The following is a 57,671-nucleotide window of genomic DNA, read 5'->3' as shown; positions in this document are numbered from 1 at the left end:
CTTCTCGTAGAGGTCCTCCCGCTTCTTGGCGGACAAGGCTTTCGAATCGTCCAGCCCGTTGATGCGCGGCTTCGCCGGATCGAAGATCACGGCGGCGGCCACGACCGGCCCCGCGAGCGGGCCGCGCCCCGCTTCGTCGACACCGCAGACGATGTCGAACGGCGAGCTGAAGTCGAGTCCGCGTTGCGCCGACCGGTTCGCAGCCTTCATTGCGGCCTCCGCGTGTCGAGCACTCGCGCCACGGCTTCGGCCGCCCGCTGCGACGTGTTCTGGCGCAGCGCGATGTGCATCTCGGTGAAAATCTCGGTCAGGGTACGGCGGTTCGCGTCGTCGTTCAACTGTTTCAGCGTGGCCTCGGCGAGGGCTTCGGGCGTCGCGAAATGCTGAAGGATCTCCGGCACGACGAAACGGCCCGCGAGAATGTTCGGCAAGCCCACGTACGGCAGGTAGCCCTGCCGCTTCATGATCTGACCCGTGAGCCAGGGCACCTTGTACGAGATGACCATCGGCTTCTTCAGGAGCGCCGCTTCGAGCGTGACCGTGCCGCTTTTCACGAGGATGGCGTCGGCGGCGGTCATCGCGGTCTGCGCGCGGCCGTCCGTAATCGTCAGCGACAGATGCGGATGCGCCTCCACCAACGGTTGCAGCAGCTCGCGCAGCGCCGGATTCGCCGCCGGCATCAGGAAGCGCACGCCCGGCTCGCGAAGCTGCATCAGCTCCATGGCGTCGAAAAACGTCGGGCCGATCAGCGCAATTTCCGAACGGCGGCTGCCCGGCAGCACTGCGATGACCGGTCCGCCTTCCGCGATGCCGAGTTCGCGCCGCGCGGCGGCAGTATCCGGTTCGAGCGGAATTTCGTCGGCGAGCGGATGGCCGACATAGCTTGCCGCAACGCCCGATTTCGCCAGCAGCGCCGTTTCGAACGGAAACACGCAGAGCATGTGATCCACGGCTTTCACGATCTTCTTGATGCGCCCGCCGCGCCATGCCCAGATCGACGGACACACGAAATGCACGGTCGGAATGCCGGCTTCGCGCAGCGGCTGTTCGAGCCCGAAGTTGAAGTCCGGCGCATCCACGCCGATGAACACCGACGGTGGATCCGCCAGCAACTGCCGCTTCAGCTCGTTGCGAATGCCGAGAATCTCGGGGATATGCCGCAGCGCCTCGACGTAGCCGCGCACGGTCAGCTTGTCCATCGGCCAGTGCGCTTCGAAGCCGGCCGCGGTCATGCGCGGGCCGCCGATGCCGCTATAGCGCGTTCCGGCCGGCAGCCGCTCCTGCAAGCCTTTGAGCAGCGAGGCCGCAAGCAGATCGCCGGACGGCTCGCCCGCGACCATCGCGATACGCGGCGCAGTGGTGATAAGCGTCATCGGATGGCGCGATCAGCGGATGATGCCGCGCTGCGACGCCGCGATGAAATCGGTGAACGCCTTGACCGGCGCGTCGCCGTCGCCGCCTGCCGCGCCCAGTTCCTTCAGTTGCGCCTTGGCTTCTTCGAGCGACAGACCGCTCTTGTAGACGATGCGGTACGCCTGGCGCAGCGCCGAAATGGCGTCCGGCGTGAAGCCGCGACGACGCAGCCCCTCGACGTTGATGCCGTGCGGTTCCGCCTTGTTGCCCGCCGCGATGACGAACGGGGGCACGTCCTGCACGAGCGCGGACGCGCCGCCGAGCATCGAATGCGCGCCGATGCGCACGAACTGATGCACGCCCGACATGCCGCCGACGATCGCGTGATCGCCCACCGTCACGTGCCCGGCCAGTTGCGCATTGCTCGACATGATGACGTGGTTGCCGAGCGTGCAGTCATGACCGACGTGCACGTACGCCATGATCCAGCAATCGTCGCCGATCGACGTCACGCCGCGGTCCTGCACGGTGCCGGTATGCAGCGTGGTGAATTCGCGAATGGTGTTGCGGTCGCCGATGACGAGACGCGTCGGCTCGTCGCGGTACTTCATGTCCTGCGGCCGCCCGCCGATGGACGCGAAATGCCCGATGCGGTTCTCGCGTCCGATGGTCGTGTGACCTTCGATCACGCTGTGCGAGCCGATTGTCGTGCCCGCGCCGATGACGACATGCGCGCCGACGACCGCGTATGGTCCGACTTCGACCGAATCGTCCAGTTGCGCGCCTGGCTCGATGATCGCGGTGGGGTGAATGATGGTCATGCGCCTCGCCTCTGTATGCTGTGTTTCTGCCGTTGTCTGCTGCGCTTAAGCGCCGGCGTCCGTGTTCTTCACGGTGCACATGAGTTCCGCCTCGGCGGCCGTCACGCCGTCCACTTCGGCGCGCGCCTTGAACTTCCAGATGCCCCGCATGTACCGCTCGAAGTTGACGTTGAGAATCAGCTGATCGCCCGGTTCCACCACGCGCTTGAAGCGCGCGCCGTCGATGCCGACGAAGTAATAGAGCGTGGTCGTCGGGTCGTGCGGCTCTTCGGCGAACGTGAGCAACGCCGCGGTTTGCGCGAGCGCCTCGAGAATGAGTACGCCGGGCATCACGGGCCGCGTCGGGAAATGTCCCTGGAAATACGGCTCGTTGATCGACACGTTCTTCAGCGCCTTGATGCTCTTGTGCGGCTCCAGTTCGAGCACGCGGTCCACGAGCAGGATCGGATACCGATGCGGCAGCAGCGTGAGGATCTTATGGATGTCGAGGTTGATTTTTTCTGTGCTCATGGTGGTTCTGCTCGCGCGCATCTCCTGCGCGGAAATTGACTGCGGGCGTCGTGCGCCCGCTTGGTGAATCTTACTGCGTTGCCGGTGCTCGCCTGCGCGCTCATCCGGCAGCCTTGCGGTTATGCTTCGTCGCCCTGCTCGCCGGCCTTCTGCTGGCTCAGTGCCGATTCCAGCGCCTTGATGCGATCGCGCAGCTTGTCCAGATTGCGCACGAGCGCGGCGCTCTTGTTCCAGTCGGCGTGGTTCACGGCCGGAAATGCGCTCGTGTACATGCCGGGCCGCGTGAGCGACTTCGAGACGCCCGACTGCGCGGTGACGATCACATGATCCGCCAGCGTCACGTGGCCCGCGATGCCCACCGCGCCGCCGATCATGCAATGCCGCCCGATGTTCGTGCTGCCCGCGATGCCCGCGCAGCCCGCGATCACCGTGTATGCGCCGATGCGGCAGTTATGGCCGATCTGCACGAGATTGTCGATCTTCACGCATTCTTCGATGACCGTATCGGCCATGGCGCCGCGGTCGATGGTCGTGTTCGCGCCGATCTCCACGTCGTCGCCGATATCGACCGCGCCGACCTGCGGAATCTTCACCCAGCTCCCCGTACGCGCCTCGCCCTCGCCGACGAAATCCGGCGCGAAGCCGAAGCCGTCCGCGCCGATCACCGCGCCCGCATGCACGATCACGCGCGCGCCGAGCTTGCAGCCATGATAGACGGTGACATTGGGATACAGATGCACGTCGTCGGCCAGGGTGACGCCCTGACCGACGGACACGCCGGCGTCCAGCCGCACGCGCTCGCCAACGACCGCGCCCGCTTCCACCGTGACGTGCGGGCCGATGACCGCGCTCGCGGCCACTTTCGCGGCCGGGTCGATCCACGCGCTCGGATGCACGCCCGGCACCGACCTCGGCGACGCCAGGTCGATAAACGCCTGCGCGACGCGGGCGAAGTAAGCGTAGGGATTCGGCGTGACGATGAAATTACTGCCTTCGCGCGGCGCGGGCAGTTTGTCGAGATCCGCGCGGGAAATCAGTACGGCGCCGGCGCGCGTCGTCTCGACTTGCGGCAAATACTTCTGGTTCGCGAGAAACGCGAGTTGCGCAGGCCCCGCCTTGTCGAGCGGCGCCAGGCCCTCGACGCGATGCGCGCCCTGGCCGACCACCTCGCCGCCAAAGCGCCTGACCAGTTCGTCGAGCGTGATCGCCATGCCTGATGCCATGCCTATGAAAACTCCTCGTCAGTTCGGGCTCGCGCCGCCGTTCTGGCTCGTCGCCGCCAGCGCCTTCAGCACCTGATCCGTGATGTCGATGCGCGGGCTCACGTACACCGCTTCCTGCACGATCAGGTCGTAGTGCTGCTGCTCGGCAATCTGCTTGATGACCTTGTTCGCGCGATCCAGCACCGCCGCCAGTTCCTCGTTGCGGCGCTGGTTCAGGTCTTCGCGGAATTCGCGCTGCTTGCGCTGGAAGTCCGCGTCGAGTTGCGCGAGATCACGTTGACGCGCGGCGCGGTCGGTGGCGGACATCGAGGCGCCGTTCTTGTCGATATTGTCCGACATCGACTTGAGCCGCTGCGCCATGTCCTGCAGCGCCTTGTCGCGCTTGGAGAATTCCTGCTCCAGCTTCGACTGAGCGGCCTTCGCCGCCGACGATTCGCGCAGGATGCGGTCCGAATTGACCGCTGCGATGCGCGCTTCCTGAGCGTCCGCTTTCGCGACGGCGCCGAGGCCGAAGACCAGAGACACAGCCAGCGCCAGCGCCGCATGTTTCGAAAGCATACCGGTTCGCAAAGTGTTCCTCACGTCACGTCGATTTGAAGGAAGTGTCCGTTCGTTCACGTCGGGCTGTCTCTTAGAAGGCCGTACCGATCTGGAACTGGAACTTCTGATATTGGTCGCCCGTGTGTTTCTGCAGCGGGAAGCCGAGGCTCAGCTTGAGCGGGCCGATCGGCGAAATCCACGCGAGACCCACGCCGTAGCCGTAACGCAGGCCGTTCGCGCCGCTCGTCGTGCCGCCCTGACCCGGATCGCCCCAGACGTTACCGGCGTCGAGGAACGTGAACACGCGCAGCGTGCGGTCGTAGCCGGTGCCCGGCAGCGGGAACGTCAGTTCGATATTGCCGACCGCCATGCGCGAGCCGCCGATCGGATCGTTCGTGGTGGCGTCGCGCGGACCCAGCGAGCTCGGCGAGTAGCCGCGCACCGAACCGATACCGCCCGCGTAGTAGTTCTTGAAGATCGGGAACGTCTGACCGTCGAGACCCTTGCCGTAACCGCCTTGCAGGTTGAAGCCGAGCACGAAGCCGCGAGCGAACGAGTAGTAGTACTGGAACTGCGCGTCGAACTTCGCGTACGTGGTGTTGCCGAGCGGCGTGCCGTATTCCGCGTTCGACTGGATGTAGTAGCCGCGGCTCGGCACGAGCGCGCTGTCGCGATTGTCGCGCGACCAGCCGACCGTGAGCGGGAAGTTGTTGACCACGCGGCCGAACTCGGCGACGTAGTTCTTGTACGACTGCGGCGTGGACGAGTCCACGTCCATCGTGTTCTGCTCGGCGCCGACGCCGAAGAACACCGTGTCCTGCTCCGAGAACGGAATGCCGAACTTCGTGTCCGCGCCCATCGTCACGATCTTGAAGCTCGAATCCGTCGAGTAGTACAGCGGCTGATACGTGCGGTAGTACGCGTCGGTGATGCGCTTGATGCCGTCGATGGTGAAGTACGGATCGACCTGCGTGACCGTGAGCGTGCGATACGTCTTGGCCGTGTTCACGTTGACGGAAAGGCTCGTGCCCGAACCGAACACGTTGTCCTGCGACACGCCCGCCGACAGCACCACCTTGTCCGTCGACGAGAAGCCCGCGCCCAGCGTGATCGCGCCGGTCGGCTTTTCGGCCACCTTGACGTCGACATCCACCTGGTCGTTCGTGCCTTCCACCGGCGTCGTGGTGACGTCCACGTCGGTGAAGTAGCCGAGACGATTCACGCGGTCCTTCGACAGCGCGAGACGGCTCGAATCGAACCACGAGCTTTCGAGCTGGCGCATTTCGCGGCGCACCACTTCGTCGCGCGTGCGCGTGTTGCCGACGATATTCACCCGGCGCACATAGACGCGGCGGCTCGGATCCACTTGCAGCGTGAGCGCGACCGTGTGATGCGCCTGATCGATTTCCGGCTGCGCATTGACCTGCGCGAACGCGTAGCCGTACTGGCCGAGCTTGTCGACGATCGCCTTGGTCGTCGCCTGCAGTTTCTCAGCCGAGAACAGCTGGCCCGGCTTGACGGTGATGAGCTTGTTCAGCTCCGCTTCGCGGTCGAGCAGATTGCCGGCGAGCTTGACGCTCGCGATCTTGTACGGCTCGCCCTCATGCACCGCGATGGTCAGGTACATGTCCTTCTTGTCGGGCGAGATCGACACCTGCGTGGAGTCGATGCTGAATTCGAGGTAGCCGTGGTTCAGGTAGTACGAACGCACGTTCTCGAGGTCGCCCGTCAGCTTTTCCTTCGCGTACAGGTCGCTCTTCGTGTACCACGAGAACCAGTTCGGCGTGGACAGCTGCATTTCGCTCAGCAACGTGCCGCTGCTGACTGCCTTGTTGCCGACGAAGTTGATCTGGCGGATCTTCGCGCTCGGACCTTCGGCCACCGAGAAGAGGATCGACACGCGGTTGCGGTCCACCGGCGTCACCGTGGTGGTGACTTCGGCCGCGTAGTAGCCGCGCGTCAGGTATTGGCGCTTCAGTTCCTGCTCGGCCTTGTCGAGCAGCGACTTGTCGTAAGAGCGGCCCTGCGACAGACCGACCGAGCGCAGCGCCTTGGTGATGGTGTCCTTGTCGAACTCGTGCAGACCGCTGAATTCGATGTTCGAAATGGCCGGCCGCTCCTGCACCTGCACGACCACCACATTGCCTTCGGTTGCGATTTGTACGTCGTTGAAGAAGCCGGTTGCATACAGCGCGCGGATCGCTTCGGAGGCCTTGTCGTCGGTGAATGTGTCGCCTTGCTTGATCGGCAGATAAGCGAATACGGAGCCCGGCTCGATGCGTTGAAGACCTTCGATCCGGATATCCTGCACGACGAACGGCGTGGTGGCGTGTGCCGCCATGCCCGTTGCGGCGAGCGCCGCGGCCACAGCCGACTTAGGAACAAAGCGATGAGGTTTGAACAACGTGCTTCCCCAGTATTTAAAGCTGCATTCGTTCCGGCGGTCGCTTCTCGAGCGCCGCCAGACATTATCAAAGTGGATCAGAAACGGATCAGGCGAGTCAGGTCGTTGAAGAGCGCGATCATCGACAGAGCGACGATGCAGACCAGCCCCGCCCGCTGCAGAACCAGCTGCCAGCGATCGGACACGGCTTTGCCGGTAACGGCTTCAACCAAATAATATAACAGATGCCCACCGTCCAGAACCGGAATCGGTAACAAGTTCAACACACCCAGGCTGATGCTGACGAGCGCCAGGAAAGACACGAACGCGGTCAAACCGAGCCGCGCGCTCTTGCCCGCGTAATCCGCGATGGTGACCGGACCGGACAGGTTTTTCAGCGACGCCTGCCCGACGATCATGCGGCCGAACATGCGCAGCGAATACACGCTGATGTCCCAGGTCCGATTGACGCCGAGCCGCAGGCTTTCGAGCGGACCGTAACGCACGTCGACGGTCGGCAACTGGTTCGCGAGCGCCGCGCCGATGCGACCGATGTCCTTGCCCGTCGCCGCATCGCGCTTCACGTCGGGCACGATCTGGACGGAGGCGCGCTTGGCATCGCTGCCCGCGCCGCGCTCGATCTGAAGCGTCACGGGCTTGCCGCCGTGCGCCTTCACGTAGTCGATGAAGCTCGTCGCGTTGTCGACGGGACGGCCGTCGATCGCGCGCAGCCGGTCGCCGGCGACGAGACCGCTCTTCTGCGCCGCGCTGCCCGGCTCCACGCCCGCGACCGTCAGCGTGCCGCCGCCCGGCGTGAAGCCGAGCTTGTCCATGAAGTCCTGTTCGGCATCCGCGTCCGTGATGCCCGCGACGTTCACCGGAAAGTCGAACGTGCCGTCGTGCGTCTTCGCCATCAGCACGACGCGCCGGTGATCGAACGACGCGTCGAGCAGCTTCCAGCGCAGGTCGGACCACGAGCGGATCGGCTCCGTTTGGCCACCTTGCGCGTCGCGCATCGACACGATCTTCTCGCCGCCCTCGAAGCCCGCGCGTGCGGCGGCCGTCGCGGGTGCGGGCGTCGACACGATTGCCTGCGGTTCGGTCACGCCGCCCGCGAACACGGCGGAGAAAAGCGCAATTGCCAGCAGAAAGTTCGCCACCGGCCCGGCGGCGACGATCGCGATGCGCTTGATGACCGGCTGCCGGTTGAATGCGCGCGGCAGGTCCTCGGACGGGATGCTGTCTTCCGTCTCGCGCTCGTCGAGCATCTTCACGTAGCCGCCGAGCGGCAGCGCCGCGATCGTCCACTCGACGCCGGTCTTCTTGCTGACCCAGCGCACGAGCGGCTTGCCAAAGCCGACCGAGAACCGCAACACCTTGACGCCGCATAGTCGCGCGACGCTGTAGTGACCGAATTCGTGGACGACGACGAGCACGCCAATCGCGACGACGAAGGCGACGATTTCGGTCAGGAAGTTCATGACGGCCTCAATGGGCGATGGGTTCCGCGCCTGGCGCGCTCACAGTGAGCTCTGCGACGAAACGGGACGCGAGACGGCGCGCGCTGGCATCGGCGGCGAGCACGTCGTCGAGCGATGCGGCGCTCGTGTTCGGCAAGGCGCTCAGCACCCGCTCGACCACGCCGCCGATCGACATGAAGCCGATGCGCCGCGCGAGAAACGCTTCGACCGCGATCTCGTTCGCCGCGTTCAACGCCGCGCTCGCGATGCCGCCGGCTTCGAGCGCGTCGATGGCGAGCGCGAGACACGGAAAGCGCGCGAAGTCGGGCTTCTCGAAAGTCAGCGACGCGATCTGCGCGAGATCCAGCGGCGCGACACCCGACTCGACGCGATCCGGGAACGCGAGCGCATGCGCGATCGGCGTGCGCATGTCCGGATTGCCGAGTTGCGCGAGCACGGAGCCGTCGGCGTACGACACCATCGAGTGAATCACGCTTTGCGGGTGAATCAGCACTTCGATGCGCGAGCCCGGAAGATCGAAGAGCCAGTGCGCTTCGATGACTTCGAGGCCCTTGTTCATCATCGTCGCGGAATCGACGGAGATCTTTCGGCCCATCGCCCAGTTCGGATGCTTGCAGGCTTCGTCGGGCGTGACGTCCACGAGCGTCGAAGGCTCGCGCGTGCGAAACGGACCGCCGGACGCCGTGAGAATAATCTTCGACACGCCGCCGTGCAGGCGCGCCTCGCTGTCCGCGCAAGGCGGCAGGCACTGGAACACGGCGTTGTGCTCGCTGTCGACCGGCAAGAGCACGGCGCCGTTGTCGCGCACGGCGTCCATGAAGATCTGGCCGGACATGACCAGCGCTTCCTTGTTCGCCAGCAGAATGCGCTTGCCGGCGCGCGCGGCCGCCAGCGTCGGCGCGAGGCCCGCCGCGCCGACGATCGCCGCGACCACGGTATCGCACTGGGCGGCGCGCGCCACGTCGACGAGCGCGTCCGGGCCGTACGTCACTTCGGTCTTGCTGCCGGCGGCGCGCAACGCCGCGGCGACGCGCGCGGCGGTTTCGGCATCGCCCACGACCGCCACTTCGGGCTGGAAACGCAGGCACTGCGCGACCAGTTTGTCGCCGTTACGGTGAGCGGTGAGCGCGTAGACCGAGAACCGGTCCGGGTGCCGCTCCACGACGTCGAGCGTGCTGTCGCCGATCGAGCCCGTGGAGCCGAGCAATGTAAGACGTTTTTGCATGAAATCTTCTCTGGCCGATCTATCCGAGCATGAGCAATGCGATCGGCAATACCGGCAACAATGCATCGATGCGGTCGAGCACGCCGCCGTGGCCCGGCAGCAGACCGCTTGAGTCCTTGACGCCGGCCTGGCGTTTCAGGAGCGATTCGAACAAATCGCCGACCACGCTGAACGCCACCAGCACGGTGAGCGCGACGAGCGCGCGCGCCCAGCCGAGATGTCCGACGAAAGCGGAGAACACGGTCGGCGCATAGACGCCGGTGGCCGCCGCCAGCGAGCCGATCACCATGACGGCCGCCCAGCCGCCGATGGCGCCTTCCCACGTCTTGCCCGGGCTGATGGACGGCGCGAGCTTGTGGCGGCCCAATGCTTTTCCGGCGAAGTATGCGCCTATGTCAGCCAGCCAGACGACTAGGAGAAGCGATAGCACGAACGCGACGCCGACGGTGCGCGCTGCGACGACCGCATGCCAGCACCCGACGAAGACAATAATTCCGGCGAAAAGCAGGAACGCGCGCCACGCGCCGCCTGCGAGAACCGGCTTGCGCAACAGCGCGTACGGTCCCGCGAGCACCCAGAAAATCGCCGCCATCTGGAAGAGCGCCTTCGGCGCGACGCCGAGGTAAGTGCTGAAAATGAGTGCGAGCCCCGCGACCAGCGCGTACGCCACGGGCCCCGCTCCGTTGAGCTTCAGCAGGCGTCCCCACTCCCACGCGGCGAACACGACGACGAAACCGATCAGCGCGCCGAATGCGCCGATCGGCGCGAACAGCGTGACCGGCACCAGAACCGCCAGCAGCACGATTGCCGTGATGACACGGGTCTTTAGCATGAAAGGGTGTCGGCCTTCTGCGATTGGGACGCGAGTTGCGCGCTGGTGCGCCCGAAGCGGCGCTCACGGCCGCCGTATGACGCGATCGCGCGGTCGAGGGCATCGGCGTCGAAATCGGGCCAGTAAGTGTCGGTGAAATAGAACTCGGTGTACGCGAGCTGCCACAGCAGGAAATTGCTGATGCGCTGCTCGCCACCCGTGCGGATGAAGAGATCCGGCTCCGGCGCGTAAGCCATGGCGAGATGCTCGGCGAAGGACTCGTCGTCCACGCGGGCGGGCGTGCCCTGTTCGAGCGATTGCGCGATGAGCTTCTTCGTCGCCTGCATGATGTCCCAGCGCCCGCCGTAATTGGCCGCGATGGTCAGCGTGAGGCGCGTGTTGCGCGCGGTCTTGGTTTCGGCGCGCTGAATCAGCGCGCGGATGCGATCATCGAACATCGCAATGTCGCCGACGACGCGCAGGCGAATGCCGTTGGCGTGCAGCTTGCCGATTTCGCGTTCCAGCGCGGTCACGAACAGGCGCATGAGGAACGACACTTCTTCCGTCGGACGACGCCAGTTTTCGGAACTGAACGCGAACAGCGTGACGAATTCGACGCCGCGCTTGGCGCAGCTTTCGACGGTCGCGCGAACCGCATCGACGCCGCGCGTATGACCGGCGACACGCGGCAGGCGCCGCTCGGTCGCCCAACGGCCGTTGCCGTCCATGATGATCGCGACGTGGCGCGGGACAGCCGCGACATCGGGCACGCGAACGGTAGAGCTGGTATAGGTCATGGCCGCTGAATCTTGTAATCGACGGGAAATGAAAAGCCAGCCTGGGTTTTTCGTCACCCGAGGCTGGCAGGACCGGTTAGGGCCTCACACCGTCATGATTTCGGCTTCTTTCGTCTGAACGAGCTTGTCGATTTCCGCCACGAATTTGTCGGTGAGCTTCTGAACGTCGTCGCTTGCGCGGCGCTCGTCGTCTTCCGAGATTTCCTTGTCTTTGACGAGCTTCTTCAGCTGCTCGTTGGCGTCGCGGCGCAGGTTGCGCACCGCGATCTTCGCCGTTTCGCCTTCGCTCTTCACGACCTTCGTGAGTTCGCGGCGGCGCTCTTCGGTGAGCGCGGGCATCGGCACGCGGATCAGATCGCCTTGCGTGGCCGGATTCAGGCCGAGATCCGATTCGCGGATCGCCTTTTCGACGACGGCGACCATCTTCTTTTCCCACGGCTGCACGCCGATCGTGCGGGCGTCGACGAGCGTCATGTTCGCCACTTGCGAGATGGGCACGTTCGAGCCGTAGTAATCAACCTGGATGTGATCCAGCAGGCCGGTGTGCGCGCGGCCCGTGCGGATCTTGGCGAGATCGGCCTTGAATGCTTCGATCGATCGCTGCATCTTCTGATCGACGCCCTTTTTGATGTCAGCCACACTCATTTGAACCTCCAAAACCTGGGTTTACTGGCGATGCGGGCGCCCGCTTCGCCCTCGCCCGGCGCGGTTCACGCCGGGGTGCGCGCGGCGCCCGATTACGCGAGAGTTTACACGTGGACGAGCGTCCCTTCGTCGTCGCCTTGCACGATGCGCTTGAGCGCGCCGGCCTTGGTGATCGAAAACACGCGGATCGGCAGTTTCTGGTCGCGGCACAGGGCGAAAGCCGTGGCGTCCATCACCTGCAGATTGCGGCCGATCGCCTCGTCGAAGCTGATCGTGCTGTAGCGCGTCGCGCTCGGGTCCTTCTTCGGGTCGGCGGAGTATACGCCATCGACCTTCGTCGCCTTCAACACCACTTCGGCGCCGACTTCCGAGCCGCGCAGCGCGGCGGCCGTATCCGTGGTGAAGAACGGATTGCCCGTGCCGGCCGCGAAAATCACGACCTTGCCTTCTTCGAGCTGGCGAATGGCGCGCGGGCGGATATACGGCTCGACCACCTGATCCATGCGCAGCGCCGACTGCACGCGCGCCTCGATGCCCGCGTGGCGCATGGCGTCCTGCAGCGCGAGTGCGTTCATCATCGTGGCGAGCATGCCCATGTAGTCGGCCGTCGCACGGTCCATGCCGGCCGCGCCGCCCGCGACGCCGCGAAAGATGTTGCCGCCGCCGATCACGACGGCCAGTTGCGTGCCCATCCGCACCACTTCAGCGACGTCCGCCACCATCCTTTCGATTGTTGCGCGATTGATGCCGAATGCATCGTCGCCCATGAGGGCTTCGCCGGAGAGTTTGAGGAGTACGCGTTTGTAGGCTGTGGGCATATGAGGTTCCGATCGCGCCGAGGAGGGTTGCAACAACGTAGAACTGTAGGGGTGAAACAATAATTACCGCAAGCGGCCCGGATCGGACTGACGGGCGCGGCATGCACGGGTTAACCCGAACCTACCGCGCCCGCCACATGATGCGAACCGGAACGCCTTGAATCTTGCGGCAGACGCGTGCTGCGATCCGCCGCGGGTGTCGCTTCGACGCGGCGCCGCGCCATTTGATCACAGGCGCCGCGAATACCGCTTACGACTGCTTGGCCGCCGCGACTTGCGCCGCCACTTCTGCTGCGAAGTCGTCCTGGCGCTTCTCGATGCCCTCGCCGACGACGAACAGCGCGAACTTCTGCACCGACGCGTTGGCTGCCTTCAGCATCTGCTCGATGGTCTGCTTGTCGTTCTTCACGAACGGCTGGTTCAGCAGCGACACTTCCTTCAGATACTTCTGGATGCTGCCGTCGACCATCTTCGCGACGATCTCAGCCGGCTTGCCCGACTCGGCGGCCTTCTGCTCGGCGATGCTGCGCTCCTTGGCGATCAGGTCCGCCGGCACTTCGTCCGACGACAGCGACACCGGCTTCATCGCGGCCACGTGCATCGCGACGTCCTTGCCGACTTGCTCGTCCGCGCCCGTGAACTCGACCAGCACGCCGATGCGCGTGCCGTGGAGGTATGACGCGAGCTTGTTCGACGTCTCGAAACGCACGAAGCGGCGGATCGACAGGTTCTCGCCGATCTTGCCGACGAGCGCGAGACGCACGGCGTCCACCGTGTTGCTTTCGTAAGGCAGTGCCGACAGCGCGGCCACGTCAGCCGGATTGCTCTTCGCGACCAGCGCCGCGATGCCCTTGCCGAACGTCATGAAGTCGTCGTTCTTCGCGACGAAGTCGGTTTCGCAGTTCAGCTCGACGAGCGCGCCCACGCCGCCTTCGACGTGCGCCACCACGATGCCTTCGGCCGTCACGCGCGATGCCGCCTTGCTCGCCTTGTTGCCGAGCTTCACGCGCAGCAGCTCTTCAGCGCGCGCCATGTCGCCGTCGGCTTCGGTCAGCGCCTTTTTGCATTCCATCATCGGCGCATCGGTCTTCGCGCGCAGTTCTGCCACCATGCTTGCGGTAATTGCCGCCATCATTCGCTCCTTGAGTCTGTTTGATACGTGCCGCCGGCGTCTGCGCCCACGGCGAAGATTGGTTCAACCATCGCGCCGACTAAAAAAAAGGGGCCTTTCGCAAAGCCCCCTTTTTTGTCGGCCACAGGGCTCGATTACGCCTCTGCGTTGACCTCGACGAACTCGTCGCCTTCGCCGTTGCGCACAGCCTGAACGACGTCGTTCACGGCGTTCGCGCGGCCTTCGAGGATCGCGTCCGCGACGCCTTCGGCGTACAGGGCGACGGCCTTCGACGCGTCGTCGTTACCCGGGATCACGTAGTCGATGCCTTCCGGCGAGTGGTTCGTGTCGACCACGGCGATGACCGGAATGCCGAGCTTCTTCGCTTCGGTGACGGCGATCTTGTGGTAGCCGACGTCGATCACGAAGATCGCGTCCGGAATGCCGCCCATGTCCTTCACGCCGCCGATCGACTTTTGCAGCTTGGCGATTTCGCGTTCGAACAGAAGGGCTTCCTTCTTGCTCATGCGCTCCGTTTCACCCGATTCGACCGCTGCTTCCATGTCCTTCAGGCGCTTGATGGACACTTTCAGCGTCTTGAAGTTCGTCAGCATGCCGCCGAGCCAGCGGGCGTTGACGAAAGGCATGCCCGCGCGCTGCGCTTCCTGCGCGATGGTGTCGCGCGACTGGCGCTTCGTGCCGACGAAAAGAATCGTGCCGCGATTCGCTGCCAACTGGCGCACGTACTTCAGCGCGTCGTTGTAAAGCGGCAGCGTCTTTTCGAGGTTGATGATGTGAATCTTGTTGCGATGACCGAAGATGTACGGGGCCATCTTGGGGTTCCAGAAGCGCGTTTGGTGACCGAAGTGGACACCGGCTTCCAGCATTTGACGCATCGTGACTGCCATGAAATTCTCCGCGAGGGTTGGGTCTTAAGCCGGCTGCCGCATCCTGCGTCCGGTTTCAGCGTCTCGCTGACCAGACGCCGGACACCCTGGGTGCGCCGGCTTGAGTTTCGGCTTCAGTTTCGAACAAGCGCCGCCTTGTGAACCGCGAACGCTCTAAGCCCTGCCACTCCAAGTGAACTGAGGAAGTGGACTAAGACTTAGCCCATGAGTATAGCATGTGACGATTACACCGCTCAAGCCGCCCGATGCCCGCGAAAACCGGCGCGCAAAGCGGCGCCGGCGCCCCGCGCGCCGCAGAATCGCGCTGCGGGGCCTTTCCTAAGGTGCGATAATGCCGGCTTCGCGGCTCACGCCCGCCTCCCGCCAAACCGCGCATTCAGAGCCCGTCATGTCCATTACGCTGAAAAACGAACACGATATCGCGCACATGCGCGTCGCCTGCCGGCTCGCCAGCGAAGTGCTCGATTTCATCACGCCGCATATCGTGCCGGGCGTGACCACCGAAGAACTCGACCGCCTCTGCCACGAATACATGGTGAAGGAACAGGGCACGGTTCCCGCGCCGCTCAACTATCAGCCGCCCGGCTATCCGCCGTATCCGAAGGCCACCTGCATCTCCGTCAACGACGTGATCTGCCACGGCATTCCCGGCGAGAAGGTGCTGAAGAACGGCGACGCGCTGAACATCGACATCACGGTGATCAAGGACGGCTATTTCGGCGACACGAGCCGCATGTTCATCGTCGGCGAGGGTTCGATTCTCGCGAAACGCCTCGTGCAGACGACCTTCGACTGCATGTGGCTCGGCATCGATCAGGTGCGCCCCGGCGCGCATCTGGGCGACATCGGTCATGCCATTCAGAAGCACGCCGAAGCGCAGGGCTACAGCGTCGTGCGCGAATACTGCGGCCACGGCATCGGCACGGTGTTCCACGAGGAGCCGCAAGTGCTGCATTACGGGCGGCCGGGCACGGGCATCGAATTGCAGCCGGGCATGATCTTCACCGTCGAGCCGATGATCAACGCCGGCCGGCGCGACATCCGCACGATGCCCGACCAGTGGACCGTCAAGACGCGCGACCGCAGTCTCTCGGCGCAATGGGAGCACACGGTGCTCGTCACGCCGACGGGCTATGAAGTGCTGACGGTGTCCGCCGGCACGCAGGCGCCGTCGCAGCTGATCGCGGCGACCGCCTAAGCGCCGCGCCAACGCGCTGCGTGCGCCGCGCGAGAGCCGCCTTCCGGTTCCCTCGTCCGCCGTTCCATTCACCTCTCGCTGATCCGTCCCATGAGCGTCACTGCCGTCGTCGCCTCGCCTTGCGAAACGCTGCGCGCCGCCTACAAGGCGGCGAAGGCGGCACTCATCGAACGCTTCAAGACGGCATCGAATGTCGACTCGTTGATGCAGGCGCTCGGCCGCGCCACCGACGACGCGCTCAAAGGCGCCTGGTCTGCGTCCGACATGCCCGCGAACGCCACGCTCGTCGCGGTCGGCGGCTACGGGCGCGGCGAGCTTGCGCCCTACTCGGACGTCGACATTCTCGTGTTGCTGCCGGACGCGGTGCCGCAGGCCGAGGAGGCCGATCTCAACGAACGCGTCGAGCGGTTCATCGGCATGGCGTGGGATCTCGGGCTCGATATCGGCAGCAGCGTGCGCTCGGTCGCGCAATGCATCGCGGAAGCCGCCAACGACGTAACCGTGCTGACGTCGCTGCTCGAAGCGCGGCGCCTGTGCGGCGACGCGGCGCTCTTTGGCCGCTTCACGGAGCGCTATCGCGAAACGCTCGATCCGCGCGCCTTCTTCCAGGCGAAGGTGCTGGAGATGCGGCAGCGTCACGCCAAATTTCAGGACACGCCGTACAGCCTGGAGCCGAATATCAAGGAAAGCCCGGGCGGGTTGCGCGACCTGCAACTGATTCTCTGGATCACGCGGGCGGCGGGGTTCGGGTCGAGCTGGCGCGAACTGGATGCGCGCGAGCTGATCACGGAGCGCGAGGCGCGCGAACTGCGCCGCAACGAAGCCTTTCTGAAGACGCTGCGCGCCCGCCTGCATGTAATCGCCAAGCGCCGGCAGGACATTCTCGTGTTCGACTTGCAGACGCCGCTTGCCGAGAGCTTCGGCTTCAAGGCGACCGCCGCCAAGCGCGCGAGCGAACAGCTGATGCGCCGCTATTACTGGGCGGCCAAAGCCGTCACGCAGCTCGCCACTATCCTGATCCAGAACGTCGAAGCGCAGCTTTTCCCGTCGACGTCGGGCGTCACGCGCGTGCTGTCCGAGCGTTTCGTCGAGAAGCAAGGCATGCTCGAGATCGCCAGCGACGACGTGTTCGAACGCGAACCGCACGCCATTCTCGAAGCCTTCCTGCTTTACGAGCAGACGCGCGGCGTGAAGGGCCTGTCCGCGCGGACGTTGCGCGCGATCTACAACGCGCGCGAAATCATGGACCGCAACTGGCGGCGCGACCCGGAGAACCGGCGTCTTTTCATGGAGATACTGAAGCAGCCCGAAGGCATCACGCATGCGCTGCGGCTCATGAACCAGACGAGCGTGCTGGGGCGCTACCTGCTGAACTTCCGGCGCATCGTCGGGCAGATGCAGCACGACCTCTATCACGTCTACACGGTCGATCAACACATCCTGATGGTGCTGCGCAATCTGCGCCGCTTCGCCATTGCGGAGCACGCGCACGAATACCCGTTCTGCAGTCAGCTGATGGGCAACTTCGAGCGGCCGTGGGTGCTTTACGTCGCGGCGCTGTTCCACGATATCGCGAAGGGCCGCGGCGGCGATCATTCGACGCTCGGCATGGCGGACGCGCGCCGCTTTTGCCGCGAGCACGAGATGAGCGCCGACGACACGGAACTCGTCGTGTGGCTGGTGCAGCAGCATCTGACGATGAGCCATGTCGCGCAGAAACAGGACACGAGCGATCCGGAAGTCATCAAGCAATTTGCGTCGGTCGTGCAAACCGAGCGGCGTCTGACCGCGCTCTATCTGCTGACCGTGGCGGACATTCGCGGCACGAGCCCGAAGGTCTGGAACAACTGGAAAGGCAAGCTCCTCGAAGACCTGTACCGCGCGACGCTCGCCGTGCTCGGCGGCGCGCGGCCCGACACGCATTCCGAACTCAAGTCGCGCAAAGAAGCCGCGCTTGCGCTTTTGCGCCTCGAAACGGTGCCCGAGCACGCGGAAAAGCGGCTGTGGGATCAGCTCGATGTCGGCTATTTCCTGCGTCACGATCCGGCGGACATCGCCTGGCAGACGCGCGTGCTGTACCGGCACGTGGAAAGCGACGCGCCGATCGTGCGCGCCCGTCCCTCGCCGATCGGCGCGGCGCTGCAGGTGCTCGTCTATCTGCGCGACCGGCCGGATCTTTTCGCCGGCATCTGCGCGTACTTCGACAAGAACGGCCTCTCGGTGCTCGATGCGCGCATCACGACGACGCGCCACGGCTACGCGCTCGACAACTTCCTCGTCGCGCATCCGGATCACGACGGCAGTTATCGCGATATCGCGAATCTCGTCGAACAGCAACTGAGCGCGCGTCTGACGGACGAAAGCATTCTGCCGGAGCCGTCGAAAGGCCGCGTCTCGCGGCTCGTGCGCACTTTTCCGGTCACGCCGCGCGTGGATTTGCGCCCCGACGAGCGTGGCCAGTACTACATCCTGTCCGTGTCGGCGAACGACCGGCAGGGCCTTCTTTATTCGATCGCGCGCGTGCTCGCGCAACACCGGATCGGCGTGCAGGCGGCGCGCATCAACACGCTCGGCGAACGCGTCGAAGACGTGTTCCTGCTCGATGGCCGAGGCCTGTCGTCGAACCGCACGCAAATCCAGGTCGAAACCGAACTGCTGCGCGCGATCGCAGCCTGAGACTTTATGCGCGTCAAACTGACAGCCAAACATCCGCGTCCCACGTCGGCGACGCGATCGCCGATCCGTTCCGGATCGATCACTGGGCGCAAGCCTGCGCGCGATGCCGCGCCCGAGAAGGCGCTGGTCAAGCGCGGAAAGCCGGCGGAGGCGCGGGCGGGGTCGACCGGGCGCGCGGATGCGTCGGGCGAGCGGCGGGCTTTTAAGCCGCGTGGTGATGAGTCGCGGGGGGCGTTCAGCGATCGTGGTCCGCGTCGGGCGACTGAAGGACGTGGCGACCGCGATTCACGTTCCGACGAGCGGCGTGCTTTCAAACCGCGTGGGGATGATGCGCGCCCGTCATTCGGTGATCGTCGCCCGGGTCTGCCTGCTGAGGGACGCGGCGGCCGGGAATCGCGCAGCGACGAGCGCCGTCCATTCAAGCCACGCGGCGAAGACTCGCGCTCGGCATTCGGTGATCGTGGCCCGCGTCGAGCGGCCGAAGGACGCGGCGATCGCGAATCGCGTTCCGACGAACGCCGTCCGTTCAAACCACGCGGCGATGATTCGCGCCCGGTTTTCGGTGATCGCGGCCCGCGCCGGACAGCGGAAGGACCCGGCAATGGCGATTCGCGTTCTGACGAACGCCGTCCGTTCAAACCACGCGGCGATGATTCGCGCCCGCCTTTCGGTGATCGCGGTCCGCGTCGAGCGGCCGAAGCGCGCGCCGACCGCGATTCCCGCAGCGACGACCGCCGTGCATTCAAACCGCGTGGCGATGATTCCCGTGCTGCGTTTGGCGATCGTGGCCCGCGTCGAACAACTGAAGGACGCGCCGACCGCGATTCCCGCAGCGACGACCGCCGCCCGTTCAAACCACGCGGCGATGATTCGCGCCCGGCATTCGGCGATCGCGGTCCGCGTCGGGCCACTGAAGGACGCGGCGACCGGGATTCGCGTTCCGACCAACGCCGTCCGTTCAAGCCGCGCAGCGATGATTCGCGCCCGGCTTTCGACGATCGCGGCGCGCGTCGAGCGGCCGAAGGTCGCGGCAATCACGATTCCCGCAGCGACGACCGCCGCCCGTTCAAACCACGCGGCGATGATTCCCGTGCTGCGTTTGGCGATCGTGGCCCGCGTCGAACAACTGAAGGACGCGGCGACCGCGATTCCCGCAGCGACGACCGCCGCCCGTTCAAACCGCGCGACAATGATTCGCGTCCGGCATTCGGCGATCGCGGCCCGCGTCGAGCGGCCGAAGCGCGCGCTGACCGCGATTCCCGCACCAACGACCGCCGCCCATTCAAGCAACGCAGCGACGACTCGCGCCCATCATTCGGCGATCGCGGCTCGCGCAACCCGACTGAAGCGCGAGATCGCAGCACGGACGACCGTCGCTCATCGAAAACGCGCGGCGACGCTGACCGACCGGCCTTCGCAGCCAATAACGGAGCATCAGCACCGACCGACGCCCCCAGGAAACCCCACGCCCACGGCGACAACCTCGTACGCCTGTCGAAAGTCATGTCCGAACTCGGCCTGTGTTCCCGCCGTGAAGCCGACGAGTGGATCGAAAAGGGCTGGGTGCTCGTCGATGGCGAAGTGATCGACACGCTCGGCTCGCGCATTCGCCCGGATCAGAACATCGAAATCCTGCCCGCCGCCCGCTCGGCGCAGTCCCAACTGGTGACGATCCTGCTGCACAAGCCCGTCGGCTACGTATCGGGCCAGGCGGAAGACGGCTACGAGCCCGCCGTCACGCTCATCAACCCGTCGAATCACTGGGACGAAGACCGCTCGGGAATTCGTTTTTCGCCGGGACATCTGCGCACGCTCGCGCCGGCGGGCCGTCTGGATATCGACTCGACCGGCCTGCTCGTGCTGACGCAGGACGGCCGCATCGCGAAGCAACTGATCGGCGGGCACTCCGAAGTCGACAAGGAGTACCTCGTGCGCGTGCGTTACGGCGAGCATACCGTCGACGTCGACCAACACCTGCCCGCCGAACAACTCGCGCTGCTGCGTCACGGTCTGGAACTCGACGGCGTGCCGCTCAAGACCGCGCAGGTCAGCTGGCAAAACGGCGAGCAGCTTCGCTTCGTGCTGCGCGAAGGCAAGAAGCGTCAGATTCGCCGCATGTGCGAACTCGTCGGGCTGGAAGTCGTCGGCCTGAAGCGTATCCGCATGGGACGCGTGACGCTCGGGGCGCTGCCGCCCGGCCAGTGGCGTTATCTCGCACCCAACGAGACCTTCTGATTCGTCACACGTCGCGAAAACGCGACATCCGAAGCCCGAAAACGGCGCGATCGCTTATCGATCGCGCCGTTTTATTTTGTTCACATTTAGGCTAAAGAAAATCGGTCAAATGTCCGTTAGGTACGGAATGTCCGAGAACTTTTGACAGCCTCAACGCGTCGAGGACGGGCATCGGAATAACGGCAATCAGCATCAACGCTTCAAGGAGAATGGCCATGTCAGTTGAGATCATCGTTCGTGCGACAGAAACCGGTCTTGAAATCGTGAGCGGCCGACGACGGCTCGAAGCCCTGCTCGCCCTGCGCGATGAAGTCGTCGTGACGAGCCCCGGCATCGGAGAGATGGTGTTCGCGCGCCTGCCCGACGGCCGTCTGCAAGGCTCGGCCAATCCCAAGCACGTCGCGCTCTTTCGCCAACCGGACACCACGCGCGATTCGGAAACGTTGGCCTGAACGAAAAAAACCCGCTTGCAGCAAGCGGGTTTTTTCTTGGGCGGCGCGAGAATCGGCCGGCTCAGTCGTCGCGCGCCGGGTCGAGGCCCGGAAAAAGCACTTCGGTGAAGCCGAACTTCGAAAAATCGGTGATGCGCATCGGATACAGCTTGCCGATCAGATGATCGCACTCATGCTGCACGACGCGCGCATGAAAGCCCTCCGCGAGCCGTTCGATCGCGTTGCCGTACTGATCGAAGCCCTGGTAGCGGATCATCGAGAACCGCTGCACCGCGCCGCGCAGGCCCGGCACCGAAAGACACCCTTCCCAGCCCTCCTCCATGTCGTGCCCGTTGGGCGTGATGATCGGATTGATGAGCACGGTCTCCGGCACGGGCGGCGCGTCTGGATAACGCTCGTTGTGGCCGAAGCCGAAGATGACCACCTGCAGATCGACGCCGATCTGCGGCGCGGCGAGTCCCGCGCCGTTCGCGTCGCGCATCGTGTCGAACATGTCCTGCACGAGCGTGTGCAGTTCCGGCGTGTCGAAGTGTTCGACAGGCTGCGCGATACGCAAAAGACGCGGATCGCCCATCTTGAGAATTTCCCGGATCATGGAGTGACTCCTTCCAATAGCTTCTTCATGCCGTCTTCGTCGACGACGGGAACCCCGAGTTCCTCCGCCTTCGCGAGTTTGCTGCCCGCTTCGGCGCCCGCCACCACGTAGTCGGTCTTTTTCGAGACGGAACCGGCCACCTTCGCGCCGGCCGCCTCCAGCATTTCCTTTGCTTCCTCGCGCGAGAGCGTGGGCAACGTGCCCGTCAGCACGACCGTCTTGCCGGCCAGCGCCCCCTGCGGCGCTTTCGGCGCGGGCGGCCCTTCCGGCCACGACACCTTGGCGCGCAACTGCTCGATCACATGCTGGTTGTGCGCTTCGCTGAAGAAGTTATGAATCGCTTCAGCGACGACCGGCCCGACATCATTGACCTCCAACAACTGTTCGACCGATGCCGCCATGATCGGATCCAGCGACCCGAAGTGCTTCGCGAGATCCTTCGCCGTCGATTCGCCGACATGCCGGATGCCGAGCGCATAGATGAAGCGTGGCAGCGTCGTGTGCCGCGCCTTCTCGAGCGAATCCAGCAGATTCTGCGCTGACTTGTCGGCGAAGCGGTCGAGCGCCGCGAGCGTCGAAAAGCCGAGATTGAACAGATCCGCAGGCGTGCGCACGAGATTCTGCTCCACCAACTGATCGATGATCTTCTCGCCGAGACCGTCGATGTCGAGCGCGCGGCGCTGCGCGAAATGCCACAGCGCCTGCTTGCGTTGCGCCGGACAGAAAAGCCCGCCCGTGCAGCGCGCCACGGCTTCGTCCGGCAGGCGCTCGATTTTCGAGCCGCAGACCGGGCATTCCGTCGGCATGACGAACTCGCGGGCGTCGGCAGGACGACGTTCCAGGATCGCGCCGACGACTTCCGGAATCACGTCACCCGCGCGGCGAACGGTCACCGTATCGCCGATGCGGATGTCCTTGCGGCGCACTTCGTCTTCGTTATGCAGCGTCGCGTTGGTCACCGTCGCGCCGCCGACGAACACCGGCGCAAGCCGCGCCACCGGCGTGATCGCGCCCGTTCTGCCGACCTGCACGTCGATGGCCACGAGTTGCGTCAGCGCCTCCTGCGCCGGGAACTTGTGGGCGAGCGCAAAGCGCGGCGCGCGCGAGACGAAGCCGAGCTTGTCCTGCTCGTCGCGCCGGTTGACCTTGTACACGACGCCGTCGATGTCGTACGGCAGCTTGTCGCGCTTCTCGCCGGTCTTGCGGAAGAAACCGAGCAAGCCTTCCGCGCCATCGACCACGCCGCGCTCGGCGTTGACCGGCAGCCCCATCTCACGGTACCAGTCGAGCAGCGCCGCGTGCGTGTCGGGCATCTCGGCGCCTTCGAGCACGCCGATGCCGTACGCGAAGAACGACAACGGCCGCTGCGCCGTCATTTTCGGGTCGAGCTGGCGCAGGCTTCCCGCCGCCGCGTTGCGCGGATTCGCGAACTCGCGCTGTCCGGCGTCGCGCTGGCGGGCGTTCAGGCGGTCGAAGTCGCGCTTGAACATCAGCACTTCACCGCGCACGTCGAGACGCTTCGGCACGTTCGCGCCTTTCAGCGTCAGCGGGATCGACCGGATGGTCCGCACGTTGGCCGTCACGTCCTCGCCGGTCGCGCCGTCGCCACGCGTCGACGCCTGCACGAAGCGGCCGTCGTCGTAGCGCAAGGAGATTGCCAGCCCGTCGAATTTCAGCTCGCACGCGTACTGCACCGGCGCATGGCCGAGCGCGTCGGACACGCGTTTGTCGAACGCGGCGATGTCTTCGTCCGCAAAGCCGTTGTTGAGCGACAGCATCGGCACGTCGTGGACGACCGGCGCGAAGCCCTCGGCGACCTGACCGCCCACGCGCTGCGTCGGCGAATCCGGCGTGACGAGTTCCGGATGCGCCGCCTCGATGCCCTGCAATTCCTTGAAGAGCGTGTCGTATTCGGCGTCGGGCAAATCCGGCTGGTCGAGCACGTAGTACGCGTAGTTCGCGCGCTCCAGTTCCGCGCGCAGCCACGCGGCGCGCTCCTCCGGCCGGTCGGCGCTGGGCACGGGCGCGAGCGACTTGGCGGTGGCGGCGGATTCGGCTTTCGTTTTTGCGGACATGCGGCGTTCGAGGAATGAAATGAGTCAGTTGAACCGACCGTTCGATTGTCTCAGAAGAACGGTCGTCGCGGCATCGGCCGAACGGTCTAGGCCATGCGCGCATGTGGCGGCGCGTACCAACGGAAAGCGCCCCGAAGCGGGGCGCAATCGCAACACGACATGCAGCTACGAACGAAGCGCTTACTGGCTGAACAACCTGCGCGTGGCGGGCGAACCGGCCGGCATGCCCGCCTGCTCCAGCTTCGCGTACAGCGTCATCAGTTGTTTCTCGATGGCGAGCAGCGCCGATTCCGGCAACGGGCGACGCTGATCGTCGACCACGCGCGCCCCGATGCGCTCGGACAGCGACTTCGCGTAATCGCACATCAGGCGGAACGGCAAGATGTCTTCGTCGGCGACGGGCACGTCCAGCACCAGCGTAATCATCTGGCCGCCCTTGTACGTGAGGTCGTCGCGCAAAAAATTGGTGTCGCCGAACTGGAGCATGAACACCGGATTCTGCTTCGCGTCCAGCTTGACGAAGCGCGTGCCGTCGCGCGACAGCAGCAAGCCGTCCTGCGAGGCCACCGCCTGCACGTAGTTCGCGGACCACGGCGCGCCGTCGGAGAGAATGTTGATGGACAGCTGCGCGTCGCACTGGGCGGCGAACGCGTCGAGCTCGCGCGCCATGCCGACGGTTTCCATCATGTCGGGAAACTCGGGCGCGCCGTCGATGGCGTCGGCGAGACGCTGCACGCCCGTGACGAACTCCGAGAACTCGAGTTCGTTCAGCGGACCGCTGCGATTGGCGAGTTGCGCGGCCGCGCGCAGTTCCTCGTAGCGCACGCCGTGGCGCAACAGCTCCCACGTGCTCTCGCCTTCGGCCTTGCCTTCGATGGTCACGGGCTTCGTGCCTGCGCGACGCAGCCGCTGCGCGAGCGGAATCACGCGGTCGCCGGCCACGGGCGCGGCGAGCCGGATCGGCACCACGCAGTCGATGCGCCGGTCGACGACAGCGGGCGGCGTCGACGAAATGGTCGTGGCGGCGGGCATGACCGGCTCGCTGCGCTCGTCTTCCTCGACGACCGCGGGTTCATCGGCGATGCCGTTCGCGGAGGTCGCTTCCGCCTGAAGATCGACGGGGGTATCCGCCGGCGCGACGGCAGGCGTGACCGCCGCAGCCTCGGTCGACACAGGGACGCCGCCAAAGCTGGGTTCGACGCGCGCGTCTTCCTGCGCATCGCCCGCGCCGCCGCCCGCGACGGGCTCGCGCCGCGCGGGGCGCACCGGCTCGATGAACGGCTGCTCGTCGTCGGTTTCCTGGCGCGCGAGCGCATCGGCGGCTTCGTCGGGCATCGGGCGCGGCATCTTGCGCCGCACTTTCGCGCTCTGCCACGCGTTGTACACCACCACGCCGCCGACCACGACAGCTCCCGCTCCGATCAATCCGAGTGTCAACTCGTCCATGCACGCTCCATCATTCTTTTGAGTTACGAAGCGCCGCGCGATCTGTCGCGCGCATCCGATGCACGCCACTCCGCGCCTGCGCGCCTGGCCGGCTCCGCGTCCGGCCTTCATTCATAAAACCGGGTCAGCCGTTTTGCGCGAATCCCGCGGCGGATTCCATATCCACCGCGACGATGCGCGACACGCCCTGCTCCTGCATCGTGACGCCGATCAGTTGCTGCGCCATCTCCATCGCGATCTTGTTGTGCGAGATGAAGAGGAATTGGGTCTTGCTCGACATGGCCCGCACGAGGTTGGCGAAGCGTTCCGTGTTCGCGTCGTCGAGCGGCGCGTCCACTTCGTCCAGCAGACAGAACGGCGCGGGATTCAGCTGGAACATCGCGAAGACGAGCGCCGTCGCGGTGAGCGCCTTTTCGCCGCCCGAGAGCAGGTGAATCGTCGAATTCTTCTTGCCGGGCGGCTGCGCCATGACCTGCACGCCGGCATCGAGAATTTCGTCGCCCGTCATGATGAGCTTCGCCTGCCCGCCGCCGAAAAGACGCGGGAACAGGTCGCCGAAGTGGCGATTCACTTCGTCGAACGTGCCTTGCAGCAAAGCGCGCGTTTCCTGGTCGATCTTCTGGATCGCGTCTTCCAGCGTGCCGATGGCGTCGTTCAGATCGGCCGATTGCGCGTCGAGGAAGTGCTTGCGCTCGGTCGCGGCCGCCAGTTCTTCGAGCGCGGCCATGTTGACCGGCCCGAGCGCGATCAACGCATTGTTCAGGCGCGTGACTTCGCCTTGCAGATACGACGGCTTCATGTCGGGCGTGAGCTTCGCCTGCAATTCGGCTTCGTCGACGCCCGCGGCCTGCAACTGCTCGGCGAACTGCTCGCCGTTGATGCGCGCCGCCTGCTCCTTTAACTGCAATTCGTTGATCTTGTCGCGCAGCGGCTGGAGCGACCGCTCCGTCTGCAGACGCTGCTCGTCGGCCTGACGCAGCCGCGCGGTGAGATCGTCCAGTTCGATGCGCGCCGCGTGCAGCGCCTCTTCGCGTGCCGCGCGCACTTCGAGGGCGTCTTGCAAGCCGGTCTGTGCCGTCTGCGCGTTGATGGTTTCGAGTTCGGCCCGCGCGTCTTCCAGCGCGCCTTCCACGCGTTCGCTCTGCTCGTGCGCCGTGTCGATGCTGCGCTTGTATTCCTCGATCTTCGCCGCGAGACCGCGCGCCGCGAAGTTCGCGTCGCTGGCCACGCGTTCCAGTTCGCGCAGTTCGTGGCGCGCGTTGGTGAGCGCCTCGTCGAGCGATTCGAACGCAAGCTGATTGTCTTCGAAGCGCGCCTGCAATTGGGCGATCTCGGCGTCATGCTGCTCGAACGCAGCTTCCGATTCGGCTCGCAGCGCGCGCTGTTCTTCGATCTGCGCGGCGATTTCTTCCAGTTCCTCGCCGATCTGCGTGCTGCGCTGCGTGTAGCGCTCGTGTGCCTGCGTGAGCTTGAGCACGTCCATCTGCAACGCGTGGACGCGCTGCGTGGCGCGCTCGGCGGCGGCACGTGCATCGGCGAGAACTTGCGATGCCTGCGTGTGAGCGGCGTCCGCGCGCACGGCGTTGGCCTTCGCTTCGTCCGCGAGCAGTGCCTGCGCGCGCACTTGCCGCGCGAGATTCTCGATTTCCTGCGCGCGCGCCAGCATGCCCGACTGCTCGGAATCCGACGCATAGAGTTGCACGCCGACGCGCGTAACCATATGCCCCGCCTTCACGACGAACGCGCCGCCTTCAGGCAACTGATTGCGCATGGCGAGCGCCTGCGCGATGTCGTCGGCGATGAACGTGTTGCCGAGCCATTCGTTGAGCACGGCGCGAATGCCGGGGTCGTCGATGCGCAAAAGCGAAATCAACGGCCGCAAGCCTTGTGGCGCGTCCAGCGGCTTGCCCGCGACAGGTGGCGCGAAGAACGCGAGCTTGGCGGGCGGCGCGTCGCTCGCGAACGCCTTGGTCCAGTCGAGATTCGAGACCTCCAGCGCGGCAAGACGCTCCCGCAGCACGGCTTCGAGCGCCGGCTCCCAGCCGGCTTCGACGTGCAGCTTCTTCCACAGACGCGGCAGTCCGCCGAGTTCGTGCTTGTCGAGCCACGGCTGGATCTTGCCTTCGGTCTGCACGCTCTCCTGCAACGCTTTCAGCGCGGCAAGGCGCGCTTCGAGTTGATGAATCTGCGCGCTTTCCGCCTGCACGCGCTCTTGCGCGGCGCGGCGCTCGGCGTCGAGGCGCGGCACGGTTTCCTGCGCATCGGCAAGACGCGCCTGCGCTTCGGCCAGAATCTCTTCGTTCTCGGCAAGCTGCATGCGCAGTTCTTCGAGTTGCGCTTCATCGGGAGCGTCGAGACCGCCCGCTTCGTTCTTCAGGCGTTCCTGACGCTGCTGCAATTGCTGAAGCTGCTGATCCGCGTTGCGCTGATGCGCGGCTTCGAGCTTCAACGCCTGTTCCGCCCGCGCGATGCCCGCGCGTTCCTCGTTCAATTGCGCCTGCGCGTCGCGCCAACGGGCTTCGAGCGCGGGCAGCGCGTCGTGCTTCGCGGCGGCGTTCTCTTGCGCGATCGCAGCCTTCTCTTCGCCTTCGGCCAATGCTTCGGACGCCGTTTCGATTTCGTCGCGCGCCTTCTGCGCCTGCATCTGCCATTGCTCGCGCTGCGCGGCGAGCGCGGCGATCTGCGCCTGCACGCGATTGCGCGATTCGACGATGAAGCGGATCTCCGCTTCGAGCCGGCTTACTTCGGCGTTGGCTTCGTAGAGCGCGCCCTGCGCGCCCTGCATCGCGTCGCTCGCGCTGTAGTGCGCGACGCGCAGCGTTTCCAGTTGCGCTTCCACTTCGCGCAGACGCGCCGTCTGCGCTTCCAGTTCGATCTGCGCGTCGCGAATGGCGCGCTGCTGACGCTCGGCTTCGTTGCCCGCTTCGTTCTTGCGCAAGAGCCACAGCAGGCGCTGCTTCTCTTCGCCTTCGGTCTGCAACGCCTTGTATTTCGTCGCGACGATGGCCTGCGCTTCCAGCTTCTCCAGATTGGCCGTCAACTCGCGCACGATATCTTCCACGCGCGTAAGATTCTCGCGCGTATCGTGCAGACGATTCTCCGTCTCCCGACGACGCTCCTTGTACTTCGAGACGCCCGCGGCTTCTTCGAGGAACACGCGCAAGTCTTCGGGCTTCGCCTCGATGATGCGCGCGATCATGCCCTGCCCGATGATCGCGTAGGCGCGCGGGCCGAGACCCGTGCCGAGAAAGATGTCCTGAATGTCGCGGCGGCGCGCGGGCAGGTTGTTGATGTAGTAGCTGGAGGTGCCATCGCGCGTGAGCACACGCTTGACGGCAATCTCGCCGTAGGCGCTCCATTGACCGGCGGCGCGGCCGTCGGCGTTATCGAAGATCAGTTCGACGCTTGCGCGGCTGCCCGGCTTGCGCGCGGTGGATCCGTTGAAGATGACGTCCTGCATCGACTCGCCGCGCAATTCGGATGCGCGCGATTCGCCGAGCACCCAGCGCACCGCGTCGATGATGTTGGACTTTCCGCAGCCATTCGGCCCGACGACGCCGACCAGTTGGCCGGGGACCTGGAAATGCGTGGGATCGACGAAGGACTTGAAACCAGCGAGTTTGATCGAAGTCAGACGCACGGCGATATCGCTGTTTGAAGTGAATGACGGAGGATGAACGGCAGACAAGCCGCGGCGCGGCCGGTCGCGGACGAGGGTCTCATGCGCGCCGGACGCCGCTTGCCGCGGCGCGAGCGGACACCATCATACCATCGCGCGTGTCGATTTCTTTTCGGGTTCGGCCTCGCCGGGCGGCCGTTGCGATGGCTCGCGGCCCTGCCTGTGCGCCCATGCCGACAGCACGCACGCGGCCACGATGCACGCGCCGCCCGCCCATTCGCGCGGCCCCGGCACTTCGCCCGCGATGAGCCACGAGGACAGCGCCGTCACCACGAGTTCGAACAGCATGATGATGGACGCGCGATTGGCCGGCACGCGCGCGAGCCCGATCTGCACGATCACGTTGTTGACCGCGAGCACGACGCCGAGCGCGATCACGATGAACGCGACCGTGCCCATCTGCGATGCGGCGGGCGGCGCGGGCATCGGCTCGAACAACGTGGCGACGGACGCCACGATCGCCGCGCCGCCGAAGATCACGGCCGTGCGCATCTCCGGCTTCATGCCCGGCATGACGCGCGTGATCTTCACGACGAGCACGTTGCTCATCGCGAAGCCCATGCCGCCCATGAGCCCGGCCCATTCGGCAAGATTCGCGGGCAGCGGCACGCCGAGGTCGGGCGACCAGAGCATCGTGACCGCGCCGGCGAGCGACAAGAGCGACAGCGCCGCATCGGCGCGCGTCAAGCGGTCGCGCAAGATGAAATGCGCGAAAACGGCGGTCCACGCGGGCGTTAGATAGAACAGCAGCAGCACGCGCATGACCTGTCCGTGGATCGCGCCCCAGACGAAGCCCACGCTCGTCACGCCCGCCGCCACGCCGAGGCACGCGAGCAGCCAGTGCCACGACACTGTGCGGATCGAGCGGCGTTTGAGCAGCAGCACGAAGAGACACGCTGCGCCGCTCGTCGTCGCGCTGGCGGCGGCGCCGGTGAGTCCCATCGATGCGAGCAGGCGCATTGGATACCAGACGAAGCCCCACACGGAAGCGCCGATCATGATGGCGAGCGTGGGCAGCGCGTCGTGCAGGCGGCGCGTCATTGCGGCGCTCCTCTGCGCGTGGATTTCGATACGGTTTCGCTACGTGTCATGCGTCTGTCGTCCTTGCCGCCGCGCGCCGTGAAGCGCAAAAGCGCGCGGTATAATCGCCCGTTATCTGATGTCTTTCTCATGCCGCTACGTAGATCGCTGCGGCCGCATGGCGCCTCGCCGCCGCCCGACGTCCATCGCTCAATCGACACGCCGTGAATCCACTTCTCCAGAAACTCCAGCCGTATCCCTTCGAAAAGCTGCGCGCGCTGTTCAAGGGCATCGAGCCGCGCGCCGGATTCACGCCGATCAGCTTCGGCATCGGCGAGCCGAAGCATGCGACGCCCGCGCTGATCCGCGACGCCGTGTTCGACGCGCTCGACGGCCTCGCTGCCTATCCGGCGACACTCGGCAGCGAGCCGCTGCGCGAAGCCATCGCGGCGTGGGTGAAGGCGCGCTACGGACTCGCTTCCATCGACGCGGCCACCGAAGTGCTGCCCGTTTCCGGCTCGCGCGAAGCCTTGTTCGCGCTCGCGCAGACGGTGATCGACAGCCGCAGCACGCAGGAACTCGCGGGCGCGAAACCGCCGATCGTACTCTGCCCGAACCCGTTCTACCAAATCTACGAAGGCGCCGCGTTGCTCGCGGGCGCGGAGCCGTACTTCGTCAATAGCGACCCCGCGCGCAACTTCGCGTGCGATTACTCGGCCGTGCCCGACGACATTTGGGCGCGCACGCAACTGCTCTACGTCTGCTCGCCCGGCAACCCGACGGGCGCCGTGCTCACGCTCGACAACTGGCGCGAACTCTTCGCGCTCTCGGACAAGCACGGCTTCGTGATCGCCTCCGATGAATGCTATTCCGAGATTTACTTCGACGAAGGGCAGCCGCCACTCGGCGGTCTCGAAGCCGCGCGTCTGCTGGGCCGCGGCTTCGACCGCCTCGTGATGCTGTCCAGCCTCTCGAAACGATCGAACGTGCCGGGCATGCGCTCGGGCTTCGTCGCCGGCGACGCTGCGGTGCTCAAGAGCTTCCTTCTGTATCGCACGTATCACGGCGCGGCGCTCTCGACCGTGTTTCAGCGCGCGAGCATCGCCGCGTGGCAGGACGAAGCGCACGTGCGCGAGAACCGCGCGCTCTACGCGAGCAAATTCCGCACGGTCACGCCGATGCTCGCCGACGTGCTCGACGTGCGTCTGCCCGACGCCGCGTTCTATCTCTGGGCGAACGTTTCGCGCACCGGGCTCACGGATACCGAGTTCGCCGCGCGCCTGTACGCCGACTATAATGTGACGGTTCTGCCGGGCTCCTATCTCGCTCGTCCCGCGCATGGCACGAATCCCGGCGAAGGGTTCGTGCGTATCGCGCTCGTTGCCGGGACCGATGAATGTATCGAAGGCGCCCGCCGCATCGTCGAATTCTGCCGCACGCTGAACACCTGAACGGTCCTAAACGCGTTGCCGGTTCTTCTCTCCATCCTTGAAATCACTATGTCGGAACAACTTCAGAGCATCATCGACAACGCCTGGGAAAACCGCGCCGAGCTGTCGGCGAAAGCCGCGCCCGCGGAAGTGCGCGAAGCCGTCTCGCACGCCATCGAGCAACTGGACCGCGGCGCCTTGCGCGTCGCCGAGAAGCGCGACGGCGACTGGGTCGTGAACCAGTGGCTGAAGAAGGCCGTGCTGCTGTCGTTCCGCCTCGAAGACAACGCGCCGATGCCCGCCGGCGGCTACAGCCAGTTCTACGACAAGGTGCCCTCGAAGTTCGCCAACTACACCGCCGAAGACTTCGCAGCGGGCGGCTTTCGCGTGGTGCCGCCGGCCATTGCGCGCCGCGGCTCGTACATCGCGAAGAACGTGGTGCTGATGCCGTCGTACACCAACATCGGCGCTTACGTCGACGAGGGCACGATGGTCGATACTTGGGCCACCGTCGGCTCATGCGCGCAGATCGGCAAGAACGTGCACCTGTCGGGCGGCGTGGGCATCGGCGGCGTGCTGGAGCCGTTGCAGGCGAACCCGGTCATCATCGAGGACAACTGCTTCATCGGCGCACGCTCGGAAGTGGTGGAAGGCGTGATCGTCGAGGAAAACTCGGTCATTTCGATGGGCGTCTACCTCGGCCAGAGCACGAAGATTTATGACCGCGAAACCGGTCAGGTGAGCTACGGCCGCATTCCGGCGGGCTCGGTCGTCGTGGCGGGCAATCTGCCCTCGAAGGACGGCTCGCACAGCCTCTACTGCGCGGTGATCGTGAAGAAGGTCGATGCGAAGACTCGCGCGAAGGTCGGCCTGAACGAACTGCTGCGAGGCGACTGATCGTGGCGCGCGGCTCCAATGCCATGACGGTCGTGTACGGCATCCCCAACTGCGACACGGTGAAGAAGGCGCGCGTGTGGCTGGAAGAGCACGGCGTGCCGTTCGAGTTCCACGACTTCAAGAAGGCCGGCGTGAACGAGAAGCTGCTTCAGGACTGGCTGAAGGACGTGCCGCTGGAACAGCTCATCAACAAGCGCGGCACGACGTGGCGCGGTCTTTCGGACGTGCACAAGGCGGAAGCCGACACGACTTCCGGCGCGATCGCGCTGATGATCCACAAGCCGTCGATCATCAAGCGGCCGGTCGTCGTCGTGAACGGCCGCGTGAAGACGCTCGGCTTTTCGGCCGAGCAATACGAGACGCTGTTCGCGTGATCTCTGTGCGATGGCTCTGAACATCACGCCGTCGCGTCACGCCAAACCGCTTGCCGGCCCCGCGCCGGCATTTTTTTACGCTGTCGAAAGAAATGCAGGCTGAAACCATGCCCGGCACCTTGTCCTTAACCGAAGCCCTGATCGAGCGCGCGTCCGTCACGCCCGACGACCGCCATTGCCAGGCGCTGATGATCGAGCGTCTGTCCGCCGTCGGCTTCGAATGCGAAACCATCGAGTCGGGCGGCGTCACGAATCTGTGGGCCGTGAAGCGCGGCACCGACGGCGCGTCGGGCAAGCTGCTCGCGTTCGCCGGACATACCGATGTCGTGCCGACCGGCCCGCTCGATCAATGGACTTCGCCGCCCTTCACGCCGACGCATCGCGACGGCAAGCTCTACGGGCGCGGCGCCGCGGACATGAAAACGTCGCTCGCGGCGTTCGTCGTGTCGAGCGAAGAATTCATCGCGAAGTGTCCGCAGCATCGCGGCTCGCTCGCACTGCTCATCACGAGCGACGAGGAAGGCCCCGCCACCGACGGCACCGTGAAAGTGGTAGAAGCGCTGAAGGCGCGCGGCGAGCGGCTCGATTACTGCATCGTAGGGGAGCCGACGTCGAACGAAACACTCGGCGACATGGTCAAGAACGGGCGGCGCGGCTCCATGTCCGGCAAGCTCGTCGTGAAGGGCGTGCAGGGGCATATCGCGTATCCGCATCTCGCGCGCAATCCGATTCACCTGCTCGCGCCCGCGCTCGCCGAACTCGTCGCGCAACGCTGGGACGACGGCAACGAGTATTTCCCGCCGACCACCTGGCAAGTGTCGAACCTGCGCTCCGGCACCGGCGCGACGAATGTCATTCCGGGCCACGCCGAGTTGATGTTCAACTTCCGCTTCTCGACGGCGAGCACGGTCGAAGGCTTGCAAAGCCGCGTCCACGCGATTCTCGACAAACACGCGCTCGACTACGATCTCACCTGGACGGTGAGCGGCCTGCCCTTCCTGACGCCGCGCGGCGTGCTCTCCAACGCGCTAGAAAAAGCCATCCACGATGAAACCGGCGTGCGTCCGGAACTGTCCACCACGGGCGGCACGTCCGATGGCCGCTTTATCGCGCGCATCTGCGAGCAGGTCGTCGAGTTCGGGCCGCCGAACGGCAGCATCCACAAGATCGACGAACATGTCGACGTGCGCTTCATCGAGCCGCTGAAAAACGTCTACCGCCGCGTGCTCGAAGAACTGATCGCGTAAATCTTTACCCGTAAAAAAACAAAGGAGCCTTCGATGGCGCTACCCTTCACCACCGTCCGCGACCTGCTGCGCTTCGGCGTCTCGCGCTTCACGGAAGCCGGCCTCTCGTTCGGTCACGGCTCGACCAACGCCTATGACGAAGCCGCGTATCTGATTCTGCATACGCTGCACTTGCCGCTCGACACGCTCGAACCGTTTCTGGACGCCCGCCTGCTCGACACCGAAATCGATGCCGTCATGCAGGTGATCGAGCGCCGTGCCAAGGAACGCGTGCCGGCCGCGTACATCACGCAGGAAGCGTGGATGCACGGCCATCGTTTCTATGTCGACGAGCGCGTGATCGTGCCGCGCTCGTTCATCGGCGAATTGTTGCAGGATGGCCTGCAACCATACGTGCCCGATCCGGACCACGTCACGCGCGTGCTCGAACTGTGCACCGGCTCCGGGTGCCTCGCGATTCTCGCGGCGCAAGCATTTGAAAACGCGGATATCGATGCCGTCGACATTTCCGCCGATGCGCTCGCGGTCGCGCGCCGCAATGTCGACGACTACGGGTTGCAGGACCGCATCGCGCTGCATGAAGGCGACCTGTACGCGCCGCTTTCGCCTGCCCGCTACGAGGTCATCATCACGAACCCGCCGTACGTCAACGCGACCGCGATGCAGGCGCTGCCTGAGGAATACCGTCACGAGCCCGAACTCGCCCTCGCGGGCGGCGCGGACGGCATGGACGTCGTGCGGCGCATCGTACGCGATGCGGGCAAGTGGCTGACCGAAGACGGCGTGCTCGTCGTCGAGATCGGCAACGAGCGGGCGAACGTCGAGGCCGCGCTCGGCGGGCTCGATCTCGTCTGGCTTTCGACCAGCGCCGGCGACGACAACGTGTTCCTGATCCAGGCGGCGGACCTTCCGGCCTGAGCGGCCTGAGCGGCATTCGCCGCGCAAGTCAGGTTCGGTAAGCAGGTTCGGTAAGCAGGTTCGGTAAGCGGGTTCGGTAAGCGGGTTCGGTAAGATAAGGCATCGCCGCCGCCGCTTGCGGCGGCGATCGTCGTATGGCTTCGCGTGGCGATCCGCGCGCATCGAGCTCCGAATCGAACGCATCTATGCAAGCAGCAGACTGGCTCCACGTTGGCACGCTCGTGATGGCCGCGCATGTGCTCGGCGTGATCGCGGCCGTCCACGCCATTATCAATACGCGCACCTCGCAAGGCGCGGTCGCGTGGGCGGTGTCGCTCGTCGCGATGCCTTACCTCACGCTCATTCCGTATCTCTTCCTCGGGCGCAGCAAGTTCGCGGGTTATATCGACGAGCGCCGGCTCGAAATCGAGATTCTGCGCAACCGCAGAAAGCCGACCGAGTGGGATTCGACCGACCGCAGCGACGCTTCAACGACAGGCACGGCGCTCGTCGACGCTTCCGGCGCGCGCGGCGAACTCGACACCGGCCCCGCGCGATACCTCGGCAACCCGACCATCCGCACGTTGCAACGGCTCTCCGGCATGCCGTTTCTGCGCGGCAACGCCGTACGCGTGCTGGTCAATGGCGACGCGACGTTTTCCGCGATCCTGGAGGCCATCGAAGCGGCCGAACAGTATGTCGTCGTGCAATTCTTCATCGTGCGCGCCGACGCGCTCGGCGAGATGCTGAAGGACGCGCTCATCGCGAAAGCGAAAGCCGGCGTGCGCGTCTATTTCCTCTACGACAGCATCGGCAGCTTCGACCTGCCGCATCGCTACGTGCATGCGCTGCGCGCGGGCGGCGTCGAAGCGCATCCGTTCGCGACCAAGCGCAAGTTCGTGCACCGCTTTCAGATCAACTTCCGTAATCATCGGAAGATCGTGGTCGTCGACGGCAAGCGCGCATTCGTCGGCGGGCACAACGTGGGCGTCGAGTATCTCGGCGGCAATCCGCGGCTTTCGCCGTGGCGCGACACGCATGTGGAAGTGCGCGGGCCGGCGATTGCCAGCATTCAGTTCGTCTTCACCGAAGACTGGTACTGGGCGACGCAGCGCCTGCCCGAGCTCGGCCCCGCGTCGCATGCGGACGAGAACATGCATTGCATGGTGCTTTCGAGCGGCCCCGCCGACAAACAGGAGACCTGCTCGCTCTTCTTCGTCGAGGCGATCAACGCGGCGCGCGAGCGGATCTGGATTACGTCGCCGTATCTGATTCCCGATGAAGCCGTGTTCTCGGCGCTGCGACTCGCCGTGATGCGCGGCGTGGACGTGCGCATTCTCATTCCGAGCCGGCGCGATCATCGCGTGGTGTTCGCCGCGTCTCGGCTGTACGCGTACGATCTCGTGCAGGCGGGCGTGCGCATCTTCCGCTACAAGCCGGGGTTTTTGCACCAGAAGGTCGTGCTCGTAGACGACATCGCCGCGTCGGTCGGCAGCGCCAATCTCGACAACCGCTCCTTCCGGCTGAACTTCGAGATCACCGTACTGACCGTCGATCACGACTTCGCCCGCGAAGTCGAGAGCATGCTGCTCGTGGACTTCGCGCATGCGTATGAGATCGACGGCAACGATTATCGCGGCGCCGCGTTCTGGCGGCGCATGGCGATGCACGTCGCTCGGCTCTTCTCCCCGATTCTCTGAGCGCGTCAGAGCAGCTTTTCGATGTCGTCCGCGATGGACTCGGGCTTCGTGATCGGCGCGTAGCGTTTTACGATGTTCCCGTTGCGGTCGATCAGGAACTTCGTGAAGTTCCATTTGATCGCCTCCAGCCCGAGCACGCCCGGCTCCTTCTCCGTCAGATACTTGAAGAGCGGATGCGCGTTCGGCCCGTTGACGTCGATCTTCGCGAACATCGGAAACGTGACGCCATAGTTCGACTCGCAGAAGCTGCTAATCTGCGCCGCGTCGCCCGGCTCCTGCTTGCCGAACTGGTTGCACGGAAAGCCGAGCACCTCGAAGCCGCGCCCTGCGTACAGCGTGTACAACTCCTGTAGGCCCCTGTACTGCGGCGTGAAACCGCATTCGCTCGCGGTGTTCACGATCAGCAGCACCTTGCCGCGGTACGCGTCGAGACTCGTGGTCGTGCCGTCGAGCCGCTGTGCCGTGAAGCCGTAGATGCTGTCGGTGGTCGAATTCATGCCGTGCTCCGCGCGTTGAAATGGGTGAAAGTCAGGCGATGCTACTCCGCTGCGCGTTCGCCCGCCATTAGCCGAACGGACGACCCCTTGCGGGATACGCGCCCGGTCTAAAATAGCGGTTTCCTTCAGTCCGCGCTCTTCGCCGCCCTCCGACGTGATCCGCTTCAACCAGTTCAGCCTGTCCCGCGGCACCAAGCCGCTTTTCGAAGACACGAGCTTCACGCTCAATCCGGGCGAGAAAGCCGGTCTCGTCGGCGCGAACGGCGCGGGCAAATCCACGCTCTTTTCCGTGCTGCGCGGCGAGTTGCACGCGGACGGCGGCGATTTCTCGATGCCGCCGTCGTGGCGCATCGCGCATGTCGCGCAGGAAACGCCCGCCGTGGATCGCACCGCGCTCGACTACACGCTCGACGGCGACACGCAGTTGCGAGCCATCGAGGCGCGGATCGCGGCGGCGTCCGCCGCGCACGACGGCGCGGCCGAAGCCGAAGCCCACGCCGCTTTCGCCGATGCCGACGGCTACACCGCGCCCGCCCGCGCGGAAACGCTGCTGCTCGGGCTCGGCTTCACGCTCGAACAGACGCGCGAGCCGGTGGCGAGCTTCTCGGGCGGCTGGCGTATGCGTCTGAATCTCGCGCAGGCGCTGATGTGTCCGTCCGACCTGCTGCTGCTCGACGAACCGACGAACCACCTGGATCTCGACGCGATCGTCTGGCTGGAAGACTGGCTCGGCCGTTATCCGGGCACGCTCGTCGTGATCTCGCACGACCGCGAGTTCCTCGATGAGGTCTGCAACGTCACGCTGCATCTGGAAAACCGGCAGGTGAAGCGTTACGGCGGCAGCTACAGCCAGTTTGAAGTGCTGCGCGCGCAACAGATCGCGTTGCAGCAAAGCGCCTACGAGAAGCAGCAGAAGACGGTGCAGCATCTGCAGAGCTTCATCGACCGCTTCAAGGCGAAGGCCACCAAGGCGAAGCAGGCGCAAAGCCGCGTGAAGGCGCTGGAAAAAATGGAACTGATCGCGCCCGCGCACGCCAGTTCGCCGTTCACGTTCGAATTCCGCACCCCGGATGCCGCGCCGAATCCGATGATGGTGATGGAAGACGTGCGCTGCGGTTATCGCAGCGACGAAGGCGTCGAGATTCCGATTGTCGAAGGCGTCACGCTGTCGATTCAGAACGGGCAGCGCATCGGTCTGCTCGGCGCGAACGGTCAGGGCAAGTCCACGCTCATCAAGACACTCGCCGGCACGCTCGACGCCCTCTCGGGTCACGTGCGGCAAGGCAAGGGCTTGCAGATCGGCTATTTCGCCCAGCATCAACTGGAAACGCTGCGCCCGGACGACTCCGCGCTCGCCCATCTCGCGCGCCTCGCGCCGGACACGCGCGAGCAAGAACTGCGCGACTTTCTCGGCAGCTTCAACTTCTCGGGCGACATGGCCACCGCGAAGATCGCGCCGTTCTCCGGCGGCGAAAAGGCCCGGCTCGCGCTCGCGCTCATCATCTGGCAGAAGCCCAATCTGCTGTTGCTCGACGAACCGACGAACCACCTCGATCTCGAAACGCGCCACGCGCTGACCATGGCGCTCGCGCAATTCGAAGGCACGCTCATTCTCGTGTCGCACGACCGGCATCTGCTGCGCGCCACCACCGACACCTTCATGCTGGTGGCGAAGCACCGGCTGAGTCCGTTCGACGGCGATCTCGACGATTATCGCGACTGGCTTCTGCAACATGCCGCCGACACGCGGGCGGCGGCGAAAGAAGCGAACGGCGGCGCGTCGGCTTCCGGCAATGCGCCGGACAGCGCGGCGAATCGCAAGGAGCAGCGCAGGCAGGAGGCGCAAGAGCGGCAAAAGCTGTCGCATCTGCGCAAGCCGCTGCAATCGCGCATCGCGAAGATCGAGAAAGAAATGGACGCGCTGAATGCGGAAAAAGCGACGCTGGATGCGTTCGTCGCCGATCCCGCGAGCTACGACGCCGCGCTGAAGGCGAAGCTCACCGACACGATTCGCCGTCAGGGCGAAGTCAACGCGCGGCTCGAGACGCTCGAACTGGAGTGGCTCGACGCGCACGAGGAACTCGAACAACTGAGCTCGTGATTCTTCACGGAGACCGACGACTTGACGACCTCCCCCGCTCTCGCCGGTCTTCGCGTGCTGGATCTGACGCGGCTTCTGCCCGGTCCGGTGGCCACGCTGCGCCTCGCCGAACTCGGCGCGGACGTGCTAAAGATCGAGCCGCCGGGCGAAGGCGACTACGCCCGCTCCATGCTGCAAAGCGACGCCGACCGCGCGAGCGGCGCTCCGAGCGCGTTCTATCGGATCGTGAATCGCGGCAAGCGGTCGCTCACGCTCGATCTGAAGACCGATGCCGGGCGCGCGAAATTGATCGAACTGGCAAGGGACGCCGACGTGCTCGTCGAGAGCTTCCGGCCGACGGTGATGACGCGGCTCGGCGTCGGCTACGACGTGCTGCGGCAGGTCAATCCGAAGCTCGTCTACTGCGCGATCACCGGGTTCGGCAGCAAAGGCCCGTTCGCCGACAAGGCGGGGCACGATCTGAACTACATCGCGTATGCGGGCGTGCTGGATCAGCTTGCTGATGCAGACGGCGCGCCCATCGCGCCCAATTTCCAGCTTGCGGATTTGCTCGGCGGGGCGCTCGCGGCCGTGACGCAAATGTTGGCCGCGCTCTGGCACGTCGCGCGCGGGGGCGAAGGCCGCTTCGTCGACGTCTCCATGACGCACGCCGTTCACGCCCACAACGTGATGGCGCACATCGCGCTCGCCAATGCCGACGAGCCGGGCACGCGGGCGGGAGCCGGCCTGCTCAACGGCGGCGTGCCTTGCTACAACGTCTATCGCACGGCGGACGACAAGTTCGTGGCCGTCGGCGCGCTCGAACTGAAGTTCTGGCAGACGCTATGCGGCGCGCTCGGCCACCCGGAATGGGCCGCGCGGCACTGGAGTCTCGGGCAGGCGATCGGCGGCGCGGATGCGAAAGAACTGACCGCGCGCCTCGCCGCGTGCATCCGCGAGCGCACGCGCGACGAATGGATGGCGCTCCTCGAACCGCTCGACTGCTGCGTCGCGCCGGTGCTCACGCCGGCGGAAGCGGCAGCGCATCCGCTCTTTCTCGGCCGATAAAACTAGCGTCGCGGCAAGGTCTGGCGCGGCTGACGCTCGTCGTCCACGAGCACGTGTTTGCGGCCCGTGACGTGACGGCGAATGGTCGCGACGACTTCGGCCTCCGTTACGTCCGCCGACACGACGCGCCGCGAGATCTGCCCTTCGCCGTCGATCCATTCGACGATCCGGCATCCGCTGCCGAACGGCTGTTGCAGAGGCGCCGAGACGCGGCAGCCGCGCAGGTGGAACGCTGGGGCGGGCCGGGCTGTTTTGACATGTTTCAAAGCGTGATCCTCTCGATCCATCCAGTCACTTCGGCGCGGCGGCGCGCGGTGGCTTCATCCGCCGGTCCTGGGTCCCAGAAGGATATGAAAACCGCGCTCGCGCCAGGTTACAGCGGCGCGCGTCTTTCTTACGGCCCGTTACCGAGGGTCCGATCCGTTCACTCGACATCGCGCACGCGGTCGATGGCTTCTTCGATGCGATCGACCGCGATCACTTTCAGACCGTCCACCGCCTGCTTCGGCGCATTGGCCTTCGGAATCAGCGCGACGGAAAAGCCGAGCTTGGCCGCTTCCTTCAGGCGATCCTGCCCGCGCGGCGACGGCCGGATTTCGCCCGCCAGCCCTACTTCGCCGAACGTGATCAAGCCCTTCGGCAGCGGCTTGTTGCGCATCGACGAGTGAATCGCGAGCAGTACCGCGAGATCGGCGGCGGGTTCGGTAATCTTCACGCCGCCCACCGCGTTCAGGAACACGTCCTGATCGAAACACGCGATGCCCGCATGCCGATGCAGCACGGCAAGCAGCAGCGCGAGCCGGTTCTGCTCCAGCCCGACCGCGAGGCGGCGCGGATTCGGCACATGCGCCGTATCGACGAGCGCCTGCACTTCGACGAGCAGCGGCCGCGAACCTTCCTGCGTGACGAGCACACACGACCCCGCGACGCTCTGCTCATGCTGCGACAAGAAAAGCGCCGACGGATTCGCCACGCCGCGCAAGCCTTTCTCCGTCATCGCGAAGACGCCGAGCTCATTGACCGCGCCGAAGCGGTTCTTGAACGCGCGCACGAGCCGGAAGGACGAGTGCGTGTCGCCCTCGAAGTACAGCACCGTATCGACGATATGCTCCAGCACGCGCGGACCCGCGAGACTGCCTTCCTTGGTCACGTGGCCGACCATGATGATGGCCGTGCCCGTCTGCTTGGCGATGCGCGTCAGTTGCGCCGCGCATTCGCGGACTTGCGCCACGGAACCCGGCGCGGAGGTCAGCGCCTCGGAATAGATGGTCTGAATCGAATCGATGACGGCGACTTCCGGACGTTGCTCGTCGATGGCCGCCTGAATCTTTTCGAGCTGAATTTCGGCGAGCAGCGCGAGGTCCGCCGCCGCACTCGCGGATCCGCCGAGCAGCCCAAGCCGTTGCGCGCGCAACGCGATCTGCGCGCCGGACTCCTCGCCGCTCACATAGAGCGACGGCCGTTCGCGCGCGATTTCCGCGAGCGATTGCAGCAGAAGCGTCGATTTGCCGATGCCCGGATCGCCGCCGATCAGCACCACGCCGCCCGGCACGAGACCGCCGCCGAGCACGCGGTCGAACTCGCCGACGCCGGTCGAAAAGCGCGGCACGTCCGCCGCTTCGATGTCGGCGAGCCGCTGCACCGGCGAACTCTTCGCGAGCGCCTGGAAGCGATGCGCCGACGGCGCCTGCTCCACCGATTCCACGAGCGTGTTCCACGCCCCGCAGGCCGCGCACTGTCCGGTCCACTTCGGCGCTTGTCCGCCGCACTCGCTACAGATGTAAAGCGTCTTTGCCTTCGCTGCTTTTGCCACGTATTGCCTTTAGATATTCAGTGCCAACGCCCGATGCGGCGCGCTCATTCCGCGCGGACCGGCACGCGCTGCGCGATCGCGCACATCAGCTCGTAGCCGATGGTGCCGCACGCGCGGGCCACGTCGTCGATCGGCAGGTTTGCGCCCCACAATTCCACGCGCGAACCCATGCCCGCGTTCGGGCACGGCGTCAGATCGACGGTGAGCATGTCCATCGAGACGCGGCCGACGAGCGCCGTCCGCACGCCATCGACGATGACGGGCGTGCCCTCGGGCGCGATCCGCGGATAGCCGTCCGCGTAGCCGCAGGCGACCACGCCTATGCGCATCGGCCGGTTCGCCGTGTAGGTCGAGCCATAACCGATGCTGTCGCCCGGCTGCACCGTCTGCACGGCGATCAGTTCGGAAGTGAGCGTCATGGCGGGCTTGAGGCCGGTATCGGCGATATCGGCCGTCACGCCCGACGGCGACGCGCCGTAGAGAATGATGCCCGGGCGCACCCAGTCGAAGTGCGCGGTCGGGTGCCACAGCACGGCCGCCGAGTTCGACAGGCTGCGCGCGCCCGCGATGCCTTCCGCGCCGCGCTCGAACGCCTCCAGTTGATGCGCGATGCCGCGTTCGCTGTCGGCGTCGGAAAAATGGGTCATGAGCGTGATCTGGCCGATGCCGTGGCAGGCGCGCGCCCGCTCCCACGCCGCGCGGAAGCGCTCCGGCGTGTAGCCGAGCCGGTTCATGCCGCTATTCATCTTCAACTGAATGTTGACCGGCTTCGAGAGCCGCGCCATTTCCAGCATGCGCAACTGCTCGTCGCAGTGAATGGCCGTAGTCAGGCTATAACGGTCGATCACGTCGATATCGGTCGGACGAAAGAAGCCTTCGAGCAACAAAATGGGGCCTGCCCAGCCGAGTTCGCGCAACTTCGCTGCTTCTTCGAGGTCCAGAAGACCGAAACCGTCCGTCGCGCGAAGTCCGGGGAACGCTCGCGCGAGACCGTGGCCATACGCATTGGCCTTCACGACGGCCCAGATTTTGGATTTCGGCGCGTACTTGCGCGCAATGGCAAGGTTGTTGGCGAGAGCGGCGGTGTGAATCGTTGCGGAAAGGGGGCGCGGCATGAGTTTTGGTCGGGAATGCGGTTCAAAAGGCGGTTCAGGCGGAAAGGCAAGCATACGCCAACGCGGCGAGCGGCCGGTTCGCCAATCGAGACACCTTGCGAATCAGTACTTTATGACGAAAGAGACGTGCGAACGTACCGTCTCGCATGTAATCGAGATTACTGCTAGTCAGAATGCGCCTATTTTCGTGTTATAAAGCCGTGCGCACAACCCATTTCGAACGGCATAAGCCCGAACGCGCGACCGGTGTCAGCGGCGGCGTCGGGGGCGGATTCCCGGCAGTGAGGAAAGCTTCGGATCAGATGAAAAAAGGTTTTTACACCATCATGGCCGCGCAGTTTTTCTCGTCGCTGGCCGATAACGCTCTACTGATCGCTGCCATTGCACTGCTGAAAGACCTTCACGCGCCGAACTGGATGACGCCGCTGCTCAAGCTGTTCTTCGTGCTCTCCTATGTGGTGCTGGCGGCGTTCGTCGGCGCTTTCGCGGATTCGCGGCCGAAGGGGCGCGTGATGTTCGTGACCAATTCCATCAAGGTGGTCGGCTGCATCACGATGCTGGTCGGCGCGCATCCGCTTCTGGCTTATGGCATCGTCGGCTTCGGCGCGGCGGCCTATTCGCCCGCGAAGTACGGCATTCTCACGGAATTGCTGCCGCCCGACCGGCTCGTCGCGGCGAACGGCTGGATCGAAGGCACGACGGTCGGCTCCATCATTCTCGGCACCGTCATGGGCGGCGCGCTCATCAGCCCGCATATCGCGAGCCACCTGCTGACGCTGCACATACCGCGCATCAACACGCCCGCCGAAGCCGCGATGCTCGTCATCATGCTGATGTACGTGGTCGCCGCCGTCTTCAACCTGCGCATTCCCGATACCGGCGCGCGCTACCCGAAGCAGGAACACCGGCCCATCAAGCTCATCACCGATTTCGCGGACTGCTTTCTCACGCTCTGGCGCGACAAGCTCGGCCAGATTTCGCTCGCGGTCACGACGCTCTTCTGGGGCGCGGGCGCGACGCTGCAATTCATCGTGCTGAAGTGGGCCGAAGTGTCGCTCGGCATGACGCTTTCGCAGGCGGCCATTCTGCAGGCGGTCATCGCGGTGGGCGTGGCGGCCGGCGCGGTGCTCGCGGCGGCGCGCGTGCCGCTCAAGCGTTCGCTCTCCGTGCTGCCGGTGGGCATCGCGATGGGGCTCGCCGTCATGCTGATGGCCTTCTACACGCGGCATCTCTTTCCCGCGCATTGGGGCGTCTACTTCGGCCGGATGCACTTCCCGGGCTATCTGCTGATCGCGTATCTGTTTCTGATGATCGTCGGCGGGCTGTCGGGCTTTTTCGTCGTGCCGATGAACGCGCTTTTGCAGCATCGCGGGCACGTGCTGCTGTCCGCCGGCCATTCGATCGCCGTGCAGAACTTCAACGAGAACCTGTCCGTGCTCATCATGCTGTGCCTGTACGCGGTGCTCGTCTGGCTCGACATGCCGATCCAGTTCGTGATCGTGATGTTCGGCTCGTTCGTGTGTCTGATGATGTACTTCGTCATGCGCCGCCATCAGGCGAACCAGCGCGCGTTCGATTCCGTCGCGCTGATCGGCGAGGCGCGGCACTGACGTTGCCTTCTTGGCTGTTGCTTGGGCCGCGGTCATCGGCCGATCGGGCTAACCTCTCCTCATCATGCTTGCTGCCGATCTCTTTTCGTTCGTCACGCGCGTGCGCGAGCGCGCGCCGCTCGTCCACTGCCTGACGAACCTCGTCGTCACGAACTTCACGGCCAACGTGCTGCTCGCCATCGGCGCGGCGCCGGCGATGGTCGTCGCGCGCGAGGAAGCCGCGCAGTTCGCGCCGCTCGCCCATGCGCTCCTGATCAACCTCGGCACGCTCGACGTGCCGCAAATGCGCGCGATGCGCGCCGCCGTCGATGCCGCCAACCGCGCGGGCACGCCTTGGGTGCTCGATCCCGTCGCTGTCGGCCCGCTCGCGTTCCGCACCGAATTCGCGCTCGAATTGCTCGACGCGAAGCCGGCCGTGATTCGCGGCAACGCGTCGGAGATCATCAGCCTGTCGGGCGGCGAAGCGAGCGGACGCGGCGTCGACAGCACCGCCGCCACCGACGCCGCGCTCGACGCCGCGCAGATCCTCGCGCTCAACACGCAGGCCGTCGTCGCCGTCACCGGCGCGACCGATTACATCACCGATGGCCGCCGCGTGATCGCGCTCTCGAACGGCTCGCCGCTGATGACGCGCGTGACCGGCGTCGGCTGCGCGCTTTCTGCGGCCGTCGCGGCGTTCGTCGGCGCGGCGCAATCGCGCGATGAACACTGGGCGGCGACGATCGCCGCCATCGCCTATTCGACCGTCGCCGGCGAGCTCGCCGCCCGCGAAGCCGCGTTGCCCGGCAGCTTCGCCGTCGCGTATCTGGACCGACTCGCCTCGGTCGATTCGCAAGCATTCGACGCGACGCTCGTGCTACGCGAGGTGGCCGTATCGTGAACATGCGGCGCGCGTTCGATCTCTCGCTCTATCTCGTGCTCGACCCGGTGCAGTGCGGCGGCCACGACGCGGCCGTTTCGGTCGCCCGCGCGGCGCTGGACGGCGGCGTGACGCTGCTGCAACTGCGCGCGCCGGAGTGGCACAAGCGCGCGTGGCTCGAGCTGGCGCTCGACTTGTTGCCGTTGACGCGCGCGCGCGGCGTTCCGCTCGTCATCAACGATCACGTGGATGTCGCGCTCGCAGCCGGCGCGGACGGCGTTCACGTCGGCCAGCGCGATCTGCCCGCCGATGTCGCGCGACGGCTGCTCGGGCCGGATGCGCTGATCGGGCTATCAGTGTCGAATCTCGCGGAAGTCGCGGATGCGAACCGGCTGGAAGGCGTCGACTATGTCGGCGCGGGGCCCGTCTACGCGACGCCGACCAAGACCGACGCCTCCGCGCCCTGCGGCATCGACGGTCTCGCCGCGATGCGCGCGAGTTCGCGCTGGCCGACGGTGGCGATAGGCGGCATCCAGGCGCATAACGCGGCCGACGTTATGCGCGCCCAACCGGCGGGACTCGCGGTCGTTTCCGCGATCTGCAAGGCGGCCGACCCGCGCGCTGCCTCGGCCGAACTGCGCGAGATAATCCGTCGCGCTTCATCCTGACTTTTCTCATGTCTTCGACCCAACCCATTCCCAACGTGCTCACTGTCGCCGGTTCCGACTCCGGCGGCGGCGCGGGCATTCAGGCCGATCTCAAGGCGTTCTCCGCGCTCGGCGCGTACGGCGCGAGCGTCATTACGGCGCTGACCGCTCAGAACACGCGCGGCGTCACGGCCGTCCACGCGCCGGAGCCCGCGTTCGTCGCGGCGCAGCTCGATGCCGTGTTCGACGACATCCGCATCGACGCAGTGAAGATCGGGATGCTGGCGAACGCGGGCATCGTGCGCGCGGTCGCCGACGCGCTCAGGCGGCATCGCCCGGCGCATGTCGTGCTCGACACCGTGATGATCTCGAAAAGCAATCACGCGCTGCTCGCCCCCGAAGCGGTGGCCGCGCTGCGCGACGAACTGCTGCCGCTCGCCACGCTCGTCACGCCGAATCTGCCGGAAGCGGCGGCGCTGCTCGGCACGCAATCGGCCGCAGACGAAGACGCGATGGTGCGTCAGGGCGAGGCGCTGCTTGCCTCGGGCGCGCGCGCCGTGCTGATGAAAGGCGGGCATCTGGCGTCGGCGGACAGTCCGGACTGGCTGATTGAATCGACGGGCGCGTTGCGGCTTGCGGGCGCGCGCGTCGCGCTGAAGAACACGCACGGCACCGGCTGCACGCTGTCGGCGGCGATTGCCGCGCTGATTCCGCGGACCGGCGATCTCGCCAGCGCCACCGCAGAGGCGAAGCGGTATCTCAGCGGAGCCATCGAGGCGAGCGCGCGGCTGGACGTCGGGCACGGCGTCGGGCCGGTGCATCATTTTTATCGGTGGTGGTGATGGGGCGGCTGTAGGAGGCGGCGAGTGCTTCGCCGGACGACGTTGTTCGTCTGGAAAGATGAAGCCGCGCGATTCCTCCGGCGGGCGCCGCCGCCGAAGCGAAGCGTTATCTCACCGGCGCGATGGAGGCGAGCGCGCGACTGGACGTCGGGCACGGCGTCGGGCCGGTGCATCACTTTTATCCATGGTGGTGATCGGGTAGCCGTAGGAAGCGGCGAACGCTTCGCCCGACGACGTTGTTCGCCCGGAAAGACGAATTCGCGCGATTCCTCCGGTGAGCGCCACCGCCGAAGCGAAGCGCGATCTCAGCGGCGCGATCGAGGCGAGCGCGCGGTCGAACCTCGAGCACGGCGTCGGGCCGGTGCATCACTTCTATCGATGGTGGTGATCGCGCAGCCGTAGGAAGCGGCGAATGCTTCGCCTGGAAAGATGAAGCCGCGCGATTTCTCCGGTGAGCCCCACCGCCGAAGCGAAGCCGTGTTTCAGCGGCGCGATCGAGGCGAGAGCGCGGCCGAACGTCGGCTACGGCGTCGGGCCGGTGCATCACTTCCATCGATGGTGGTGATCAAGCAGCCATAGCAAGCGGCGAACGCTTCGCCCGGAAAGATGAAGCGCGGGAGTCCTCCGGCGAAGCGCTTTCCAGCGGCGCAATCCAGGCGAGCGCGCGACTGGACGTCGGCCACGGCGTCGGGTCGGTGCATCACTCCTATCGATGGTGGTGATGGGGCAGCCGTACGAAGCGGCGAGCGCTTCGCCCGGAAAGATGAAGCCGCGCGATTGCTCCGGTGAGCGGCACCGCCAAAGCGAAGCGGTGTCTCAGCGGCGCGATCGAGGCGAGCGCGCGGCTAGGCGTCGGGCACGTCGTGGGGCCCGTGCATCACTTCTATCGATGGTGGTGATCGGGTAGCCGTAGCAAGCGGCGAACGCTCTGCCCGGAAAGAAGAAGCCGCAAGCGTCCTCCGGCGTGCGCCACCGCCGAAGCGAAGCGCCCAGCGAAATGTCGGTCACCGTCCGATAGTCACGCGGGCGCGGGAAGCTCCGAAGCCGCAAACGCCCTCGCCCGCTCGGGCCAGTCGTCCGGGACGATGAAGCCGCGCGATTCCTCCGCCCAGCCGGTCCCGCCGTCGCGCACGTAGGCAGCGACCATCGTCGGCGCGGCGATGGCGGCGAGACGCGTGTGAATGGCGGCGGCCTCGTCGATCAGCGAATCGGCATCCGGCGCGTTCAGGCGGCGCGGCGCGAGCCACGCAAGCCGCGGCTGCACGACCCATGCGCGATCTTCGCGCCCTTCGTGCGCTCCGTGCTCTCCATGCCGGTCGCGCCATTCCGTCGCCGTCAGCCACCAGCCGCGCACGTGCGCTTCGCCCACTTCCGGCGCGGGCGCGATGCCTTCATCGTGATAAAAGAGCCGCCCCTTGATGAACAACTGCGGGTGCCACGGCCCCTCCAGCCCAAGCGCGGCGAACTCCGCCCGCGACGTCAAGCCGAGTTGATGCGTCAAAAGCCGTGCGTGTTTCAGATCGAAGCGATCCTGGAGATTGGGCCCGACATAGTCCGACAAGCGCGCCGCGCGCTCGACGCCATCGCCGATGTGCAGATAGAACTTCACCGCCAGTTCCCAGTGCAGCCGCGCGCCGGCCGCCGTCTCCAACAGAAAATCGCACTCTCCGATAGTGCGGCGCTGACGCCGCAGCGGCACGTTCGCCGCGATCAGCCGCGCGGCCGGCCCGTGCGCCAAAAAGAATTCGAGCAGGCTTTCGGCGTAGATGCCGAGGCGCGTCGATTTGGGATTGCGCGAGCGCACGTGCAATGCCTCCGGCGCGGCGTCGAGCGCGGCGAGCCACGTGAGCGTGGCGTCGCGCGAATCGGCGGATCCGAACGGCTGCGCGAACGGCTGCGCGAGCGGCGCGCCGGCCGCGCTTTCGCGCAGAAGGTCGGGCGAGAAAAGCAGCCACGCCAGATCGCGCACCGTCGCGTCCCCGAAGCGATCGACGAGGCGCGACAGGCCGGTCATCCGCGCGCGCCCTTCCCGGCTCCCGATTCGACGCCGAGCGCGGTGAGCGCATCGGCGTGCGTCTTGCGGGCGAGGCACAGATCGGCCCAGGCCTTCGCCTTGTCGGGCAGGCTGCGCAACAGATACGCCGGGTGATAAGTGACGACGACCGGCACGCCGCGATACTCGTGCACGCGCCCGCGCAACGCCGCGATGCTCGCCTCGCTCTTGAGCAGGCTCTGCGCCGCAAAACGCCCGAGCGCGACGATGATCTTCGGCTTCACGAGTTCGACCTGACGCTGCAGATACGGCTCGCACCGCGCGACTTCGTCGAGTTCCGGATTGCGGTTGCCGGGCGGCCGGCATTTGATGACGTTCGCGATATAGACGTTCGATTCGCGCGAAAGGCCGAGCGCATGCAGCATGTTGTCGAGCAGCTTGCCCGCCTGTCCGACGAACGGCTCGCCCTGCTTGTCCTCGTTCTCACCGGGCGCTTCGCCGATCAGCATCCAGTCGGCTTCGCGGTCGCCCACGCCGAACACCGCGTTCGTCCGGCGTTCGCAGAGGCGGCACAACTCGCAACCCGTGACGCGATCTTCGAGCGCGGTCCAGTCGAGCGTGCGGACGTCGTCGGGGACGGCGGGCGCGACGGGCGTTGCAGGCGATGGCGCGTCATCGGTCCACGGAAGGTCGTCGTAGGCGTCGAACGGTGGGTAATCCGAGGGTGGCGCGTCGAATTCGGACTGCGGCTCGGTGCGGGGTTTCGCGGATGCGGGTGCCGGCTCCCGGTCGGCGCGAGCGGGAGCCGGAGCGTCGAGCGGCGGTGTGGATGTTTGCGGGCGGCGCACGGCTTCCGCCGGCTCTGTGTGGGGTGCCGTGTGGAGCGTGTCAGCCGCCACCGCCCGCGACGCGTCGAGCGGCGGTGTCAGTGTGTGCGGGCGGCGCACGGCAGACGCCGGGGCGCCGTCCGGTGCCACCGTGTGAGAGCCGTCGAGCGGCGGCGTCGATCTTTGCGGGCGCCTTGTGCCGTCGGCCGGCGCTGAGTTCAATCGCGTATCCGCAGCATCCGGCGCCGCGCCGTGAGAGCCGTCGAGCGGCGGCATCGGCGTTTGCAAGCTGCTCGCGCCGGCTGTCGGCTCCACGTGCGGAGTCGCATTCGCTGCATGCGGGGACACCGCGCGCGACGCCCCGAGCGGCGTCGCTGCCGGCGGAGCACTTGCGGCACGACCCGTCGCCTCCACCGCGTCCGCACCCGACCTACCCGTCTTCCGCCTCATCCAAACGAACCCGATGCCGAGTTCCTCGATCAGCGATTCATCGAGCGCCATGCGCACTCTCCTTGAACGAAAGACGCATGACGATTGCGTCCTCGCGCGACCGATGCCGCGCGGGGTAATAATTCTTGCGACGCCCGATGGCCGTGAAGCCGAAGCGCTCGTAAAGCTGGATGGCGCGCGCATTCGACGGCCGCACCTCGAGCAGCATGCCTTCGAGCTTTTCGGCACGCGCGACGCGCACCGCTTCGCGCAGCAGCGTCAGCCCCGCGCCGGCGCGTTGGGCGGACGGCGCGACGCAGAGATTGAGCAGATGCATTTCATCGACGACAGGCATCAGCACGCAATAGCCGATGAGCGTGCCGGTCACGTGGCGCAGGCACACGCCGTAGTAGCCGTTGCGCAGCGAATCCTGGAAATTGCCGCGGCTCCACGGAAATTCGTAGGCGAGCTTCTCGACGGCGGCGACTTCGTCGAGGTCCGCTTCGGTCATCGGCGTGAGATACCGATCCGCGAGCAACACGCCGCTCACCGGAGCGCCTCCGCGCCGGCAGACTGCGCGCCAGCCTTCGCCGCAGCGGCGCGCGCTTCGGTGCGCTCGGCTGTCGTCTGCGCGACCTTGTTGCGCACGTAGTCCGGCGCGGCGAGTTCCGGCGAGACCGCGCGTCCGGCCCTGAGCGCGCGCAAGCCGAGCAGCGCGACCGGCAGCGCGTGCGGCAGCGCATCGCGGTCCACATGCGCGGCGGCCGCGAGCGCGGGCAGGCGGTCGCCGAAGGCCGCCGCCGCGTTGCCCGCGAGCGCGAACGGCACCGAGGGAAGCGGCAGCGCGTCGGGACGATCGAGCGATGCGGCGTGCAGTTCGCGCCAGTCGCCGGGCGCGGGTTCGCGATTTGATTCGTACTGATATTCGGCCCAGTAGACCTCATCCATGCGCGCATCGAGCGCGACGAGCACCCGATCCGGCAACGACGCGTCGTTGAGCCGGGCCGCTTCCGCGCAGGCGAGCAGCGTGCTCACCGGGACCACCGGCACATTCAGCCCGAACGCAAGCCCTTGCGCGACGCCTGTCGCCGTCCGCAGGCCGGTGAACGACCCCGGCCCCGCGCCGAAGGCAATGGCGTTGCAATCGGCGAGCGCGAGCCCTGCTTCGTCCAGCAGCTCGCGCACCGCCGGCAGAAGACGCGTGCTGGAGACCGCGCCCGTCGCTTCGTGGCGAATCCACACCGATGTATCGCCGCTCAGATAAGCGGGCGCGGCAGCGGACGACGGCTTGGCCGCGGGTTCGTCGAGCAGGAGCGCGACGGAGCAGAATTCCGTCGAGGTATCGAGAGCGAGCAGTACGGTGCGTGTCATAGTCCGTATTGTAATGCGGGAGTGCGCCGGCTTTTGCGGCTCGCGTGACATGCGGCACGCGTTCACGGACTTTTCCGCGCGATGACGCGCCCCGCTCGCCGCGCGATGCCATTTGATTCGATTCGAAGAAAGCCTCCAGAGCCAGCATGACTGCGCTTGCTAAGATCGTCGGCATCTCAAATTAGACAGGACGCCCGCATGACCGACATCGATCAGCAATTCGCCCGCGCGCAAGCCGAGGTCACGCAGTTGCCCGAGCGCCCCGGCAATCTGACGCTCCTGCGTCTTTACGCGCTCTATAAGCAGGCGAGCGTCGGCGACGTGCAAGGCGATGCGCCCGGCTTCACCGATATCGCCGGCAAGTACAAGCACGAAGCCTGGGCCGCGCTGAAAGGCACGCCGGCCGATACCGCGAAGGAGCGCTACGTCGAACTCGTCGAGTCGCTCAAACGCGGCGAGGCAGGCTGACCGAGCGACATCTGCCGCGCGCCTTCGATGCCCTCCGATGGCGCGCGAATGCGTCAAACTGTGGCGCGGTGCAGCAATTTCCGATATACTTCGTGTCATGCAGCTTGATTGCGAGGCGCACGCCGCAAGGCAACGTGCCCCGTATCAAAATGCTTCGTAGCGTTTCGCTCCAATCCAGTTTAGAAACTGTCCCTTCCCTGCCAGGCCGTAGCGCATCGTTTGTGCGCTATTCATTTCGCGGCCCGTCATGCACCAGGCTGACGTCAGTGCTTAAGCGCCCTGACGTATCCGATACAGCTTCTAACAACGATGCTCGCCGTCTGTTTGCGCGAGTTGCCCCCGTTTTTCGATTTGCTCGCTGTTTCTTCGCTCGCTGAATCCAACGACCTGGGTATGCCGATTGGCGCCGACGCCTTATTTCCCGTTTCAAGGATCGACATGACTTCGAGCTTCACCCCCAGCCCGTTGGACAACATCGCAGCACAAACGCTTGGCATTTCCCCGGCCGCCGACACGGCAGAACCCGCCGCCGCAGCCTCGGCTGAGACTGCTCCCGCAGCACCCGCCGGCCCCACTTTCGAATCCCTCGGTCTTTCGGCCGATATCGTTTCCGCATTGATCGACGCCGGCTACCAGTCGCCGACGCCCGTGCAGCAGCGCGCGATTCCGGCCGCGCTCGCCGGCCGCGATCTGCTTGTTTCGAGCCCGACCGGCTCCGGCAAGACGGCGGCGTTCATGCTGCCGGCCATCGAAAAATTCGCGCAGCTTGAAAAGCTCCAGGCGCAGCAGCCGCGTCAGCCGCGCGACCCGAACGCGCGTCCCGGCCGTCGTCCGCAGCCGATCGCGCGCCCGCAGTTGCTCGTGCTCACGCCGACGCGCGAACTCGCGATGCAAGTGTCCGCCGCCGCGACGACGTACGGCCGCCATCTGCGCCGCCTGCGCACCGTCAGCATTCTCGGTGGCGTCGCGTACGGCCAGCAATTGATGCTGCTCGCGAAGAACCCTGAAATCCTCGTCGCGACGCCGGGCCGTCTGATCGACCATCTGGAGCGCGGCCGCATCGACCTGTCGAACCTCAAGATGCTCGTGCTCGACGAAGCCGACCGCATGCTCGACATGGGCTTTATCGAAGACATCGAGACGATCGTCGCGGCCACGCCGGCCACGCGTCAGACGCTGCTCTTCTCGGCAACCATCGACGGCAAGATCGCGTCGCTGACCGGCCGCCTGTTGAACGACCCGGAGCGCATCGAGATCGTGCAGAAGCTCGAAGCGCGCAGCAACATCGCGCAAACCGTGCATTACGTCGACGACCGCGACCACAAGGATCGCCTGCTCGACCACCTGCTGCGCGACACCGAGCTGGATCAGGCCATTGTGTTCACGGCGACGAAGAGCGACGCGGATCTGATCGCGAATCGTCTGTCGGACGCGGGTTTCGAATCCGCCGCGCTGCACGGCGACCTGCCGCAAGGCGCGCGCAACCGCACCATCCGCGCGCTGCGCGAGCGCCGCGTGCGCGTGCTGGTGGCCACGGACGTCGCGGCGCGCGGCATCGATATTCCGGGCATCACGCACGTCTTCAACTACGACCTGCCGAAGTTCGCCGAAGACTACGTGCACCGCATCGGCCGCACGGGCCGCGCGGGACGCAGCGGCACGGCCGTGAGCCTCGTGCATCACGCCGAAATGGGCGCGCTCAAGCGCATCGAGCGCTTCGTGCACGCGCCGCTGCCGGTGAATGTCGTCGCGGGCTTCGAGCCGCGCAAGTCGCCGCCGAAGGGCGGTTTCGGCGGACGCGGCCGTCCGGGCGGCGGTAACGGCGGCCGGCGCTTCGGCAGCGGCAATGGCGGCGGACGCGGCTACGGCGCGGCCAACGCCAGCGGCTACGGCAACAAGTCGGGCGCCGGTTCGCGCGAAGGCGGCTACCGCGAAGGCGGTTATCGCGGCGGCAACGCCGGTAGCGGCGACCGTGACGGCGGCTATCGCGGCGGCAACCGCGACGGCGGTTTCGGCCAGCGCGACGGCTACAGCGCGCGCCGTAACGACGGCCCGCGCGCACCGCGCCGCGGCAACTGATGTATGCGTAGGGACGGCGCGATAACGCCGTCTTTCCCCAGCAGGACAAGAAAACCGATGCCTCGCGCATCGGTTTTTTTTTCGCTTATCTTCGCATTTCATAATGTGCAACGTTTTTTTGCGTCGCAAAAGCGTTGCTGCGCGGCACAACGAGCGCAATTGCAGCATGGGAAAGAACATTGCGCAGTATGAAATCAACAGCATAATTGATTGATTATTAACGACATTTTAATCAACCAAAACTCCTTGCGACGGCTTTTTATCGACCATCGACCGGCCTACACTCTTATATAAGAGTTGAGCAAAACCCAGCAGCACTTGCTCAAACGCGATCAAGCATCGACCACGGTTTCGTCGTACAGCCCAATCTCAAGGAGAAACGCCATGACGTCACGTCAACAACAAGCCCAGCAACTCCATCAGCAGTGGGAAACCGATCCGCGCTGGAAAGGCATCAAGCGCGGCTACTCGGCCGAGGACGTCGTGCGCCTGCGCGGCTCGGTGCCGGTCGAGCACACGCTCGCGCGACGCGGCGCCGAGAAGCTGTGGTCGCTGATTCAGGAAGAGCCGTTCGTCAATGCGCTCGGCGCGCTGACCGGCAATCAGGCGATGCAGCAGGTCAAGGCGGGCCTCAAGGCCATCTACCTGTCCGGCTGGCAAGTGGCCGGCGACGCCAACATCGCGGGCGAAATGTATCCGGACCAGTCGCTGTATCCGGCCAATTCGGTGCCGCTCGTCGTGAAGCGCATCAACAACACGTTCACGCGCGCCGATCAGATCCAGTGGTCCGAAGGCAAGAACCCGGGCGATGAAGGCTATATCGACTACTTCGCGCCGATCGTGGCGGACGCGGAAGCCGGCTTCGGCGGCGTGCTCAACGCGTTCGAACTGATGAAGGCGATGATCGAAGCCGGCGCGGCGGGCGTTCACTTCGAAGACCAGCTCGCCTCCGTGAAGAAGTGCGGCCACATGGGCGGCAAGGTGCTCGTGCCGACGCGCGAGAACGTCGCGAAACTCGTCGCCGCGCGTCTCGCCGCGGACGTCTGCGGCACGCCGACGCTGCTCGTCGCGCGCACCGACGCGGAAGCCGCCGATCTCGTGACCTCCGACATCGACGAAAACGACAAGCCGTTCCTGACCGGCGAGCGCACCGTGGAAGGCTTCTATCGCACGCGGCCGGGTCTCGAACAGGCCGTGTCGCGCGGTCTCGCGTACGCGCCGTACGCCGATCTCGTCTGGTGCGAAACGGGCAAGCCGGACCTCGAATACGCGAAGAAATTCGCCGAGGCCATCCACAAGCAGTTCCCCGGCAAGCTGCTGTCGTACAACTGCTCGCCGTCGTTCAACTGGAAGAAGAACCTCGACGACGCGACCATCGCCAAGTTCCAGCGCGAATTGGGCGCGATGGGCTACAAGTTCCAGTTCATCACGCTCGCGGGCTTCCACGCGCTGAACTACTCGATGTTCAACCTCGCGCACGGCTATGCGCGCACGCAGATGAGCGCGTTCGTCGAATTGCAGCAGGCCGAGTTCGCCGCCGCCGACAAGGGCTTCACGGCGGTCAAGCATCAGCGCGAAGTGGGCACGGGCTACTTCGATGCAGTCACGCAGACGGTCGAGCGCGAAGCATCGACGACCGCGCTGCACGGATCGACCGAAGACGAGCAGTTCTTCGACAAGAAAGTCGCGTAAAGCATTGCCCGAGGGCAGGCTGAATCAGGGAGAGCGGTAAAGAAAGCGGCGGCCGGGGCGCGCGTGGCAGGCGCGTCGGCCGCCGCGACATCAGCGGTACACGATGACCGGAATGCGCGTGTGCGTCAGCACGCGCTGCGTTTCGCTGCCGATAAGCAGGCTTCCGAGCCCGCGACGACCGTGCGACGCCATCAGAATGACGTCGCAGCCGTTCTGCTCCGCCGCGTCGATGATGCCGATGTACGGCGCCGCCTCGATGCTCGTCACGCTGTCGCACGGCACGCCCGCCTGTTCGGCCGCGCGCTCGACGGCCCGCAGATGCTCGCGCGCCTCGCGTTCGGCGCGGGCGTGGAAGTCGTCGGGCGGCTCGACGGCGACATCCGCGAACGGCGAGTACGGATACTGCGGCAGACACGCATAAGCGGTGATCCGCGCGCCGACGGACTGCGCGAGGTCGATGGCGCCGTCTATGGCTTTCTGCGACAGCTCGGAGCCGTCGGTCGGTACCAGGATGTGCTTGAACATGGCGTCCTCCTTCGAACGGCGGGGCACGCTCTCATTGTAGTCAGGCGGCCGCGCGGCGATGCAGTCGAGATAACGATAAATAGGAATCCGTAGCGAGTCTCGTTACGAAACGAGAGCCTCCCAGTATCCCGGAGCGGCATAGGTATGCTTGAGCAGATCGAGAAAGAGCCGCACGCGCAAGGGCAAGTGCCGGCGCTGCGGGAACACGGCGTGAATGCCGATGGGCGGCGCGGCGAAATCGTCGAGCACGCTGACGAGTCTTCCCGCGCCGATATCCGCGCCCACTTCCCACCACGATCGCCACGCGAGGCCGCGCCCCTCGAGACACCATTCGTGCAGCACGGCGCCGTCCGAGCATTCCATCGTGCCGGACACCTTGATCGTCACGACCTTGCCGTCCTGCTGAAACACCCAGCCGCGCTGCTGATTGGCGGACGCGCCGAGCGCGAGGCAGTTGTGATCGGCGAGCGCGCTCAGCGTGGCGGGCTTGCCGCGCTTTTGCAGATACTCGGGCGACGCCACGCAAACGCGCCGGTTTTCGCCGAGCTTGAGCGACACGAGCGACGAATCCGGCAACTCGCCGAGCCGTACCGCGCAATCGAAACCTTCGTTGACGAGATCGACCATGCGGTCCGTCAGGTCGAGGCTCACGGAGACGTCCGGGTGCAGCGTCGTGAAAGCCGCGACGAGCGGCGCGACGTGGCGCCTGCCGAAGCCCGCGGGCGCCGACACGCGCACGTGCCCGCTCGCCTTCACGCCGCCCGCCGACACGCTCGCCTCCGCGTTCTGCATGTCGTTGATGATGCGCTGACAGTCCTCGAGAAACGCGGAGCCTTCGAACGTCAGCGTGATCTTGCGCGTCGTGCGCACAAGCAGCTTCACGCCGAGACGTTCCTCCAGCGCATCCAGCCTTCTGCCGATGACCGCCGGCGCGATGCCTTCCGCCTGCGCCGCCGCCGAAAGACTGCCTTTCGCCGCGACGGAGGCGAACGTCTCTATCTGCTTGAACCGATCCATGCGCTTTGCTCGTCAATGTCGGGATTTGGCGCAAAGATTAGGTATGAAAAAGTAAAAGATCAAGTGATCCCGCCGGCCTTTTTCCACCTGATCGATCACCAATAGAATCGACCCCGACCTCTTTCTGGAGCGCACGGCTATGTCGGCCACAACGACACACGCATCGTCCACACCCTCGCCTGTTCTTCCCCG

General features: G+C 65.6%; 50 protein-coding genes and 3 pseudogenes (2 of these 53 only partly in view). 23 read left to right on the top strand and 30 right to left on the bottom strand.

Annotated elements, in window-relative coordinates; all coding sequences use genetic code 11:
- The 15 genes from rnhB to rpsB form a co-directional block, all read right to left on the bottom strand.
- A protein-coding gene (gene rnhB / locus JYK05_RS05500) for a ribonuclease HII (protein WP_175940143.1) crosses the window boundary here: on the bottom strand, positions 1–210 show its beginning. It extends 495 nt beyond the left edge of the window; 210 of the gene's 705 nt are visible here — the first part of the coding sequence; it begins with the start codon at positions 208–210; its stop codon lies off the left edge, out of view.
- Positions 207–1,373: a lipid-A-disaccharide synthase gene (gene lpxB, locus JYK05_RS05495; protein ID WP_175940142.1), complete on the bottom strand. Its 1,167-nt coding sequence runs from the start codon at positions 1,371–1,373 to the stop codon at positions 207–209. The genes rnhB and lpxB overlap by 4 nt, the downstream gene beginning before the upstream one ends.
- Before the next feature lie 12 nt (positions 1,374–1,385).
- Positions 1,386–2,174 (bottom strand): acyl-ACP--UDP-N-acetylglucosamine O-acyltransferase, encoded by a 789-nt coding sequence (gene lpxA / locus JYK05_RS05490; RefSeq protein ID WP_206468037.1) that lies wholly within the window; start codon positions 2,172–2,174, stop codon positions 1,386–1,388.
- 45 nt (positions 2,175–2,219) lie between these two features.
- Positions 2,220–2,684, bottom strand: coding sequence for a 3-hydroxyacyl-ACP dehydratase FabZ (fabZ, locus tag JYK05_RS05485; RefSeq protein WP_175940140.1), 465 nt, complete (start codon positions 2,682–2,684; stop codon positions 2,220–2,222).
- A 119-nt stretch (positions 2,685–2,803) separates the two neighbouring features.
- Positions 2,804–3,895, bottom strand: a complete 1,092-nt coding sequence (gene lpxD / locus JYK05_RS05480) for a UDP-3-O-(3-hydroxymyristoyl)glucosamine N-acyltransferase (RefSeq protein WP_206468223.1) — start codon at positions 3,893–3,895, stop codon at positions 2,804–2,806.
- A gap of 30 nt (positions 3,896–3,925) precedes the next feature.
- Positions 3,926–4,465: an OmpH family outer membrane protein gene (locus tag JYK05_RS05475; RefSeq protein ID WP_206468036.1), complete on the bottom strand. Its 540-nt coding sequence runs from the start codon at positions 4,463–4,465 to the stop codon at positions 3,926–3,928.
- Positions 4,466–4,538: 73 nt separating this feature from the next.
- Positions 4,539–6,851 (bottom strand): outer membrane protein assembly factor BamA, encoded by a 2,313-nt coding sequence (bamA, locus tag JYK05_RS05470; protein ID WP_175940138.1) that lies wholly within the window; start codon positions 6,849–6,851, stop codon positions 4,539–4,541.
- Positions 6,852–6,928: 77 nt separating this feature from the next.
- Positions 6,929–8,311, bottom strand: coding sequence for an RIP metalloprotease RseP (gene rseP / locus JYK05_RS05465; RefSeq protein WP_206468035.1), 1,383 nt, complete (start codon positions 8,309–8,311; stop codon positions 6,929–6,931).
- 7 nt (positions 8,312–8,318) lie between these two features.
- Entirely contained in the window at positions 8,319–9,536 is a 1,218-nt protein-coding gene (locus JYK05_RS05460) for a 1-deoxy-D-xylulose-5-phosphate reductoisomerase (protein WP_206468034.1), read from the bottom strand.
- Positions 9,537–9,555: 19 nt separating this feature from the next.
- Positions 9,556–10,368, bottom strand: a complete 813-nt coding sequence (locus JYK05_RS05455; RefSeq protein WP_206468033.1) for a phosphatidate cytidylyltransferase — start codon at positions 10,366–10,368, stop codon at positions 9,556–9,558.
- Positions 10,362–11,144 (bottom strand): polyprenyl diphosphate synthase, encoded by a 783-nt coding sequence (gene uppS, locus JYK05_RS05450; RefSeq protein ID WP_159835989.1) that lies wholly within the window; start codon positions 11,142–11,144, stop codon positions 10,362–10,364. Before uppS ends, JYK05_RS05455 begins: the two co-directional genes overlap by 7 nt.
- Positions 11,145–11,228: 84 nt before the next feature.
- Positions 11,229–11,789 carry a ribosome recycling factor gene (gene frr / locus JYK05_RS05445; RefSeq protein ID WP_159835988.1) on the bottom strand — a complete coding sequence of 187 codons (561 nt, stop codon included), beginning with the start codon at positions 11,787–11,789 and terminating at the stop codon, positions 11,229–11,231.
- 104 nt (positions 11,790–11,893) lie between these two features.
- Positions 11,894–12,607, bottom strand: coding sequence for a UMP kinase (gene pyrH / locus JYK05_RS05440; protein WP_159835987.1), 714 nt, complete (start codon positions 12,605–12,607; stop codon positions 11,894–11,896).
- Between the two features lie 250 nt (positions 12,608–12,857).
- A complete protein-coding gene (gene tsf / locus JYK05_RS05435; RefSeq protein ID WP_206468222.1) occupies positions 12,858–13,739 on the bottom strand; it encodes a translation elongation factor Ts in 882 nt (293 codons plus the stop codon).
- Between the two features lie 134 nt (positions 13,740–13,873).
- Positions 13,874–14,626: a 30S ribosomal protein S2 gene (gene rpsB, locus JYK05_RS05430; protein WP_087043768.1), complete on the bottom strand. Its 753-nt coding sequence runs from the start codon at positions 14,624–14,626 to the stop codon at positions 13,874–13,876.
- A 388-nt stretch (positions 14,627–15,014) separates the two neighbouring features.
- Between rpsB and map the strand changes: the two genes are divergently transcribed.
- The 4 genes from map (at position 15,015) to JYK05_RS05410 (ending at position 21,187) form a co-directional block, all read left to right on the top strand.
- The gene (map, locus tag JYK05_RS05425; protein WP_175940132.1) at positions 15,015–15,824 is read left to right on the top strand and encodes a type I methionyl aminopeptidase; all 810 of its coding nucleotides are present in this window, start codon (positions 15,015–15,017) and stop codon (positions 15,822–15,824) included.
- 90 nt (positions 15,825–15,914) lie between these two features.
- Entirely contained in the window at positions 15,915–18,500 is a 2,586-nt protein-coding gene (locus JYK05_RS05420; RefSeq protein WP_206468032.1) for a [protein-PII] uridylyltransferase, read from the top strand.
- 6 nt (positions 18,501–18,506) lie between these two features.
- Entirely contained in the window at positions 18,507–20,735 is a 2,229-nt protein-coding gene (locus tag JYK05_RS05415; RefSeq protein ID WP_206468031.1) for a pseudouridine synthase, read from the top strand.
- A gap of 215 nt (positions 20,736–20,950) precedes the next feature.
- The gene (locus JYK05_RS05410; RefSeq protein ID WP_175940129.1) at positions 20,951–21,187 is read left to right on the top strand and encodes a hypothetical protein; all 237 of its coding nucleotides are present in this window, start codon (positions 20,951–20,953) and stop codon (positions 21,185–21,187) included.
- Positions 21,188–21,248: 61 nt separating this feature from the next.
- On the opposite strand, the gene def is transcribed toward JYK05_RS05410, so the two are convergent.
- The 5 genes from def to JYK05_RS05385 form a co-directional block, all read right to left on the bottom strand.
- On the bottom strand, positions 21,249–21,782 hold the full coding sequence (gene def, locus JYK05_RS05405) for a peptide deformylase (RefSeq protein ID WP_175940128.1): 534 nt from the start codon (positions 21,780–21,782) through the stop codon (positions 21,249–21,251).
- Entirely contained in the window at positions 21,779–23,857 is a 2,079-nt protein-coding gene (ligA, locus tag JYK05_RS05400) for an NAD-dependent DNA ligase LigA (protein WP_206468030.1), read from the bottom strand. Before ligA ends, def begins: the two co-directional genes overlap by 4 nt.
- Positions 23,858–24,037: 180 nt before the next feature.
- Positions 24,038–25,303 (bottom strand): cell division protein ZipA C-terminal FtsZ-binding domain-containing protein, encoded by a 1,266-nt coding sequence (locus tag JYK05_RS05395; RefSeq protein ID WP_206468029.1) that lies wholly within the window; start codon positions 25,301–25,303, stop codon positions 24,038–24,040.
- 124 nt (positions 25,304–25,427) lie between these two features.
- A complete protein-coding gene (gene smc, locus JYK05_RS05390) occupies positions 25,428–28,943 on the bottom strand; it encodes a chromosome segregation protein SMC (RefSeq protein ID WP_206468028.1) in 3,516 nt (1,171 codons plus the stop codon).
- Positions 28,944–29,066: 123 nt separating this feature from the next.
- Complete coding sequence (locus tag JYK05_RS05385) at positions 29,067–30,023, bottom strand: DMT family transporter (protein ID WP_206468027.1); 957 nt, start codon at positions 30,021–30,023, stop codon at positions 29,067–29,069.
- A gap of 203 nt (positions 30,024–30,226) precedes the next feature.
- On the opposite strand from JYK05_RS05385, the gene dapC reads away from it, so the two are divergent.
- The 6 genes from dapC (at position 30,227) to cls (ending at position 36,547) form a co-directional block, all read left to right on the top strand.
- The gene (dapC, locus tag JYK05_RS05380; protein WP_206468026.1) at positions 30,227–31,453 is read left to right on the top strand and encodes a succinyldiaminopimelate transaminase; all 1,227 of its coding nucleotides are present in this window, start codon (positions 30,227–30,229) and stop codon (positions 31,451–31,453) included.
- 48 nt (positions 31,454–31,501) lie between these two features.
- Entirely contained in the window at positions 31,502–32,329 is an 828-nt protein-coding gene (gene dapD, locus JYK05_RS05375) for a 2,3,4,5-tetrahydropyridine-2,6-dicarboxylate N-succinyltransferase (RefSeq protein WP_206468025.1), read from the top strand.
- Positions 32,330–32,331: 2 nt separating this feature from the next.
- Complete coding sequence (locus tag JYK05_RS05370) at positions 32,332–32,703, top strand: ArsC family reductase (protein ID WP_206468024.1); 372 nt, start codon at positions 32,332–32,334, stop codon at positions 32,701–32,703.
- 107 nt (positions 32,704–32,810) lie between these two features.
- Positions 32,811–33,950, top strand: coding sequence for a succinyl-diaminopimelate desuccinylase (gene dapE / locus JYK05_RS05365; RefSeq protein ID WP_206468023.1), 1,140 nt, complete (start codon positions 32,811–32,813; stop codon positions 33,948–33,950).
- A gap of 33 nt (positions 33,951–33,983) precedes the next feature.
- Complete coding sequence (prmB, locus tag JYK05_RS05360) at positions 33,984–34,868, top strand: 50S ribosomal protein L3 N(5)-glutamine methyltransferase (RefSeq protein ID WP_206468022.1); 885 nt, start codon at positions 33,984–33,986, stop codon at positions 34,866–34,868.
- A 185-nt stretch (positions 34,869–35,053) separates the two neighbouring features.
- A complete protein-coding gene (gene cls / locus JYK05_RS05355) occupies positions 35,054–36,547 on the top strand; it encodes a cardiolipin synthase (RefSeq protein ID WP_206468021.1) in 1,494 nt (497 codons plus the stop codon).
- 5 nt (positions 36,548–36,552) lie between these two features.
- Here the strand turns inward: cls and JYK05_RS05350 are convergent, their stop codons facing one another.
- Positions 36,553–37,044: a glutathione peroxidase gene (locus JYK05_RS05350; protein ID WP_206468020.1), complete on the bottom strand. Its 492-nt coding sequence runs from the start codon at positions 37,042–37,044 to the stop codon at positions 36,553–36,555.
- 154 nt (positions 37,045–37,198) lie between these two features.
- Between JYK05_RS05350 and JYK05_RS05345 the strand changes: the two genes are divergently transcribed.
- Together JYK05_RS05345 and JYK05_RS05340 are read left to right on the top strand one after the other, a co-directional pair.
- On the top strand, positions 37,199–39,145 hold the full coding sequence (locus tag JYK05_RS05345; protein ID WP_206468019.1) for an ATP-binding cassette domain-containing protein: 1,947 nt from the start codon (positions 37,199–37,201) through the stop codon (positions 39,143–39,145).
- Positions 39,146–39,166: 21 nt separating this feature from the next.
- Positions 39,167–40,192, top strand: a complete 1,026-nt coding sequence (locus JYK05_RS05340) for a CaiB/BaiF CoA-transferase family protein (RefSeq protein ID WP_206468018.1) — start codon at positions 39,167–39,169, stop codon at positions 40,190–40,192.
- A 2-nt stretch (positions 40,193–40,194) separates the two neighbouring features.
- On the opposite strand, the gene JYK05_RS05335 is transcribed toward JYK05_RS05340, so the two are convergent.
- From JYK05_RS05335 to alr, 3 genes are all read right to left on the bottom strand, one after another.
- A complete protein-coding gene (locus JYK05_RS05335; protein WP_241269851.1) occupies positions 40,195–40,458 on the bottom strand; it encodes a DUF2866 domain-containing protein in 264 nt (87 codons plus the stop codon).
- Positions 40,459–40,616: 158 nt separating this feature from the next.
- A complete protein-coding gene (radA, locus tag JYK05_RS05330; protein ID WP_206468017.1) occupies positions 40,617–42,005 on the bottom strand; it encodes a DNA repair protein RadA in 1,389 nt (462 codons plus the stop codon).
- Between the two features lie 44 nt (positions 42,006–42,049).
- On the bottom strand, positions 42,050–43,120 hold the full coding sequence (gene alr, locus JYK05_RS05325; protein ID WP_206468016.1) for an alanine racemase: 1,071 nt from the start codon (positions 43,118–43,120) through the stop codon (positions 42,050–42,052).
- 302 nt (positions 43,121–43,422) lie between these two features.
- Here alr and lplT point away from each other — a divergent pair, with 302 nt between their 5' ends.
- The 7 genes and pseudogenes from lplT to JYK05_RS05290 form a co-directional block, all read left to right on the top strand.
- Positions 43,423–44,730 carry a lysophospholipid transporter LplT gene (gene lplT, locus JYK05_RS05320; protein ID WP_206468015.1) on the top strand — a complete coding sequence of 436 codons (1,308 nt, stop codon included), beginning with the start codon at positions 43,423–43,425 and terminating at the stop codon, positions 44,728–44,730.
- A 64-nt stretch (positions 44,731–44,794) separates the two neighbouring features.
- Positions 44,795–45,610, top strand: a complete 816-nt coding sequence (gene thiM, locus JYK05_RS05315; protein ID WP_206468014.1) for a hydroxyethylthiazole kinase — start codon at positions 44,795–44,797, stop codon at positions 45,608–45,610.
- Positions 45,611–45,612: 2 nt separating this feature from the next.
- A complete protein-coding gene (thiE, locus tag JYK05_RS05310) occupies positions 45,613–46,257 on the top strand; it encodes a thiamine phosphate synthase (protein WP_206468221.1) in 645 nt (214 codons plus the stop codon).
- 8 nt (positions 46,258–46,265) lie between these two features.
- On the top strand, positions 46,266–47,078 hold the full coding sequence (thiD, locus tag JYK05_RS05305; RefSeq protein WP_206468013.1) for a bifunctional hydroxymethylpyrimidine kinase/phosphomethylpyrimidine kinase: 813 nt from the start codon (positions 46,266–46,268) through the stop codon (positions 47,076–47,078).
- Between the two features lie 80 nt (positions 47,079–47,158).
- Positions 47,159–47,272: pseudogene (locus JYK05_RS05300) on the top strand (bifunctional hydroxymethylpyrimidine kinase/phosphomethylpyrimidine kinase); the annotation flags it as partial.
- Positions 47,273–47,358: 86 nt separating this feature from the next.
- A pseudogene (locus JYK05_RS05295) lies at positions 47,359–47,466 on the top strand (bifunctional hydroxymethylpyrimidine kinase/phosphomethylpyrimidine kinase); the annotation flags it as partial.
- A gap of 409 nt (positions 47,467–47,875) precedes the next feature.
- A pseudogene (locus JYK05_RS05290) lies at positions 47,876–47,977 on the top strand (bifunctional hydroxymethylpyrimidine kinase/phosphomethylpyrimidine kinase); the annotation flags it as partial.
- 119 nt (positions 47,978–48,096) lie between these two features.
- Here JYK05_RS05290 and JYK05_RS05285 read toward each other — a convergent pair.
- The 4 genes from JYK05_RS05285 to tsaB form a co-directional block, all read right to left on the bottom strand.
- Complete coding sequence (locus JYK05_RS05285) at positions 48,097–49,092, bottom strand: DUF1853 family protein (RefSeq protein WP_206468012.1); 996 nt, start codon at positions 49,090–49,092, stop codon at positions 48,097–48,099.
- Positions 49,089–50,174: a uracil-DNA glycosylase family protein gene (locus JYK05_RS05280; protein ID WP_371826414.1), complete on the bottom strand. Its 1,086-nt coding sequence runs from the start codon at positions 50,172–50,174 to the stop codon at positions 49,089–49,091. Before JYK05_RS05280 ends, JYK05_RS05285 begins: the two co-directional genes overlap by 4 nt.
- 211 nt (positions 50,175–50,385) lie before the next feature.
- Positions 50,386–50,877, bottom strand: a complete 492-nt coding sequence (gene rimI / locus JYK05_RS05275; protein ID WP_175940106.1) for a ribosomal protein S18-alanine N-acetyltransferase — start codon at positions 50,875–50,877, stop codon at positions 50,386–50,388.
- Complete coding sequence (gene tsaB, locus JYK05_RS05270; protein WP_206468010.1) at positions 50,874–51,698, bottom strand: tRNA (adenosine(37)-N6)-threonylcarbamoyltransferase complex dimerization subunit type 1 TsaB; 825 nt, start codon at positions 51,696–51,698, stop codon at positions 50,874–50,876. Before tsaB ends, rimI begins: the two co-directional genes overlap by 4 nt.
- Positions 51,699–51,896: 198 nt before the next feature.
- Here tsaB and JYK05_RS05265 point away from each other — a divergent pair, with 198 nt between their 5' ends.
- The 3 genes from JYK05_RS05265 to aceA all read left to right on the top strand — a co-directional run bounded on the left by JYK05_RS05265 (position 51,897) and on the right by aceA (position 55,937).
- The gene (locus JYK05_RS05265; protein WP_175940104.1) at positions 51,897–52,166 is read left to right on the top strand and encodes an acyl-CoA-binding protein; all 270 of its coding nucleotides are present in this window, start codon (positions 51,897–51,899) and stop codon (positions 52,164–52,166) included.
- A gap of 438 nt (positions 52,167–52,604) precedes the next feature.
- The gene (locus JYK05_RS05260; protein ID WP_206468009.1) at positions 52,605–54,245 is read left to right on the top strand and encodes a DEAD/DEAH box helicase; all 1,641 of its coding nucleotides are present in this window, start codon (positions 52,605–52,607) and stop codon (positions 54,243–54,245) included.
- Between the two features lie 384 nt (positions 54,246–54,629).
- Positions 54,630–55,937 carry an isocitrate lyase gene (gene aceA, locus JYK05_RS05255; RefSeq protein WP_175940102.1) on the top strand — a complete coding sequence of 436 codons (1,308 nt, stop codon included), beginning with the start codon at positions 54,630–54,632 and terminating at the stop codon, positions 55,935–55,937.
- Positions 55,938–56,027: 90 nt separating this feature from the next.
- Here the strand turns inward: aceA and JYK05_RS05250 are convergent, their stop codons facing one another.
- Positions 56,028–56,462: a universal stress protein gene (locus JYK05_RS05250; RefSeq protein WP_175940101.1), complete on the bottom strand. Its 435-nt coding sequence runs from the start codon at positions 56,460–56,462 to the stop codon at positions 56,028–56,030.
- A gap of 102 nt (positions 56,463–56,564) precedes the next feature.
- Entirely contained in the window at positions 56,565–57,479 is a 915-nt protein-coding gene (locus JYK05_RS05245; protein ID WP_206468008.1) for a LysR family transcriptional regulator, read from the bottom strand.
- A 139-nt stretch (positions 57,480–57,618) separates the two neighbouring features.
- Here JYK05_RS05245 and JYK05_RS05240 point away from each other — a divergent pair, with 139 nt between their 5' ends.
- On the top strand, positions 57,619–57,671 hold the 5' portion of the coding sequence (locus JYK05_RS05240; RefSeq protein ID WP_206468007.1) for a haloacid dehalogenase type II. 757 nt of this gene lie beyond the right edge of the window; only the first 53 of its 810 coding nucleotides appear in the window; its start codon is at positions 57,619–57,621; its stop codon lies off the right edge, out of view.

The organism is Caballeronia sp. M1242, from assembly GCF_017220215.1.
In the GTDB taxonomy this organism is placed as follows: Bacteria; Pseudomonadota; Gammaproteobacteria; order Burkholderiales; family Burkholderiaceae; genus Caballeronia.
Note: the sequence above shows the minus strand (reverse complement) of the source record. Positions and strands in the feature narration are given on the sequence as shown.

Excerpts from the sequence above, each read along its gene's own strand:
- JYK05_RS05250 (WP_175940101.1), bottom strand. The coding sequence starts at position 56,462 with ATGTTCAAGCACATCCTGGTACCGACCGACGGCTCCGAGCTGTCGCAG.
- thiM (WP_206468014.1), top strand. The coding sequence starts at position 44,795 with ATGCTTGCTGCCGATCTCTTTTCGTTCGTCACGCGCGTGCGCGAGCGC.
- alr (WP_206468016.1), bottom strand. The coding sequence starts at position 43,120 with ATGCCGCGCCCCCTTTCCGCAACGATTCACACCGCCGCTCTCGCCAAC.
- def (WP_175940128.1), bottom strand. The coding sequence starts at position 21,782 with ATGATCCGGGAAATTCTCAAGATGGGCGATCCGCGTCTTTTGCGTATC.
- JYK05_RS05280 (WP_371826414.1), bottom strand. The coding sequence starts at position 50,174 with ATGCCGCCGCTCGACGGCTCTCACGGCGCGGCGCCGGATGCTGCGGAT.
- dapE (WP_206468023.1), top strand. The coding sequence starts at position 32,811 with ATGCCCGGCACCTTGTCCTTAACCGAAGCCCTGATCGAGCGCGCGTCC.
- JYK05_RS05475 (WP_206468036.1), bottom strand. The coding sequence starts at position 4,465 with ATGCTTTCGAAACATGCGGCGCTGGCGCTGGCTGTGTCTCTGGTCTTC.
- JYK05_RS05410 (WP_175940129.1), top strand. The coding sequence starts at position 20,951 with ATGTCAGTTGAGATCATCGTTCGTGCGACAGAAACCGGTCTTGAAATC.
- thiD (WP_206468013.1), top strand. The coding sequence starts at position 46,266 with ATGTCTTCGACCCAACCCATTCCCAACGTGCTCACTGTCGCCGGTTCC.
- pyrH (WP_159835987.1), bottom strand. The coding sequence starts at position 12,607 with ATGCCCACAGCCTACAAACGCGTACTCCTCAAACTCTCCGGCGAAGCC.
- aceA (WP_175940102.1), top strand. The coding sequence starts at position 54,630 with ATGACGTCACGTCAACAACAAGCCCAGCAACTCCATCAGCAGTGGGAA.
- JYK05_RS05385 (WP_206468027.1), bottom strand. The coding sequence starts at position 30,023 with ATGACGCGCCGCCTGCACGACGCGCTGCCCACGCTCGCCATCATGATC.
- JYK05_RS05420 (WP_206468032.1), top strand. The coding sequence starts at position 15,915 with ATGAGCGTCACTGCCGTCGTCGCCTCGCCTTGCGAAACGCTGCGCGCC.
- tsf (WP_206468222.1), bottom strand. The coding sequence starts at position 13,739 with ATGGCGGCAATTACCGCAAGCATGGTGGCAGAACTGCGCGCGAAGACC.
- JYK05_RS05415 (WP_206468031.1), top strand. The coding sequence starts at position 18,507 with ATGCGCGTCAAACTGACAGCCAAACATCCGCGTCCCACGTCGGCGACG.
- thiE (WP_206468221.1), top strand. The coding sequence starts at position 45,613 with ATGCGGCGCGCGTTCGATCTCTCGCTCTATCTCGTGCTCGACCCGGTG.
- frr (WP_159835988.1), bottom strand. The coding sequence starts at position 11,789 with ATGAGTGTGGCTGACATCAAAAAGGGCGTCGATCAGAAGATGCAGCGA.
- cls (WP_206468021.1), top strand. The coding sequence starts at position 35,054 with ATGCAAGCAGCAGACTGGCTCCACGTTGGCACGCTCGTGATGGCCGCG.
- lplT (WP_206468015.1), top strand. The coding sequence starts at position 43,423 with ATGAAAAAAGGTTTTTACACCATCATGGCCGCGCAGTTTTTCTCGTCG.
- prmB (WP_206468022.1), top strand. The coding sequence starts at position 33,984 with ATGGCGCTACCCTTCACCACCGTCCGCGACCTGCTGCGCTTCGGCGTC.
- JYK05_RS05350 (WP_206468020.1), bottom strand. The coding sequence starts at position 37,044 with ATGAATTCGACCACCGACAGCATCTACGGCTTCACGGCACAGCGGCTC.
- tsaB (WP_206468010.1), bottom strand. The coding sequence starts at position 51,698 with ATGACACGCACCGTACTGCTCGCTCTCGATACCTCGACGGAATTCTGC.
- JYK05_RS05395 (WP_206468029.1), bottom strand. The coding sequence starts at position 25,303 with ATGGACGAGTTGACACTCGGATTGATCGGAGCGGGAGCTGTCGTGGTC.
- JYK05_RS05285 (WP_206468012.1), bottom strand. The coding sequence starts at position 49,092 with ATGACCGGCCTGTCGCGCCTCGTCGATCGCTTCGGGGACGCGACGGTG.
- lpxB (WP_175940142.1), bottom strand. The coding sequence starts at position 1,373 with ATGACGCTTATCACCACTGCGCCGCGTATCGCGATGGTCGCGGGCGAG.
- uppS (WP_159835989.1), bottom strand. The coding sequence starts at position 11,144 with ATGACCTATACCAGCTCTACCGTTCGCGTGCCCGATGTCGCGGCTGTC.
- lpxA (WP_206468037.1), bottom strand. The coding sequence starts at position 2,174 with ATGACCATCATTCACCCCACCGCGATCATCGAGCCAGGCGCGCAACTG.
- JYK05_RS05455 (WP_206468033.1), bottom strand. The coding sequence starts at position 10,368 with ATGCTAAAGACCCGTGTCATCACGGCAATCGTGCTGCTGGCGGTTCTG.
- JYK05_RS05265 (WP_175940104.1), top strand. The coding sequence starts at position 51,897 with ATGACCGACATCGATCAGCAATTCGCCCGCGCGCAAGCCGAGGTCACG.
- lpxD (WP_206468223.1), bottom strand. The coding sequence starts at position 3,895 with ATGGCGATCACGCTCGACGAACTGGTCAGGCGCTTTGGCGGCGAGGTG.
- rseP (WP_206468035.1), bottom strand. The coding sequence starts at position 8,311 with ATGAACTTCCTGACCGAAATCGTCGCCTTCGTCGTCGCGATTGGCGTG.
- dapD (WP_206468025.1), top strand. The coding sequence starts at position 31,502 with ATGTCGGAACAACTTCAGAGCATCATCGACAACGCCTGGGAAAACCGC.
- JYK05_RS05260 (WP_206468009.1), top strand. The coding sequence starts at position 52,605 with ATGACTTCGAGCTTCACCCCCAGCCCGTTGGACAACATCGCAGCACAA.
- map (WP_175940132.1), top strand. The coding sequence starts at position 15,015 with ATGTCCATTACGCTGAAAAACGAACACGATATCGCGCACATGCGCGTC.
- JYK05_RS05460 (WP_206468034.1), bottom strand. The coding sequence starts at position 9,536 with ATGCAAAAACGTCTTACATTGCTCGGCTCCACGGGCTCGATCGGCGAC.
- ligA (WP_206468030.1), bottom strand. The coding sequence starts at position 23,857 with ATGTCCGCAAAAACGAAAGCCGAATCCGCCGCCACCGCCAAGTCGCTC.
- rpsB (WP_087043768.1), bottom strand. The coding sequence starts at position 14,626 with ATGGCAGTCACGATGCGTCAAATGCTGGAAGCCGGTGTCCACTTCGGT.
- JYK05_RS05245 (WP_206468008.1), bottom strand. The coding sequence starts at position 57,479 with ATGGATCGGTTCAAGCAGATAGAGACGTTCGCCTCCGTCGCGGCGAAA.
- fabZ (WP_175940140.1), bottom strand. The coding sequence starts at position 2,684 with ATGAGCACAGAAAAAATCAACCTCGACATCCATAAGATCCTCACGCTG.